This is a genomic window from Kineococcus halophytocola, assembly GCF_041276425.1.
GTDB lineage: Bacteria > Actinomycetota > Actinomycetes > Actinomycetales > Kineococcaceae > Kineococcus > Kineococcus halophytocola.
Map to the genome: position 1 here is coordinate 112366 of NZ_JBGFTU010000003.1, position 57671 is coordinate 170036.

At 75.2% G+C, this 57671-nt stretch carries 47 protein-coding genes and 1 pseudogene (2 of these 48 only partly in view); 14 read left to right on the plus strand and 34 right to left on the minus strand.

Annotated elements, in window-relative coordinates; all coding sequences use genetic code 11:
* A protein-coding gene (locus tag AB2L27_RS03490) for a DNA translocase FtsK (RefSeq protein ID WP_370440192.1) crosses the window boundary here: on the minus strand, window positions 1-2176 show its 5' portion. The gene continues 380 nt to the left of window position 1, outside the view; only the first 2176 of its 2556 coding nucleotides appear in the window; it begins with the start codon at window positions 2174-2176; its stop codon lies off the left edge, out of view.
* A gap of 437 nt (window positions 2177-2613) precedes the next feature.
* Here AB2L27_RS03490 and AB2L27_RS03495 point away from each other — a divergent pair, with 437 nt between their 5' ends.
* The gene (locus tag AB2L27_RS03495) at window positions 2614-3735 is read left to right on the plus strand and encodes a heparan-alpha-glucosaminide N-acetyltransferase domain-containing protein (protein ID WP_370440078.1); all 1122 of its coding nucleotides are present in this window, start codon (window positions 2614-2616) and stop codon (window positions 3733-3735) included.
* Between the two features lie 31 nt (window positions 3736-3766).
* Here AB2L27_RS03495 and AB2L27_RS03500 read toward each other — a convergent pair whose 3' ends face one another.
* Complete coding sequence (locus tag AB2L27_RS03500; RefSeq protein ID WP_370440079.1) at window positions 3767-4132, minus strand: hypothetical protein; 366 nt, start codon at window positions 4130-4132, stop codon at window positions 3767-3769.
* Window positions 4133-4340: 208 nt separating this feature from the next.
* Here AB2L27_RS03500 and AB2L27_RS03505 point away from each other — a divergent pair, with 208 nt between their 5' ends.
* Window positions 4341-4670, plus strand: coding sequence for a transposase (locus AB2L27_RS03505; RefSeq protein WP_370440080.1), 330 nt, complete (start codon window positions 4341-4343; stop codon window positions 4668-4670).
* A gap of 1407 nt (window positions 4671-6077) precedes the next feature.
* On the opposite strand, the gene AB2L27_RS03510 is transcribed toward AB2L27_RS03505, so the two are convergent.
* The 5 genes from AB2L27_RS03510 to AB2L27_RS03530 form a co-directional block, all read right to left on the minus strand.
* Window positions 6078-6326, minus strand: coding sequence for a hypothetical protein (locus tag AB2L27_RS03510; RefSeq protein WP_370440081.1), 249 nt, complete (start codon window positions 6324-6326; stop codon window positions 6078-6080).
* 841 nt (window positions 6327-7167) lie between these two features.
* On the minus strand, window positions 7168-8853 hold the full coding sequence (locus AB2L27_RS03515; RefSeq protein WP_370440082.1) for a ribonuclease J: 1686 nt from the start codon (window positions 8851-8853) through the stop codon (window positions 7168-7170).
* 55 nt (window positions 8854-8908) lie between these two features.
* A complete protein-coding gene (dapA, locus tag AB2L27_RS03520; RefSeq protein ID WP_370440083.1) occupies window positions 8909-9832 on the minus strand; it encodes a 4-hydroxy-tetrahydrodipicolinate synthase in 924 nt (307 codons plus the stop codon).
* Window positions 9833-10031: 199 nt separating this feature from the next.
* On the minus strand, window positions 10032-10676 hold the full coding sequence (locus AB2L27_RS03525) for an HAD-IA family hydrolase (RefSeq protein WP_370440193.1): 645 nt from the start codon (window positions 10674-10676) through the stop codon (window positions 10032-10034).
* Between the two features lie 141 nt (window positions 10677-10817).
* Entirely contained in the window at window positions 10818-11726 is a 909-nt protein-coding gene (locus tag AB2L27_RS03530) for an NADP-dependent oxidoreductase (protein WP_370440084.1), read from the minus strand.
* 299 nt (window positions 11727-12025) lie between these two features.
* Between AB2L27_RS03530 and AB2L27_RS03535 the strand changes: the two genes are divergently transcribed.
* The gene (locus AB2L27_RS03535) at window positions 12026-14356 is read left to right on the plus strand and encodes a putative bifunctional diguanylate cyclase/phosphodiesterase (protein WP_370440085.1); all 2331 of its coding nucleotides are present in this window, start codon (window positions 12026-12028) and stop codon (window positions 14354-14356) included.
* Window positions 14357-14368: 12 nt separating this feature from the next.
* Here the strand turns inward: AB2L27_RS03535 and AB2L27_RS03540 are convergent, their stop codons facing one another.
* On the minus strand, window positions 14369-14776 hold the full coding sequence (locus tag AB2L27_RS03540; protein ID WP_370440086.1) for an ATP-binding protein: 408 nt from the start codon (window positions 14774-14776) through the stop codon (window positions 14369-14371).
* A 207-nt stretch (window positions 14777-14983) separates the two neighbouring features.
* On the opposite strand from AB2L27_RS03540, the gene AB2L27_RS03545 reads away from it, so the two are divergent.
* From AB2L27_RS03545 to AB2L27_RS03555, 3 genes are all read left to right on the plus strand, one after another.
* Window positions 14984-15205: a hypothetical protein gene (locus tag AB2L27_RS03545; RefSeq protein ID WP_370440087.1), complete on the plus strand. Its 222-nt coding sequence runs from the start codon at window positions 14984-14986 to the stop codon at window positions 15203-15205.
* A gap of 79 nt (window positions 15206-15284) precedes the next feature.
* Window positions 15285-16055, plus strand: a complete 771-nt coding sequence (locus AB2L27_RS03550) for an HAD family hydrolase (RefSeq protein WP_370440088.1) — start codon at window positions 15285-15287, stop codon at window positions 16053-16055.
* Window positions 16052-18406, plus strand: a complete 2355-nt coding sequence (locus AB2L27_RS03555) for a glycoside hydrolase family 65 protein (protein ID WP_370440089.1) — start codon at window positions 16052-16054, stop codon at window positions 18404-18406. The genes AB2L27_RS03550 and AB2L27_RS03555 overlap by 4 nt, the downstream gene beginning before the upstream one ends.
* A gap of 38 nt (window positions 18407-18444) precedes the next feature.
* Here AB2L27_RS03555 and AB2L27_RS03560 read toward each other — a convergent pair whose 3' ends face one another.
* From AB2L27_RS03560 to AB2L27_RS03585, 6 genes are all read right to left on the minus strand, one after another.
* Window positions 18445-18888 carry a hypothetical protein gene (locus tag AB2L27_RS03560; RefSeq protein ID WP_370440090.1) on the minus strand — a complete coding sequence of 148 codons (444 nt, stop codon included), beginning with the start codon at window positions 18886-18888 and terminating at the stop codon, window positions 18445-18447.
* A gap of 16 nt (window positions 18889-18904) precedes the next feature.
* Complete coding sequence (dapB, locus tag AB2L27_RS03565; protein WP_370440091.1) at window positions 18905-19663, minus strand: 4-hydroxy-tetrahydrodipicolinate reductase; 759 nt, start codon at window positions 19661-19663, stop codon at window positions 18905-18907.
* A complete protein-coding gene (locus tag AB2L27_RS03570) occupies window positions 19660-21033 on the minus strand; it encodes a M16 family metallopeptidase (RefSeq protein WP_370440092.1) in 1374 nt (457 codons plus the stop codon). Before AB2L27_RS03570 ends, dapB begins: the two co-directional genes overlap by 4 nt.
* A gap of 1 nt (window position 21034) precedes the next feature.
* A complete protein-coding gene (locus AB2L27_RS03575; protein ID WP_370440093.1) occupies window positions 21035-23278 on the minus strand; it encodes a polyribonucleotide nucleotidyltransferase in 2244 nt (747 codons plus the stop codon).
* Window positions 23279-23529: 251 nt separating this feature from the next.
* The gene (gene rpsO, locus AB2L27_RS03580) at window positions 23530-23799 is read right to left on the minus strand and encodes a 30S ribosomal protein S15 (RefSeq protein ID WP_370440094.1); all 270 of its coding nucleotides are present in this window, start codon (window positions 23797-23799) and stop codon (window positions 23530-23532) included.
* Window positions 23800-23943: 144 nt separating this feature from the next.
* Entirely contained in the window at window positions 23944-24933 is a 990-nt protein-coding gene (locus AB2L27_RS03585; RefSeq protein ID WP_370440095.1) for a bifunctional riboflavin kinase/FAD synthetase, read from the minus strand.
* 138 nt (window positions 24934-25071) lie between these two features.
* Here AB2L27_RS03585 and pgi point away from each other — a divergent pair, with 138 nt between their 5' ends.
* Window positions 25072-26790 carry a glucose-6-phosphate isomerase gene (gene pgi / locus AB2L27_RS03590; protein ID WP_370440096.1) on the plus strand — a complete coding sequence of 573 codons (1719 nt, stop codon included), beginning with the start codon at window positions 25072-25074 and terminating at the stop codon, window positions 26788-26790.
* A 171-nt stretch (window positions 26791-26961) separates the two neighbouring features.
* On the opposite strand, the gene AB2L27_RS03595 is transcribed toward pgi, so the two are convergent.
* The 3 genes from AB2L27_RS03595 to AB2L27_RS03605 form a co-directional block, all read right to left on the minus strand.
* Window positions 26962-28044 carry an arabinan endo-1,5-alpha-L-arabinosidase gene (locus AB2L27_RS03595; RefSeq protein ID WP_370440097.1) on the minus strand — a complete coding sequence of 361 codons (1083 nt, stop codon included), beginning with the start codon at window positions 28042-28044 and terminating at the stop codon, window positions 26962-26964.
* Window positions 28045-28122: 78 nt separating this feature from the next.
* Window positions 28123-30012, minus strand: coding sequence for a thioredoxin-like domain-containing protein (locus AB2L27_RS03600; protein WP_370440098.1), 1890 nt, complete (start codon window positions 30010-30012; stop codon window positions 28123-28125).
* 4 nt (window positions 30013-30016) lie between these two features.
* Window positions 30017-30226, minus strand: coding sequence for a hypothetical protein (locus AB2L27_RS03605; protein ID WP_370440099.1), 210 nt, complete (start codon window positions 30224-30226; stop codon window positions 30017-30019).
* Window positions 30227-30430: 204 nt separating this feature from the next.
* Between AB2L27_RS03605 and AB2L27_RS03610 the strand changes: the two genes are divergently transcribed.
* The 3 genes from AB2L27_RS03610 to AB2L27_RS03620 all read left to right on the plus strand — a co-directional run bounded on the left by AB2L27_RS03610 (window position 30431) and on the right by AB2L27_RS03620 (window position 33809).
* Window positions 30431-31480, plus strand: a complete 1050-nt coding sequence (locus tag AB2L27_RS03610; RefSeq protein WP_370440100.1) for an NAD(P)-dependent alcohol dehydrogenase — start codon at window positions 30431-30433, stop codon at window positions 31478-31480.
* Between the two features lies 1 nt (window position 31481).
* Window positions 31482-32252 carry an SDR family NAD(P)-dependent oxidoreductase gene (locus tag AB2L27_RS03615; protein ID WP_370440101.1) on the plus strand — a complete coding sequence of 257 codons (771 nt, stop codon included), beginning with the start codon at window positions 31482-31484 and terminating at the stop codon, window positions 32250-32252.
* Window positions 32253-32507: 255 nt separating this feature from the next.
* The gene (locus AB2L27_RS03620; protein ID WP_370440102.1) at window positions 32508-33809 is read left to right on the plus strand and encodes a dicarboxylate/amino acid:cation symporter; all 1302 of its coding nucleotides are present in this window, start codon (window positions 32508-32510) and stop codon (window positions 33807-33809) included.
* Window positions 33810-33852: 43 nt separating this feature from the next.
* Here the strand turns inward: AB2L27_RS03620 and AB2L27_RS03625 are convergent, their stop codons facing one another.
* From AB2L27_RS03625 to AB2L27_RS03665, 9 genes are all read right to left on the minus strand, one after another.
* A complete protein-coding gene (locus AB2L27_RS03625; RefSeq protein WP_370440103.1) occupies window positions 33853-34848 on the minus strand; it encodes a CE1 family esterase in 996 nt (331 codons plus the stop codon).
* Between the two features lie 11 nt (window positions 34849-34859).
* Window positions 34860-35735: a tRNA pseudouridine(55) synthase TruB gene (truB, locus tag AB2L27_RS03630; protein ID WP_370440194.1), complete on the minus strand. Its 876-nt coding sequence runs from the start codon at window positions 35733-35735 to the stop codon at window positions 34860-34862.
* Window positions 35736-35837: 102 nt separating this feature from the next.
* Entirely contained in the window at window positions 35838-36350 is a 513-nt protein-coding gene (locus AB2L27_RS03635; RefSeq protein ID WP_370440104.1) for a DUF3592 domain-containing protein, read from the minus strand.
* Between the two features lie 24 nt (window positions 36351-36374).
* Window positions 36375-36908, minus strand: coding sequence for a 30S ribosome-binding factor RbfA (gene rbfA, locus AB2L27_RS03640; RefSeq protein ID WP_370440105.1), 534 nt, complete (start codon window positions 36906-36908; stop codon window positions 36375-36377).
* A 44-nt stretch (window positions 36909-36952) separates the two neighbouring features.
* Entirely contained in the window at window positions 36953-37246 is a 294-nt protein-coding gene (locus AB2L27_RS03645) for a DUF503 domain-containing protein (RefSeq protein ID WP_370440106.1), read from the minus strand.
* Between the two features lie 65 nt (window positions 37247-37311).
* Window positions 37312-40398 (minus strand): translation initiation factor IF-2, encoded by a 3087-nt coding sequence (infB, locus tag AB2L27_RS03650; protein ID WP_370440107.1) that lies wholly within the window; start codon window positions 40396-40398, stop codon window positions 37312-37314.
* Between the two features lie 91 nt (window positions 40399-40489).
* On the minus strand, window positions 40490-40861 hold the full coding sequence (locus AB2L27_RS03655; RefSeq protein ID WP_370440195.1) for a YlxR family protein: 372 nt from the start codon (window positions 40859-40861) through the stop codon (window positions 40490-40492).
* Window positions 40862-40922: 61 nt separating this feature from the next.
* A complete protein-coding gene (nusA, locus tag AB2L27_RS03660; RefSeq protein ID WP_370440108.1) occupies window positions 40923-41969 on the minus strand; it encodes a transcription termination factor NusA in 1047 nt (348 codons plus the stop codon).
* Window positions 41966-42568 (minus strand): LSm family protein, encoded by a 603-nt coding sequence (locus tag AB2L27_RS03665; RefSeq protein ID WP_370440109.1) that lies wholly within the window; start codon window positions 42566-42568, stop codon window positions 41966-41968. Before AB2L27_RS03665 ends, nusA begins: the two co-directional genes overlap by 4 nt.
* Before the next feature lie 163 nt (window positions 42569-42731).
* On the opposite strand from AB2L27_RS03665, the gene AB2L27_RS03670 reads away from it, so the two are divergent.
* The 3 genes from AB2L27_RS03670 to AB2L27_RS03680 are packed head-to-tail and all read left to right on the plus strand — an operon-like array spanning window position 42732 to window position 45691.
* Window positions 42732-43859, plus strand: coding sequence for a DUF4439 domain-containing protein (locus AB2L27_RS03670; protein WP_370440110.1), 1128 nt, complete (start codon window positions 42732-42734; stop codon window positions 43857-43859).
* Between the two features lie 46 nt (window positions 43860-43905).
* Window positions 43906-44802, plus strand: a complete 897-nt coding sequence (locus AB2L27_RS03675; RefSeq protein ID WP_370440111.1) for an endonuclease/exonuclease/phosphatase family protein — start codon at window positions 43906-43908, stop codon at window positions 44800-44802.
* Window positions 44803-44851: 49 nt separating this feature from the next.
* Window positions 44852-45691, plus strand: coding sequence for a tryptophan-rich sensory protein (locus tag AB2L27_RS03680; protein WP_370440112.1), 840 nt, complete (start codon window positions 44852-44854; stop codon window positions 45689-45691).
* On the opposite strand, the gene AB2L27_RS03685 is transcribed toward AB2L27_RS03680, so the two are convergent.
* The 6 genes and pseudogenes from AB2L27_RS03685 to dxr form a co-directional block, all read right to left on the minus strand.
* Window positions 45660-47420: a proline--tRNA ligase gene (locus AB2L27_RS03685; RefSeq protein WP_370440113.1), complete on the minus strand. Its 1761-nt coding sequence runs from the start codon at window positions 47418-47420 to the stop codon at window positions 45660-45662. The two genes, AB2L27_RS03680 and AB2L27_RS03685, sit on opposite strands and share 32 nt — an antisense overlap.
* A gap of 85 nt (window positions 47421-47505) precedes the next feature.
* Window positions 47506-48396 carry a GNAT family N-acetyltransferase gene (locus tag AB2L27_RS03690; RefSeq protein ID WP_370440114.1) on the minus strand — a complete coding sequence of 297 codons (891 nt, stop codon included), beginning with the start codon at window positions 48394-48396 and terminating at the stop codon, window positions 47506-47508.
* A 52-nt stretch (window positions 48397-48448) separates the two neighbouring features.
* Window positions 48449-50815, minus strand: a pseudogene (locus AB2L27_RS03695) (FdhF/YdeP family oxidoreductase).
* Window positions 50816-50847: 32 nt separating this feature from the next.
* Window positions 50848-52002 (minus strand): flavodoxin-dependent (E)-4-hydroxy-3-methylbut-2-enyl-diphosphate synthase, encoded by a 1155-nt coding sequence (ispG, locus tag AB2L27_RS03700; protein WP_370440115.1) that lies wholly within the window; start codon window positions 52000-52002, stop codon window positions 50848-50850.
* Between the two features lie 89 nt (window positions 52003-52091).
* Window positions 52092-53414: a M50 family metallopeptidase gene (locus AB2L27_RS03705; RefSeq protein ID WP_370440116.1), complete on the minus strand. Its 1323-nt coding sequence runs from the start codon at window positions 53412-53414 to the stop codon at window positions 52092-52094.
* Window positions 53411-54667: a 1-deoxy-D-xylulose-5-phosphate reductoisomerase gene (gene dxr, locus AB2L27_RS03710; protein ID WP_370440117.1), complete on the minus strand. Its 1257-nt coding sequence runs from the start codon at window positions 54665-54667 to the stop codon at window positions 53411-53413. The genes AB2L27_RS03705 and dxr overlap by 4 nt, the downstream gene beginning before the upstream one ends.
* A 119-nt stretch (window positions 54668-54786) precedes the next feature.
* Between dxr and AB2L27_RS03715 the strand changes: the two genes are divergently transcribed.
* The gene (locus tag AB2L27_RS03715; RefSeq protein ID WP_370440118.1) at window positions 54787-55872 is read left to right on the plus strand and encodes a trypsin-like serine peptidase; all 1086 of its coding nucleotides are present in this window, start codon (window positions 54787-54789) and stop codon (window positions 55870-55872) included.
* A gap of 63 nt (window positions 55873-55935) precedes the next feature.
* On the opposite strand, the gene AB2L27_RS03720 is transcribed toward AB2L27_RS03715, so the two are convergent.
* Both AB2L27_RS03720 and gabT read right to left on the minus strand, forming a co-directional pair.
* Window positions 55936-57438, minus strand: coding sequence for an NAD-dependent succinate-semialdehyde dehydrogenase (locus tag AB2L27_RS03720; RefSeq protein WP_370440119.1), 1503 nt, complete (start codon window positions 57436-57438; stop codon window positions 55936-55938).
* A gap of 23 nt (window positions 57439-57461) precedes the next feature.
* Window positions 57462-57671 carry the 3' portion of a 4-aminobutyrate--2-oxoglutarate transaminase gene (gene gabT / locus AB2L27_RS03725; RefSeq protein ID WP_370440120.1) on the minus strand. The gene runs 1185 nt beyond the window's last position, so 210 of the gene's 1395 nt are visible here — the last part of the coding sequence; its start codon lies beyond the right edge, outside the window; the stop codon is at window positions 57462-57464.

The following is a 57671-nucleotide window of genomic DNA, read 5'->3' on the forward strand; positions in this document are numbered from 1 at the left end:
CCGGCTGCAACTGCGACTTCACGTGCGAGACGACGGCCTCGATCTCGCTCTCGGTGACCCAGGCCCCCTGCACGCGCATCGGCTTGGAGGCCCCCATCGGCAGGAACAGCGCGTCCCCCTGCCCGACGAGCTTCTCGGCGCCGGGCTGGTCGAGCACGACGCGGGAGTCGGCCAGCGAGCTCGTCGCGAACGCCAGCCGCGAGGGGACGTTGGCCTTGATCAGACCGGTGACGACGTCGACCGAGGGGCGCTGGGTGGCCAGGACCAGGTGGATCCCGGCGGCGCGCGCGAGCTGGGTGATGCGCTGGATGGAGGCCTCCACGTCCCGGGGGGCGACCATCATGAGGTCGGCGAGCTCGTCGACGATCACCAGCAGGTACGGGTAGGGGTGCAGCACCCGCTGCGAACCCTCCGGCGGGGTGACCTTGCCGGCCCGCACCGCCTTGTTGAAGTCGTCGACGTGCTTGAACCCGAACGCCGCGAGGTCGTCGTAGCGCACGTCCATCTCGCGCACGACCCACTCCAGGGCCTCGGCCGCCTTCTTCGGGTTCGTGATGATCGGGGTGATGAGGTGCGGGATGCCCTCGTAGATCGTCAGCTCGACGCGCTTGGGGTCCACGAGCACCATCCGCACCTCGTCGGGCGTGGCGCGCATGAGGATCGAGGTGATCATCGAGTTCACGAAGCTGGACTTCCCGGCGCCGGTGGCCCCGGCGACGAGCAGGTGCGGCATCTTGGCCAGGTTCGCCACGACGAACCCGCCCTCGACGTCCTTGCCCACGCCCATGACCATCGGGTGCTCGGTGGAGGTCGAGGCGTGCGAGCGCAGGACGTCCCCCAGGGAGACCGTCTCGCGGTCGCTGTTGGGGATCTCGATGCCGATCGCGGACTTGCCCGGGATCGGGGACAGGATGCGCACGTCGGCGCTGGCCACCGCGTAGGCGATGTTCTTGGACAGCTGCGTGACCCGCTCGACCTTCGTGCCGGGGCCGAGCTCGACCTCGTAGCGCGTGACCGTCGGGCCGCGGGAGAACCCGGTGACCCGGGCGTCGATGTCGAACTGGTCCAGGACCCCCGACAGCGCCTCCACGACGCGGTCGTTGGCCGCGCTGCGCTCCTTCGGCGGGGTCCCCGGGGTCAGGGCCGCCGCCTCGGGCAGGGAGTAGGTGACGTCCGGGGCCAGCGTCAGCTGCTCGATCCGCGGGGGCAGCGGGGTGGCGTCCGGCGGCGGGAGGTCCTTGGGCTTGCTGGCCGGCACCGACGCGCCGTCCACGACCGGGGCCTCGACGGCGGTCAGGGCCTCGCGCACCGAGGGGACGTCGGAGGGGACCGCCCGGCGCTCGCCGGGACGGGGCGGGCGCCCGGTCTCCTCCACGGCGGCGTCGGTGATGGCGGCCTGCTCGAACGCCTCGTCCCCCACGCGGGCGGCCGCCTCCTGCGCCTCCTGCGCGGCGGCCTTGCGCCCGCGGCGGCGCGGCGGGGCGTCCTCCCCCTCCCCCGGCCCGGCCTCGACCGCCCGGGCCGCGCGCTGGCGGGCCAGCGCCGAGGCGGGCAGGTCGCGCCGGTCCTCGCGCGAGGCCCGCGGAGCGGGGGCGGGACGGTGCGGGTGGTGGGTCAGCCGCTCGTACGCCTCGCGCAGCCGGGAGGGGATGGCGTGCACGGGGGTCGCGGTGAGCACCAGGACGCCGAAGAAGCCCAGGAGCACCAGGATCGGGACCACGACCCACCCGGTCAGCGCCGTCGTGAGGGGTCCGGCGACGAGGAACCCCAGCATCCCGCCGGAGTCGGTGACGGCTCCGGCGCCCTCGGGCCCGGTGGGCGAGGGCGCGCCGGTGGCCAGGTGCACCAGTCCGGCCGTGGCCAGCGTCAGCGCCGCCGAGCCGACGACGGCCCGCGTGGTGGTCTGGGTGTGGTCGGGGTGGCGCAGCAGGTGCACGGCCAGCCCGACGAGGACGACGGGCAGCACCAGGGCGACCTCGCCGAACGTGCCGGCGACCACGGTGTGGATCACCGCGCCCGCCCGGCCCGGCAACCCCCACCACTCCCGGGCGGCGACGACGATGGCCAGGGCGAGCAGGGCGAAGCCGGCGCCGTCGCGGCGCAGCTCGGGGTCCAGGTCGCGGGCCCCGGTGCCGATGCGGCGGGCGGCGCCACCGACGACGTGGGCGCAGCCCATGTAGACGGCGGTCACGGCCCGCACGGGCCAGGAGGGGCCGGTGCTGACGGGGGCCCGCTTGGCGGGCGCCTTGGCCGAGGAGCGGTTGGCGGCGGGACGGGCACCCCGGGTGCCCGTGGAGCGGGCGGGGGCCCGGCCCCCGGCCGGGGCGGACTTCGTCGTGCCCTTGGTGCCACCTCGCGAACCGGTCGCCACTGTGGAGGCCCCTCCCCTGCTGCTGCTGCGCGTCGTGCGCTGGGTCGTGCGCTGGTCGCTGCGCTGGGTCGCCCCCCGGGTGGCCATGCGGTCACCGTACCGGGACGCGGGTGCGCCGACCGGGCGAGCACCCGGCCGCGCCCCACCCTCTCCCGCCCGGCACCGGCACCGCCGCCGACACGCCGCAGGCTCCCCGCCGGACCGGCCGGGACGGGCCGGGCCCGGACCGACAGACTGACCGCGTGCCCCCGCTGACCACCGCCGACCGTGGCCGTCTCGTCGGCATCGACCTGGCCCGCGCCGTCGCGGTCGTGGGGATGATGGCCGTCCACGTCCTGCCCGGGGAGGAGGCGCCGGGGACCGCGGGGGTCCTGCACTCCCTGGCCCACGGCCGCGCCTCGGGGTTGTTCGCCGTGCTGGCGGGGGTCTCCCTGGGGCTGTCCACCCGCCGTGACGAGCGCGACCGCGCCGCGGGCCGGGCCTCGGTCGCCGTCCGGGGACTGCTCGTGGCCCTCGTCGGGCTGCTGCTGGTGGACGTCGGCAGCCGGGTCGCGGTGATCCTGCCCTACTACGGGGTGGCCTTCGTCGTCGTGCTGCCGTTCCTGTGGTGGCCCGCCCGCCGGCTGGCGGTCCTGGGGGTGGGGTGGCTGGCGCTGGCCCCGCTGCTGTCGTTCGCGGTGCGCCGCGCGGCGGACCTGGGCCCGCAGTTCGAGCAGCCCACGCTGGCGTGGCTGGTGCGGCCGGCGGAGCTGCTGGAGACGCTCACGCTGACGGGGTACTACCCGGTCGTGGGCTGGGCGGGGTACCTCGTGCTGGGTCTGGCCCTGTCGCGGGTGGACCTGCGCACCGGCGCCGGGGCGCTGCGGGTGCTGGGGGCCGGGGCCGTGCTGGCCGCGCTCGGGTGGCTCGGCAGCGGCGCGCTGCTGGGACCCGGCGGGGGTGCGGCGGTGCTGCGGCCGCTCACGGGGGTGCCCGGACCGGCCGGCACGGACTTCCACGGCACCGTCCCGACGGACTCGTGGTGGTGGCTGGCCGTCGTCGCGCCGCACTCCGGGACGCCGTTCGACCTGCTGCACACGGCCGGGACCGGTCTGCTCGTCATCGGGGGTGCCTGCCTGCTGCCGACGGTCCTGACGCGGTTCCTCGCCCCGGTGGCCGCCCTGGGCAGCATGCCGCTGACGGTCTACACCGGGCACGTGCTGGCGCTGGCCGGGACGACGGACCACTCCCTGCGACTGCTGGCCCTGCACGTCCTCGTGGCGTGCGCGGCGGCGACGCTGTGGCGCCTGACGCTGGGGCGGGGTCCGCTGGAGGACGTCGTGAGCGCGCTCGCCGGCCGGGCGGCCAGACCGCTGCGCCGGTGACGCCGGCACCGGGTGGGCCGGTGTCAGCCGGTCACCGGCCCGGGTCCCCCGCGTGCGCCCACTCCCCCGAGGCGATCTGCAGCACCTCCCCGTCCCGGCCGCTGCGCCGGGTCACCCACTGGGCCCGACCCGGGACGCGGTGCTCGAACCGTGCCCCGTGCACGACGGTCCCCTCCTCGGCGGGTCCGGACAGGAGCAGGGCGGGGGCGCCGACCTCGCGCAGGTGGCGCGGGAAGCCGTGCAGGAGGGCGGCGGCCGCTCCCCCGGAGGTGCGGGCCACGACGAGGTGGAGCCCGACGTCGCCCGCGACGGCGAGCAGGTCCCGCAGTGGCGCCAGCGGGTCCTGCGAGCTCATGGCGAGCGGTTCCAGGTCGACGACGACGACGAGGGCGCGCACCGGTCCACCAGCTGCCGTCGCGCAGTTGCTCACGGGTGACGTCGGGGCCGGGCAGGCGCCGGGCGAGGCGTTCGGCCAGGCCCGCGACGATGCGCAGCTCCTCGGGGCTGAACCGGTCAACGGCCCCGTCGAGGACCGCCCGCAGGGCCGTCGTCTCCCTGTCAAGGCCCGGGTTTGCTGGAGACCTCCGAGCAACACCCTGGAGAGGGTGGTGGTCTCCGTGGCTGCTTCCAGGAAGTACCCCGACGAACTGCGTGAGCGCGCGATCCGACTGGCGCTGGACGCCCGCCGCGACCCCGCCACCCGCACCGGGGCCTCGGGACGGATCGAGGACCACCTCGGCACCAACCCCGGAACACTGCGCAACTGGGTCGTCCAAGCCGAGGTCGATGCCGTCGACCGGCCCGGGACGAGCACCGATGACACCGCTCGCCCGGCCGAGCTGGAGAAGGAAGTGCGCGAGCTGCGCCGCGCGGATGAGATCCTTCGCCGGGCGTCGGCTCTCCTCTCGGTAGAGCTCGACCGCCCCACCCGCTGACCAGCCAGGAGATCGTCGAGTTCATCGACGCCAACGAGGACGAGCTCGGCGTCGAGCCTGGGAGCTGCCGCTGGCAGCGGCGTCTGCCGGGAACTGCAGGTCGCGCCGAGCACCTACTACGCCGCCCGCAGCAGACCACCATCAGCGCGAGCGGTGTCCGACCAGGCGGCGTTGATCGAGATCGACCAGGTCCACCAGGACAACCTGCGGGTCTACGACGCCCGGAAGCTGGACGCGGCGATCGACCGGCAGCGCGCCGCCTAGGCCCCAGCCGGTCAGTCCGCGGCCCGGATCGCCCGCTGCGCCGTCGAACGACTCACGGAAGTCACCGGCCTGCACGGGCTGCGCCGAGGCGGCGAACCACCCCGGACCACGGTTTCTGGCCCGGCCGACAACCGACCGGACCTGGTCGAACGCGACTTCACCGCCGAACTCCCCGACCGCCTCCGGGTCGCCGACGTCCTCCCGGCGCCAGGGCGCTGGGAGGTGCCCCCACCCCCATCCGCACCTGCTCAGGGTGGGTGTGCGCCGCGTTCGTCCAGGACGTCTGCACCCGCCGCATCCTCGGGTGGCAGCCCCGGGTGTCACCGCTGACCGTCTGCGCACCGAACTGGCCTTGGACGCCGCGCAGATGGCGTTCTGGATTCGTCGCCGCGAGGGGGCGGACCTGGCCGGGTTGAAGCACCACTCGGACGAAGGGTCTCACCACGTCGCGATGCGCCACACCCGAGAACCTGGCCGCCGAGGGCGCCGTCGCCTCGGTCGGCTCCACCGGTGACTCCTACGACAACGCGATGGCCGAGGCGTTCAACCCGTTGTTCGAGGCCGAGTGCACCCGCAACCCGCACCTACCCGGCCGCGGGGCTCTCGGCGGGGTCTGGACGACGTCGAGCGGGCCGTCGCCGGCTACGTCGAGTGGTACGGCACCCGCCGGCTGCACGGCGAACTCGGCATGGTCCCGCCGGTCGAGTTCCAGGCCCAGTTCGAGATCACGGCCAGCGCGGAGGTCACCGCCGCCTGGGTGTTGCTCCACACCCTCCGTGAAACCCGGGCCTTGACAGGAGAACCGCCCAGCCCCCTCGCCCGGACACCGACGGGGACGGACGGCGGTGGGGCGGGGCTGAGGAGTCCGTCGATGACCGTCGTGACCACGTGACCCGCCGGCACGGGTCGACCACCCGCACCGGGGCTGAGTGCGCACCGGTGCAGCGGAGTTCCGCACGGGGAGTGAGCCCCGGGTGCGACCGGGCCCGGACCGCGGCGACTCGCGCGGACGACGACGGTTCCCGGGGCGACCTCGTCCGGCACCTGCCGCGCCGCACGCGGTGAGCCGCCCGCGTCGCTCCACCACCCGCCGCACCGGCGCCCGGGGGGTTCGGACGTTCGGGGGTTCGGGGTTCCCACCTGTCAGGGGGTGGCGGTAGACCGGTGGCGGGCCACGCGCTCCAGCAGCCCCGGCGCCTCGCCCGCCGCAGCGGGGTCCGCGTCACCGGAGGTGGCGGCCACGTGCCGCCCCGCCGCGGACCCGTCCCCGTCGTGGGGACCGTCCGCACCGGGCCCGGTGACCCGGACCTCGATGCGGACCTCCCCCGGCGCGGGGGCCGAGACCTCCCCCGTCACCGTCACCGGGTCGGGCCACGGGACGTGGACGGTCACCGAACCGGTGGGCGGGTCGATCCCGGCGGGCAGCTCGACGGTGCCGGACAGCAGCTCCCGCCCACCAGCCGCGGGCGGCGGGGGGACCGGGGCGGGGCTCAGGCGCGGCGCAGGACCCGGAACCGGCGGCTCGGGCTGCGGCGGCGCGGGACTGGCCGGCGCGGGACTGGCCGGCGCAGGACTGGGCGCGGCGGGACTGATCGGGGCAGGACTGGGCGGGGCAGGACGGGGCGGGGCGGGGCGCGGCGGGGCCGGTCGCGCGCTCGGCGTCACGGTGGCGGGCCCCCGGCCCGCGGGGTCGACCAGCGGGCGGGAGGACGTCACCCCGGCCCCGGCGGCGGGGGCGTCGTGCGCCGGCGCGAGGGCCGGGGACGGCGGGGTCACCGGTGTCGACGTCACGGGCGCGGGCGGGACGACGGCCGGCGGGGCGATCAGGGGCGAGGCGAGGGCCGGCGGGGTGAGGGCCGGCAGGGCGGACGGTGCGGGTGCCGCCGCCGGACCCACGGCAGCACCCGGCGCGTGGTCGGTCCCGCCGACCAGCGCGACTCCCCCGAGCACGCCGAGGGAGACGGTCAACCCGGCGGCCACGACACGGGCGGGGCGGGACCCGAGGAGACCTCCCGTGGAGTGCCGTGGGGAGTAGGCAGCCTCCGACCGGGCACGACGAAGCGTCTGCACGGCGTGAACCTAGCACCCGTGGTCGCAGACCGTAGTCCTACCGACACGATTCCGCAGACGCGGGGCAGGGAGGTCGGCGCCGCCCCCGGCCACCACCCCGCGCAGCGCGGCGGCGCAACCGCCCCCCACGAGCGGGAGGCGGCTGCGCCGGGGAGTGCGGGCGTCAGGCGGTGACGACGACCGGCACGATCATCGGCCGGCGGCGGTGGGTCTGGGACACCCAGGTCCCCACGGTGCGCCGGACGATCTGTTGCAACTGGTAGGTGTCCACCGGGCCGGTGGACGCCTCGTTGAGCGCGTTCTCCACGCGCTTGCGGATGGCGTTGAACCGGTCGTCGCCGTCGCCGATGAACCCGCGGGCGTTGAACTCCGGGCCCGAGACGACCTTGCCGGTGACCGAGTCGACCGCGACGAAGATGGAGATGAACCCCTCCTCGCCGAGGATGCGGCGGTCCTTGAGGTCGGCCTCGGTGATCTCCCCGACGCTGGACCCGTCGACGTAGACGTAGCCGACGGGGACGGCCCCGACGATGCTCGCCCTCCCCTCGACGAGGTCGACGACGACGCCGTCCTCGGCGATGACGACGCGCTCGCGCGGAACGCCCGTCTTGACGGCCAGTTCCGCGTTGGCCAGCAGGTGGCGGTACTCACCGTGCACCGGCATGACGTTGCGGGGCTTGAGGATGTTGTAGCAGTAGAGGAGTTCCCCGGCGCTGGCGTGCCCGGAGACGTGGATCTTCGCGCTCTGCTGGTGCACGACCGTCGCCCCGAGGCGGGCCAGGCCGTTGACGACCCGGTACACCGAGTTCTCGTTGCCCGGGATGAGGGAGGAGGCCAGGATCACCGTGTCCCCCGCGTCGATCGCGATGCGGTGGTCGCGGTTGGCCATGCGCGACAGGGCCGCCATGGGCTCGCCCTGCGACCCGGTGCACATGAGCACGACGCGGTCCTCGGGCAGGTCGTCGACCTGCTTGAGGTCGATGAGCAGGTTCTTCGGGACCGTCAGGTACCCCAGGTCCGCCGCGATGCCCATGTTGCGGACCATCGAGCGGCCCACGAGGGCGACCTTGCGCCCGTGCGCGTCCGCGGCGTTGAGCACCTGCTGCACCCGGTGCACGTGCGAGGCGAACGAGGCGACGATGATGCGCTTCTCGGCGCGGCCGAACAACTGCTCCAGCACCGGGCCGATGTCGCGCTCGGGGGCGGTGAACCCGGGCACCTCGGCGTTGGTGGAGTCGACGCAGAACAGGTCCACGCCCTCGTCACCGAGGCGGGCGAACGCGTTGAGGTCGGTGATCCGGTCGTCCAGCGGCAACTGGTCCATCTTGAAGTCGCCGGTGTGCAGGACGAGCCCGGCCGCCGTGCGGATCGCGACGGCCAGGGCGTCGGGGATCGAGTGGTTCACCGCGATGAACTCGCACTCGAACGGCCCGAGCTGTTCCTTCTGCCCCTCGCGCACCGCGTGCGTGTACGGCTTGATGCGGTGTTCCTTGAGCTTGGCCTCGATGAGGGCCAGCGTGAGCTGGGACCCCAGCAGGGGGATGTCCGGGCGCAGCTTCAGCAGGTACGGGACGGCCCCGATGTGGTCCTCGTGCCCGTGCGTCAGCACGAGCGCGACGATGTCGTCGAGGCGGTCGGCGATGGGCCCGAAGTCGGGCAGGATCAGGTCGACACCGGGCTGGTGGTCCTCGGGGAACAGGACACCGCAGTCGACGACGAGGAGCTTGCCCTCGTGCTCCAGGACGGTCATGTTGCGCCCGACCTCGCCCAGGCCACCGAGGCCGTAGACGCGCAAGGCGCCCTTCGGCAGCGGCGGCGGGGACGTCAGTTCGGGGTGGGGGTGGCTCATGCGGCTCCTCCTGCGGCGCGGGGCCGCGACGGTCGGTCGGGTGGGGCGGGGTTCTTCAGGCGCCGGGGGCCGCGGTCAGCCCGGCCAGCTCCAGGTCGGCGCGGACGGCCTCGACCTCCTGGGCGGTCGCGGCCAGCAGCGGCTGGCGCACGGTGCGCCCGGCCAGGACACCGGTCGCCTCGAGCGCGGCCTTGACGGCCACGGCGCCCTGGGTGCGCGTCATGATCCCGCGGACGGCGGGCAGCAGCTGGGCGTTCAGGCGGCGCGCCGTGAGCAGGTCACCGGCGTCGACGGCGGCGATCATGCGGGCGTACTCGCGGCCGGCGACGTGGCTGACCACGGAGACGATGCCGGACCCGCCGAGGGCCAGCAGCGGCAGGTTGAGCGCGTCCTCACCGGAGTAGTAGGCCAGGTCGGTGCGGGCCAGCACCTGCGAGGTGCCGTACAGGTCGCTCTTGGCGTCCTTGACGGCGACGATCCGGTGGTGCTCGGCGGCCCGGACCAGGGTCTCGGTCGCGATCGGCACCCCCGAGCGGCCGGGGATGTCGTAGAGCATCACCGGCAGGCCGGTGGCGTCGGCGACCGTCTCGAAGTGGGCCAGGACCGCGGCCTGCGGGGGCTTGTTGTAGTAGGGCGTCACCACGAGCAGGCCGTGCGCGCCCGCCTTCTCGGCGGCGCGGGCCAGCTCCACGGTGTGCCGGGTGTCGTTGGTGCCCACACCGGCGACGACGGTGGCCCGGTCCCCCACGGCGTCCAGGACCGTGCGCAGCAGCGCGTCCTTCTCCTGGTCGGAGGTGGTGGGCGACTCCCCCGTGGTGCCGCTGACGACGAGGCCGTCGTGGCCGGTGTCGACGAGGTGCCCGGCCAGCGCGCCCGCGGCGGCCAGGTCCAGGGAGCCGTCGGGCCGGAAGGGGGTGACCATCGCGCTCAGCACCGTCCCGAACGGACGGGGAGGCTGTGCTGCGGTGGCGGTCGGCATGGGCCGAGGTTACCGCGACGGGCGCGGCCACCGGCCCACCGCTCGCGCCGCGCGGGGCGGGGCGTGCCGAGGTGGACGGACGTGGGCGGACGTGGACTGACGTGGGCGGACCCGGTCGCTGCCCGCTCGGGGGTCCGGGCAGCGACCGGGTCCTGAGGTGGTCATCGGGGCCGGGCCCGTCCGCGTTACAGCGCCGGGCTCAGACCAGGACGACCCGCAGCCCCTCGCCCTCCTCGCGCACCCGCACCGCCGACAGCAGCGGGACGACGAGGTCGGCGTCCAGCGGGCCCTCGGGGTGGGTCGTGCGGACGGCGAGGGTCGCGCACCCGGCCGCCCGCGCCGCGGCCAGCCCGGCGGGGGCGTCCTCCACGACGAGGCAGTCGGCCGGGTCCAGGCCCAGCCGCTGCGCGCCCAGCAGGAAGCAGTCCGGGGCCGGTTTGCCCCGCACGACGTCGTCGAAGGTGACGAGCACGGACGGCTCGGCCAGCCCGGCGGCGTGCCGGCGGGCGTCGGCCAGCGGCGCCGAGCACGACGTGACGAGGGCCCACCGGCGCGGGGGCAGCCCGGCCAGCAGGTCGCCCACGCCCGGCAGCTGCACGACGCCGTCGACGTCGCCCACCTCCAGCTCCAGGATGCGCGCCGCGGCCGCGGCGGCGGCCTCGGGGCCGACGAGGTCGGCGACGATCTCCGGGGCCGGGCGGCCGTGCCCGTGGGCCCGCAGCAGGGCCTCGCCGCTGACCCCGTGCTCCACCGCCCACGTCGTCCAGCACCGCTCGATGGCGCGGGTGGAGTCGACCAGCGTGCCGTCCATGTCGAACAGGACGGCGGCGAAGGTGCGCTCCAGGACACGCTCGGGCGCGGTGCCCCCGGTCGCGGGGGGCGGGTCGGCGGCAGGACGGGTCTCCACCCGCGGCACCCTACGACCCGCTCCCCGTGCCGGACGGGGCGGCGGGACGGGCGGCGGGGCGGGGCGGACCGGGGCGGGTCAGGGCAGCAGGACGATCCGGCCCCGCCGGTGCGGGCGCTCGGCGGTGGTGAAGGCCTCCACGACGTCGGTGAGCGCGAACGCCTGGGCGATCGGCACGTGCAGCCGCTCGGTCGCGACGAGGTCGACGAGCTCGGCCAGCACCTGCGCCCGCGCCGGGCCCGCCGGCCCGAACTCCAGGTCGGCCTCCAGCGGCAGCGTGGCCACGCACCGCTCGGCGCGGACCGCGAGCGCCTCGGCGAGGTGCTCCACGTCGGCGCCGGTGGTGTCCACGAGCACGTCGACCCGGCCGGCCCGCTCGTGCACGGCCCGGGCCAGGGCACCGGCGTCGGCGGGTTCGACCGCGTCCGCGCCGTGGGCGTGCAGCCAGTCGTGGTGCACGGCGTCGGCGACGCCGACGACCCCGGCCCCGCACAACCGGGCGAGCTGGACGACGAGGGTGCCGACGTCGGAGGCCGCGCCGACGACGAGGACGACGTCGCCGTCGCGCACGCCGGTGGACTCCACGCACGTCCAGGCCGTCACGCCCGCCACGTACAGGGCGCCGGCGACCTCCCAGGACACGCCCGCGGGCTTGGCGACCAGGGAGCCCTCCGGGACCACGACGACGTCGGCGTGACCGCCCTGGGCCGAGCTGAAGCCGAGCACCTCGTCCCCGACGTCGACGCGGCTCACGCCGGCGCCGGTGCCGGTGACGACCCCGGCGAACTCCGAGCCCGTGGCCGCCGGGAAGGCCCGCGGGTACAGCTCGGCCAGCGCCCCCTCGCGGGCGGCGGACTCCCCGGCCGTCACGCCCGAGGCGCGGACGGTGACCTGGACCTCCCCCGGTCCGGGCTGGCGGGTGGGGACGTCGACGACGCGCAGGACGTCCGGACCGCCCCACCGCTCGAAGCGGACCTCTCTGCTCACGCGCGCAGCCTGTCCCGAACGCGTGGGCGGGGCAAGCCTGTGCTGTGCTGGTCGGGTGACCCGCGACCGCGCCGTCCGCCGTCCGCACCCGCGCACCCGCCGCGGTGTGCCGGAGCGGGCACCGTGCGTCGCCCCCGCGGCCTGGGCGCCGCGGGGCCCGGGCACCGCCGACTGACCCGGACGGGGGAATCCGGGGCCGGGGACTGCGCCGTCGGGGCCCCGGTACCGATCACCACTCGTCAGCTCTGACCACCTGCAACCGGCCGGGTGTCCGCTCCACCGCCTGGAAGTGGTGCCTCGTGGCCGACCCCACCGTCGAGCGACCCCCTCCCGCCCCGGCGACGACGTTCCCGTCCGCGCGCCTGCTGGGTGCCGCCGCGCGCCCGTTCGTCGCCGCCCTCGCCGTGCTCGGGGTGCTGGCCCTGCTCTGGCCCGGGCACGCCGAGGCCGCCGCGCGGACCGGGGGCGCCGCGCTCGTCCTGGCCGTGCTGGACGAGCGGGTCCGGCGGGTGGCGGCGGAGCGGGACGTGTGGCGCTGGTTCCGCGCCGGCGCCCTCGTCGTGACGGCCGGGTCGGCGCTGGACCTGCTCGCCGGTGTCCCGGCCGCGCTGACCGGCGCGGGCCTGATCGGCTGCGCCCTGCTGTACCGGGGCCTGATCGTGTGGAACCGCGCGCGCACCCGCACGGCCGACCCCGGTGACTGGCTCAACGGCGTCAGCGCCATCGTGGCGGTCGTGGCCGTGGCCGACCTGGTCCTGGCCGCCGCCGGGGTGCCGGTGCCGCAGGTCCTGGACCTGCAGCCGGCCCTGGTCGGTGCGGCGGCCCTGTTCGTCGTCCTGGGCACCACGCTCACCGTCGCGGGCATGGCGGCGCTGCTCACCGACGTGCGGCCCTGGCTCATCGCCGCCGGGACGACCGCGGCGCTCGCCGGTCAGGTGCTGGCCGTGACGGGGCGGCCGGGGTGGGTCGTGCCCGGCGCCGGGGTCCTGGCCCTGGGGGTGGGGGTCGCCGCCCGGCTGCCGGTGCGCCCGGTCCGGCCCCAGCCGGCCACGACGCAGTCGGTGACGGTGGGGGCCTTCGTCGTGCTGCTGGCCGGGGTGGCGGTCCTGGCGGTGGCGACCCGGTTGCCGCCGGAGACGACGACGCCGGCGGTCCTGTGGGCGGCGGCGGCCGTCGTGGGCGTCAGCTTCCGCGTCGTGCACCTCATCCGGGACCTGGCCCTGCTGGCGGTCCGTCAGCAGGAGGCCCTGACCGACGAGCTCACCGGGCTGGCCAACCGGCGCGCCTTCGACCGGGCGCTGGCCGAGCCGGCGCGCGGACGGGCGCTGCTCGTGCTGGACGTCGACCGCTTCAAGGAGGTCAACGACCGCTTCGGCCACCACGCCGGGGACCGGCTGCTCGCCGCGGTGGCGACCCGGCTGGCCTCGGCGGTCCCGCCCGGTGTCCTGCTGTGCCGGCTGGGCGGTGACGAGTTCGCCGTCCTGGCCCCCGGCCTGGGGCAGGAGGCGGCCGTGGGCCTGGGCCACGTCCTGCGCCGCGCGGCGGGTGCCGACGGGCGGCGCACGAGCGTCAGCGTCGGGGTGGCGGCCGGGCTGGTCGACGGGCTGGTCGACGGGCTGGTCGACGGGGTGACCGACGGGGTGACCGGCGGGGTGACCGGCGGGGTGACCGGCGGGGTGACCGGCGGGGTGGGTGCGGGCGGGGAGCTGTTCCGGCGGGCCGACACCGCCATGTACCAGGCGAAGGCGACCCGGTCCGGCGTCCGGCTCTACGACGCCGACCTCGACGCGTCCGCGCGCCGGCGGGCCGGTCTGGCCGACGACCTGCACGGGCTGTGGCGCGAGGGGACCCTGGAGCAGCTGGAGGTCTTCTACCAGCCGCAGGTGGCGCTGGCCGACGGGTGCGTGCGGGGGGTGGAGGCCCTGGTGCGCTGGCGCCACCCCGACCTCGGGCTGCTGTCGCCGGCCGCGTTCCTGGAGGTCGTGCAGGACGAGGGGCTGTCGGGGCCGCTGACCGTCCACGTGCTGCGCACGGCCGCGGCCGACGCGGTGCGGTGGCGCGCGGCGGGCTGGCCGGACCTGTCGGTCTCGGTCAACCTGTCGGCGAGCTGCCTGCCCGACCCGGCGCTGCTGCCGCTGCTGGAGGACCTGCGCGCGGGCGGTCTGCCCGCGCACGCCCTCGTCCTGGAGGTGACCGAGTCGGCGCTGGTGCAGGACGGGGACGCCGGGCTGGACCTGTGCCACACCCTGCGGCACCTGGGGTTCGGGCTGAGCATCGACGACTACGGGACGGGCTACTCCTCCCTGGCCCACCTCAGCGACCTGCCGGCCACGGAGCTGAAGGTCGACCGGTCCTTCACGCAGCGGCTGCTGGGGGACGCCGGGGTGCACGCGATCGTGAGCGCGACCGTCGACCTGGCCCACCGGCTCGGGCTGCGGGTGGTGGCCGAAGGCGCCGAGGACGCCGCGACGGTGCAGGCGCTGCGGGAGCTGGGCTGCGACGACGTGCAGGGGTTCGTGCACGCCGGGCCCATGCCGGTGGGCGAGCTGCGGGCCTGGCTCGCCGCGCACCGCGCGGCACCGGTCCCGGCGCCGGTCCAGATCGCGGCCCGCGCCGCGGTGCGGGGCTGAGGGACACCGGGGTCAGCGGTCCCCGGCGGGCCACTCGCAGCGGAACCACGTGACCTTGCCGCGGCCGTCGGCGCCGGGGCGCGAACCCCAGGCGCTGGCCACCACGTCCACGAGCGCGACCCCGCGTCCCCCGGTGCTGTCCAGGTCCCGGGCGCGCACCCGGGGCGGCTCGGGGCTGCCGTCGTGGACGGCGACCGTGACGTGGCCGGGGGCGCACTCGACCTCGACCCGCACGGGTGGGGCACCGTGCACGACGGCGTTGGCCACGACCTCGGAGGTCAGCAGCTCCACGGCGTCGAAGACGTCCTCGCGCCCGGCCGCCCGCGGGCCCAGCTCGCGCCGGCACCGCTCCAGGGCCCACCGTCGCGCCACGGCGACCGCTCCGGGCTCGGAGGGCAGGGTCAGGTGGTCCGACGGCACAGGGGGTTCTCCTCGCTCGCCTGCGACGCGCCGGCGGGTTGCAGCGCGTGCCGACGACACGGGACCCGGCGACGACGTCCTCCACTGTGCCCCAGGTGGGGGCACCGGGCAATCACGGAGGGCAATCCAGGAGGGTCGTCGGGCGAGGGCGTCGGGCGAGGGACGGCACGGAGCGCGCGAGCCCGCGACGTCGCCGAGAGTGGGGGCATGAGCGAACCGCAACCCGACCCGCAGCCCGACCCGCAGCCCGACCCGCAGCCCGCCGCGACGGACCCCGACGCCGACCCCGGGCAGCTGAACCCCCGCGACACCCGCGCCACCGGCAGCGGGGACGGCGCGCGCGAGGACGACACCGGTCCCGGAGCCGACCCCGACGCCGACCCCGACGCCCTCAACCCCCCGGCGCCCGGGGCGGGCCCCCGCCCCTGACGGGTGGCGGCGCGGGTGGCCGCGCAGGTGGGGCGCGGCCGACCTGCGCGGGCGGGGGCGCCCTCCTAGGGTGCGGGACGTGCTGGGACTCCCTGACCACGTGACCGCGCTGCTGTTCGACCTCGACGGGGTCCTCACCGACACCGCCGCCGTCCACGACCGCGCGTGGACGACGACGTTCGACGCCTTCCTGCGCGCCCGCGCCGAGCACACCGGGGAGGAGTTCCGCCCCTTCGACCCCGAGGACGACTACGCCCGCCACGTCGACGGCAAACCCCGCGCCGACGGGGTGCGCGACTTCCTCGCCTCGCGCGGGATCACGTTGCCGGAGGGGTCGGCGGACGACCCCGCCGACCAGGCCTACGGGGACACCACGGTCGCCGGCCTGGGCAACCGCAAGAACGAGGACCTGCTGCGGCGCATCGAGACCGACGGCGTCGAGGTGTACGAGGGGTCGCGGCGCTACCTGCGGGCCGCCCGCGAGGCCGGCCTGCGCCGCGCCGTCGTCTCCTCCAGCGCCAACACCCGGCGGGTCCTGGAGGTGACCGGGCTGGGCGAGTTCGTCGAGGCCCGGATCGACGGGGTCACCCTGCGCGAGCAGGACATCGCCGGCAAGCCCGCGCCCGACAGCTACCTGGCCGGGGCCCGTGCGCTGGGGGTCGAGCCCGGGCGGGCGGCGGTGTTCGAGGACGCGCTGTCGGGGGTGCGGGCCGGCCGCGCCGGGGGTTTCGGCGCCGTCGTGGGGGTCGACCGGGCCCCGGGGCGGGCCGGGCACGCCGAGGCGCTGCGCGAGCACGGGGCGACGGTCGTCGTCACCGACCTGGCCGACCTGCTCGAGACGTCGTCGTGATCACCCAGGACACCTTCCCCGTCGAACCCTGGCAGGTCCGCGAGACGCAGCTCGTGCTGGACCTGCTGGGGTCCTCCGAGTCGGTGTTCGCGCTGTCCAACGGCCACCTGGGGTTCCGCGGCAACCTGGACGAGGGCGAACCGCACGCCCTGCCGGGGACCTACCTGAACTCCTTCCACGAGGACCGGCCGCTGCCCTACGCCGAGGCCGGGTACGGCTACCCCGAGGTGGGGCAGAGCGTCGTCAACGTCACCGACGGCAAGCTCGTCCGGCTCCTGGTCGACGACGAGCCCTTCGACGTGCGCTACGGCACGCTGCTCTCGCACGAACGCGTCCTGGACCTGCGGGCCGGCACGCTGGTCCGCACGGTGGACTGGTGCTCCCCGGCCGGCAAGCGCGTGCGGGTGCGCTCCACCCGGCTGGTCTCGTTCGTGCAGCGCGCCTGCGCCGCGGTCGAGTTCGTCGTCGAGGCCGTCGGGGAACCGGTCCGGGTCACGCTGCAGTCGGAGCTGGTGGCCAACGCCGCGATGCCCGAGCAGTCCGGGGACCCGCGGGTGGCGGCGGTGCTGCGCTCGCCGCTGCAGGCCGTGGAGAGCGACGGCGGGACGGCCGGGGCCACGCTGGTGCACCGCACCCGCTCCACCGGGCTGCAGATGGCCGCCGGCATGGAGAACCACGTGCAGGCCCCCGGACGGACCGACCTGGACACCCACACCGCCGACGACTGGGCCCGCACGACCGTCGTGTCGAGCCTGGAGCCCGGGCAGGAGCTGCGGCTGACGAAGTACCTGGCCTACGGCTGGTCGGCGCTGCGCTCCACGCCGGCGCTGCGCGACCAGGTCGCCGGCGCGCTCTCCGGTGCCCGGTTCACCGGGTTCGCGGGGATGCTGGCCGAGCAGCGCGCCTACCTCGACGACTTCTGGGACGCCGCCGACGTGCAGGTCGAGGGGGACGCCGAGGTCCAGCAGGCCGTGCGGTTCGCGCTGTTCCACGTCCTGCAGGCCGGGGCGCGGGCCGAGCAGCGCGGCATCGCGGCCAAGGGGCTGACCGGCCCGGGCTACGACGGGCACGTCTTCTGGGACACCGAGGCCTACGTGCTGCCGGTGCTCACGTACACGGCCCCGCAGGCCGTGGCCGACGCCCTGCGCTGGCGCGCGCGCACGGTCGACGCGGCGCGGCAGCGGGCCGGTGAGCTCGGGCTGCGGGGGGCCGCCTTCCCCTGGCGGACCATCCGCGGCCAGGAGTCCAGCGGGTACTGGCCGGCCGGCACCGCGGCGTTCCACGTCAACGCCGACATCGCCGCCGCGGTGGAGCGGTACCGGGTGGTGACCGGCAGCGAGGACCTGGAGACCGACGGGGGGCTGCTCGTCCTCGTCGAGACCGCACGGCTGTGGATGTCGCTGGGGCACCACGACGCGCGGGGGCACTGGCACGTGGCCGGGGTCACGGGCCCGGACGAGTACACCGCGGTCGTGGTGGACAACGTCTTCACCAACCTCGCCGCGGCGCAGAACCTGCGGGTGGCCGCGCAGGCGTGCGGCCGCCACCCCGACCTGGCCCGGTCCCTGGGGGTGGACCTGGAGGAGCAGGCCGCGTGGCGGGACGCGGCCGCCGCGGTCACCGTGCCCTACGACGAGGACCTGCGCGTGCACCAGCAGTGCGAGGGGTTCACCCGGCGCCCGGAGTGGGACTTCGAAGCGCACCGGGAGTACCCGCTGCTGCTGCACTCCCCCTACTTCGACCTCTACCGGCGCCAGGTCGTCAAGCAGGCCGACCTGCAGATGGCGCTGTTCTGGTTCCCCGACGCGTTCAGCGCGCAGGACAAGGCCCGCGCGGTCGACTACTACGAGCGGCGCACCGTGCGGGACTCCTCGCTGTCGGCTGCGGTGCAGGCGATCACGGTGGCCGAGGTCGGGCACCTGGACCTGGCCCACGACTACGTCTACGAGGCCGCGACCGTGGACCTGCGCAACCTGCACCACAACACCGGCGACGGGTTGCACATCGCCTCCCTGGCCGGGACGTGGCTGGCGCTGGTGCACGGCCTCGGCGGGATGCGCGACTCCGGCGGCACCCTGCGGTTCGACCCGCACCTGCCCCCGGGGCTGAGCCGGTTGCGGTTCACCGTGCGCTGGCGGGCGGCCAAGCTGTGCGTCGACGTCACCGGGACGGAGGTGACGTACACCGTGCGCGACCACGGGTCCAGCATCGACCTGCGCCACGGCGAGGAGGAGCTGACCGTGCGGTCCGGGCAGCCGGTGACGCGGCCGGTGACGCCCCTGGCCCCCCTGCTGCCCCGACCCCGGCAACCAGCCGGGCGCGCCCCGCGCCACCGCGACCCCACCGGGTGAGCCCGGGCGTCGGGCGCGGTGACCGGTGACCCACCCCGTCAGGACGGCGAGCGGTGCAGCTTCACGGCGTGGCGGGCCGCGGCCCGCCCGCGGCGACGGTCCCCGGCCGCGTCGTAGGCCATCGCGAGGCGGTACCAGGCCCCCGCGTCCTGCGGGGACGCCTCGACCTCGGCCCGGGCCTGCTCCCAGGCGCGCGCGCCCGCGGCCCGGTCGATGCGCCCGGCCGCGGTGCGGTCGAGGTCGTCCAGCGGCAGCTCCCCGCGCGCGGCGAGCTCGCGGCCCAGCCGCTCGGTCGCCAGCCCGAACAGCAGCTCGCGCACCACGGCCCACAGCCCCACGAGCGGCAGCAGGAACAGGGCGATCCCCAGGAGGACGCCCGCCCACTGCCCGGTCCGGATCAGCTCGTAGCCCAGGCGGCCGAGGAAGACGAAGTAGAACAGCAGCGCGGCGACGCTCACCGCGACGACGACCTTGGTGCGCACGCCCGCCGCTCCCCCGTCAGCCCAGGTCGAGGTAGTGCTCGAGACCGACCGTCACACCCGGCCGGGAGGCGACCTGACGGACCCCCACGAGCAGACCGGGCATGTAGGCGGCCCGGTCGTAGGTGTCGTCGCGCAGGGTCAGGGTCTCCCCCGGACCGCCGAGGACGACCTCCTGGTGCGCGGTCATCCCCCGCATCCGGACGGCGTGCACGTGGATGCCGTCGACGACCGCGCCGCGGGCCCCGGGCAGCTCCGTCGTCGTGGCGTCCGGCACCGCGCCGAGACCGGCCTCGGCGCGCGCGGCCGCGATGAGCCTAGCGGTGCGGATGGCCGAGCCGCTGGGGGCGTCGACCTTGTCCGGGTGGTGCAGCTCGACGACCTCGACGGACTCGAAGAACTTCGCGGCCTTGGCCGCGAGCTGCATGACGAGCACCGCGCCGATGCCGAAGTTCGTCGCGATGAGGACGTTGCGGTCCGCCGCCCGCGCCCACTGCTGCACCTGCGCCACGCGCTCGGGCGTGAACCCCGTGGTGCCGGTGACGACGTGCATCCCGTGGGCCAAGGCCCACTCGACGTTGCCCATGACCTGGTCGGGCACCGTGAGGTCGACGAAGACGTCGCTGCCGGCGGCCGCGGCCAGGTCGTCCCCGCGACCGAGCGCGGCGAGGAGGTCGAGGTCGGGCGCGGCCTCGACGGCGGCGACGGCGAGCGAACCCATCCGCCCGCGCGCCCCCGCCACCGAGACCCGCACCGCAGCCGCGTCGGGGCTCGTCACTGCACGACCCCGGTGAAGCCGGTGTCGTCCCCGAAGGGACCGACCACGGTCACCGACCGCGGGCGGCGCAGCAGGTCGGCCGCCATCTCCTGCACCTGCTCGGCCGTGACCGAGCGGATGCGGGCCAGCACCGTGTCGACGTCGAGGAACTGCCCGTGGGTCAGCTCGGACTTGCCCAGGCGGTTCATCCGCGAGCCGGAGTCCTCCAGGCCCAGCACGAGACCGCCGGTGAGCTGACCGATCCCGCGGGCCAGCTCCTCGGCCTCCAGCGGCGTCTCCCCCAGCTCCACGAGCTCGGCGAGCATGAGGTCGCTGACCTGCGCGGCCTTGGCCGGGGAGCACCCGGCGTACAGGCCCACGTAACCGGAGTCGGCGTAGTTGGCGTTGAACGAGTACACCGAGTACGCCAGACCGCGCTTCTCGCGGACCTCCTGGAACAGCCGCGAGCTCATCCCGCCGCCCAGGACGGCGTTGAGCACCGACAGCGTGAACCGGCGCGGGTCGGTCGCGGTGATGCCCGTCATGCCGAGCAGGACGTGCGCCTGCTCGGTCTGGCGGTCCACGACGAGCGCGCGACCGCGGTCCAGACCGCCGGCCACCTCACCGCTGACCCGGCGCGGACGCGGGGCGGCCTGCCCGAGGTCACCCGCGGCGCGGTCCAGCTCGCGCTGCACCGTCGCCACGACCTCGTCGTGGTCCAGGCCGCCGGCGGCGGTGAACACGAGGGTGGAGGGCTGGTAGTGCTCGCGGTAGTGCGCCCACACGTCGTCGCGCCCGACGGCCCGGATGGTCTCGGGGGTGCCCCCGATGGGCCGGGCCAGCGGGTGCTCGCCCAGGACGAGCTCGGCGAAGCGCTCGTGCGCGACGTCACCGGGGTCGTCGTCGTTCATCGCCAGCTCCTCGAGGATGACCTCGCGCTCGCTGGTGAAGTCGTCGTCGTCCAGGACGGCGGAGGTGACCATGTCGGTCACGACGTCGATGGCCATCGGCAGGTCGGAGTCCAGGACCCGGGCGTAGTAGGTCGTGTGCTCCTTGCCGGTGGCGGCGTTGGCCTCCCCGCCGACGGCGTCGAAGGCCGAGGCGATGTCCATCGCGTCCCGGCGCTCGGTGCCCTTGAACAGCAGGTGCTCCAGGAAGTGCGTGGAGCCGAAGTGGCCCCTCGTCTCGTCGCGCGAGCCGACGCCGACCCAGCAGCCGATGCTCGCCGAGCGCTGGCCCGGCATGGCCTCGGTCAGCACGCGCGCACCGCACGGCAGGACCGTGCGCTGGACGAGGGCCCCGCCGGAGTCCGACAGGACGGTGGTAGCGGGAACCCCGCCGGCCGCCACGGTGGGCAGCTCGACGGGGTTCCCGGTCGGGTTCGACGTCACCTCAGGCGTCGGCCGTCTCGGCCGCGTCGGCGGAACCCTCGGCGGCCTCCTCGGCGACGACCGGCACGAGCGACAGCTTGCCGCGCGGGTCGATCTCGGCGATCTCGACCTGGACCTTCTGGCCCACCGAGACGACGTCCTCGACGTTGTCCACGCGCTTGCCGCCGGACAGCTTGCGCAGCTGGGAGATGTGCAGCAGGCCGTCCTTGCCGGGCATGAGCGAGACGAACGCGCCGAAGGTCGTCGTCTTGACGACGGTGCCGAGGTAGCGCTCGCCGACCTCGGGCATCGTCGGGTTGGCGATGGCGTTGACCGCCGCGCGGGCCGCCTCCGCCGAGGGACCGTCGACGGCCCCGATGAACACCGTGCCGTCGTCCTCGATGGAGATGTCGGCGCCGGTGTCCTCCTGGATCTGGTTGATCATCTTGCCCTTGGGCCCGATGACCTCGCCGATCTTGTCCACGGGGACCTTGACGGTGATGATGCGCGGCGCGGTCGGCGACATCTCGTCCGGGGTGTCGATGGCCTCGGCCATGACGTCCAGGATGTACAGGCGCGCGTCGCGGGCCTGGGTCAGCGCCCCGGCCAGGACCGAGGCCGGGATCCCGTCGAGCTTGGTGTCGAGCTGGATCGCGGTGACGAACTCCTTGGTGCCGGCCACCTTGAAGTCCATGTCCCCGAACGCGTCCTCGGCGCCGAGGATGTCGGTCAGCGCCGCGTACTGCGTCTGGCCCTCGACGGTGTCGGAGACCAGGCCCATGGCGATGCCGGCGACGGGGGCGCGCAGCGGGACACCGGCGTTGAGCAGCGACAGCGTCGAGGCGCAGACCGAGCCCATCGAGGTGGAACCGTTGGAGCCCAGCGCCTCGGAGACCTGGCGGATCGCGTAGGGGAACTCCTCGCGGGCCGGCAGGACGGGGACGATCGCGCGCTCGGCCAGGGCGCCGTGCCCGATCTCGCGCCGCTTGGGCGAGCCGACGCGGCCGGTCTCACCGGTCGAGTACGGCGGGAAGTTGTAGTTGTGCATGTAGCGCTTGCGCGTCACCGGGGACAGCGTGTCGAGCTGCTGCTCCATGCGGAGCATGTTCAGCGTGGTGACACCCAGGATCTGGGTCTCCCCGCGCTCGAACAGCGCCGAGCCGTGCACGCGGGGCAGGACCTCGACCTCGGCGGACAGCGTCCGGATGTCGGCCAGCCCGCGCCCGTCGATGCGGACCTTGTCCTTGAGGATGCGCTGGCGGATCAGGGCCTTCTGCACCGAGCGGTAGGCCGCGGAGACCTCCTTCTCGCGGCCCGCGAAGGCCTCGGCGAGCTCACCCTTGACGCGGTCCTTGATCTCGTCGATCCGGGTCTCGCGCTCCTGCTTGCCGGCGATGGCCAGCGCGGCGGCCAGCTCGGTCGCCGAGGCGTCGAAGACGGCCTGGTAGGTGTCCTCGGCGTAGTCGGGGAACAGCGGGAACTCCGCGGTCGGCTTGGCGGCCTTCGCGGCGACCTCGGCCTGGGCCTTGACGAGCTTGGCGATGTGCGGCTTGGCGGCCTCCAGGCCCTGGGCCACGACCTCCTCGGTGGGGGCGGTGGCGCCCTGGTCCTTGATGAGGTTCCAGGACCCCTCGGTCGCCTCGGCCTCGACCATCATGATCGCGACGTCCTCGGTGCCGTCCGCGGCGGTCACGACGCGACCGGCGACGACCATGTCGAACACGGCGCGCTCGATCTCGGAGTAGCGCGGGAACGCGACCCACTGGCCGTCGATGAGGGCGACGCGCACGCCGCCGACCGGGCCGGAGAACGGCAGGCCGGAGAGCTGGGTCGACATCGAGGCGGCGTTGATGGCCACGACGTCGTAGGCGTCGTCGGGGTGGATCGCCATGACGGACACGACGACCTGGACCTCGTTGCGCAGGCCCTTGACGAAGCTGGGGCGCAGCGGGCGGTCGATGAGGCGGCAGGCCAGGATCGCCTCGGTCGAGGGGCGGCCCTCGCGGCGGAAGAACGAGCCGGGGATCTTGCCCGCGGCGTAGCTGCGCTCCTCCACGTCGATCGTCAGGGGGAAGAAGTCGAACTGGTCCTTGGGGGACTTGCCGGCGGTCGTGGCGCTCAGCAGGAACGTCTCGCCGTCGAGGTAGACGCTCGCGGAACCGGCGGCCTGCTTGGCCAGGCGGCCGGTCTCGAAGCGGACGGTGCGGGTGCCGAACGAGCCGTTGTCCAGGACGGCTTCGGCGGCGGTGATCTCAGGACCCTCCACGGGTTCCTCCTCCGGGTTGGCGCGGCACCCGCGCGCTCCGGCCTTCGATCGAGACCCACGGAAGACCCAGGAGGACCTGGGACGTCCGGGGGCCACTACCGAGGACCGGTGCGGCGCTGCGCGGTACCGCTGGGTGTGCTGCTCGCAGGTGGTGCACCGGCGAGTCTGCCGCGAGTGCGGCGCGGACGCGCAACAGGGGTGGCCCCGTGTCGTGGGACCACCCCTGTCGCGTCAGGTCCCTGACCGGTGGGTCAGCGACGGATGCCCAGTCGCTCGATGATCGAGCGGTAGCGGTTGATGTCCTTCTTGGCCATGTACTTCAGCAGGTTGCGACGCTGACCGACCAGCAGCAGCAGCCCGCGGCGGCTGTGGTGGTCGTGCTGGTGCGTCTTGAGGTGCTCCGTGAGGTCGCGGATGCGCTGGGTCAGCATCGCGACCTGGACCTCGGGCGAGCCGGTGTCGCCCTCGCTGGTGGCGTACTCGGCCATGATCTTCTGCTTCGTGGCGGCGTCGAGGGGCACTCGTCTCTCCTTGCACTCGTTGCGCGGTGCCTCGGGGCTGATCCACCCGGGCGCTCTGGGTCCGCGGCCGATCGAACGGCAGGGACCAGGCTACCAGCGGCGCGTCCGCACCCCGACGCGCCCCCGGCGCGCCCCCGACGGGCCTCAGCCCAGCAGCAGCGCGCGGCAGCGGGCGACGTCGCGCTCCATCTGCTCCACCAGCGGGCCGATGCCCTCGAAGCGCAGCGTCGGGCGCAGGTGGGCCACGAAGTCCAGGTCGACCCGCTCGCCGTACAGGTCCAGGACGTCGTCGGGGCCGGCCCCGGGCTGACCGGGCAGGCAGTACGCCTCGACCTGGCGGCGGACCCCGTCGAAGGTCGGGTTCGTCCCGATGGACACGGCCGCGGCCAGCCGCGCCCCGCCGGGCCGGGTCAGCCAGCCCGCGTAGACGCCGTCGGCCGGCACGAGCCCGACGGACTCCCCGGTGTCGAGGTTGGCCGTGGGGTAGCCCAGCTCCCGGCCGCGGTGGTCCCCGTGCACGACGGTGGAGCTGACGCGGTGCGGGTGGCCCAGCATCCGGGCCGCCCGGTCCACGTCGCCGGCGGCCAGCGCCTCGCGGACGGCGGTCGAGCTCCAGCGCTGCTCCCCGGCCCCGCCCCCCTCGCCCCCGTCGCCTCCGCCGTCGCCGAGGTCGTCCAGGACGACCACCTCGAAACCGTGCCGGCGGCCCAGCTCCTGCATGGTCGACAGGTCCCCGGCGTTGGCCCGCCCGAACCGCACGTCGTGGCCCACGACGACCACCTGCGCGCGCAGCGCGCCGACGAAGACGTCCTCCACGAAGCGCTCGGGGCTCCAGGAGGCCAGCTCCCGGGTGAAGCGCATGACGAGCACGGCGTCCAGGCCCGTGCGCTCCAGCAGGTCCAGGCGGTGGTCCAGACCGGTCAGCAGACCGGGGGCGCGGTCGGGGTCCAGGACCTGCAGCGGGTGCGGGTCGAAGGTGACCGCGACCGAGCCCAGACCGCGACCGCGGGCCAGGTCGACGACCCGCCCGAGCACGGCGGCGTGGCCGCGGTGGACACCGTCGAAGTTGCCGATGGTGACGACGGAGCGGCCGAACCCCGGTTCGACGTCTGACAGGTCTTCCCACCGCTGCACGCGGACACTGTGCCAGCAGCCGGTCGCGCGCCCCGAACGCGGGCTGGCTAGCGTCGTGGGCGGGACCCACCGTCGTGGACCAGCGCACGCACCGACCGACCAGAGCCGGCCCCCGGGCCGCAGCACAGGAGGACCCAGATGACCGAGGCCACGAGCGACGACCGGGTGACGGGACCCGTCGACCCGACCACCACGGCGGCCTGGTCCGCGCTGAGCGCCCACCGCGAGGCCACCACGCCGGACCTGGCGGGCTGGTTCGCCGCCGACCCCGCGCGGGCGCAGCAGCTGAGCTTCGGCGTGGGCGACCTGTTCGTCGACCTGTCGAAGAACCTCGTGACCGCCGAGACGGTGCAGGCCCTGCTGCAGCTGGCCGAGCAGACCGGCGTCCTGGCCCGCCGCGACGCGATGTTCGCCGGTGAGCACATCAACGTCACCGAGGACCGCGCCGTCCTGCACACCGCCCTGCGCCGCCCGCCGGGGGCCTCCCCCGCCCTCGTCGTCGACGGCCAGGACGTCGACGCCGACGTGCAGGCCGAGCTGGAGAAGGTGTTCGCCTTCGCCGGCGCCGTCCGCAGCGGGGAGTGGACGGGGGTGACGGGCAAGGCCATCACCCACGTCGTCAACATCGGCATCGGCGGGTCCGACCTGGGCCCGGTCATGGCCTACGAGGCCCTCAAGCCGTACGTGCAGGCCGGGCTGGAGTGCCGCTTCGTCTCCAACATCGACCCCACCGACGTGGCCGAGACGACGAAGGACCTCGACCCCGAGACGACGCTGTTCATCGTGGCGTCCAAGACGTTCGGCACGCTGGAGACCCTGACCAACGCGCGCCTGGCGCGGGCGTGGCTGTGGCGCGAGCTGTCCGGGGCGGGGGCCCTGGAGGACTCCGAGGAGGCCCGCCGGGGCGCCGTCGCGAAGCACTTCGTGGCCGTGTCGACCGCGCTGGAGAAGGTCGAGGCCTTCGGCATCGACCCGGCCAACGCGTTCGGGTTCTGGGACTGGGTGGGCGGGCGCTACTCCGTCGACTCCGCCATCGGCACGTCGCTCGCCGTCGCGGTCGGGCCGGAGGCCTTCCGGGAGTTCCTCGCCGGGTTCCACACCGTCGACGAGCACTTCCGCACGACCGAGCCGGCGAAGAACGTGCCGCTGCTCATGGGCCTGCTCAACGTCTGGTACGTGAACTTCCTCGACGCCCACACCCACGCGGTGCTGCCCTACTCGCAGTACCTGCACCGGTTCGCGGCCTACCTGCAGCAGCTGACGATGGAGTCGAACGGGAAGTCGGTCCGCTACGACGGCGAACCCGTCACCACCGACACCGGTGAGGTGTTCTGGGGCGAACCCGGCACCAACGGCCAGCACGCGTTCTACCAGCTCATCCACCAGGGGACGCGGGTGATCCCGGCCGACTTCATCGCCTTCGCCACCCCGACCCACCCGCTGGTCGACGAGGCCGCCGACGGGGCCGACGTGCACGCCCTGTTCATGGCGAACTTCTTCGCCCAGACCAAGGCGCTGGCGTTCGGCAAGTCCGCCGAGGAGGTCCGCGCCGAGGGCACGGCCGAGGACGTCGTGCCCGCGCGGGTGTTCTCCGGGAACCGGCCCACGACGTCGATCATGGCGCCCGCGCTCACCCCGTCGGTGCTCGGCCAGCTCATCGCGCTCTACGAGCACATCACGTTCGTCGAGGGCGCCGTGTGGGGCATCGACAGCTTCGACCAGTGGGGCGTGGAACTGGGCAAGAAGCTCGCCCTGGAGATCGCCCCGGCGCTGACCGGCGACACCGCGGCGCTGGACGCGCAGGACCCCTCGACCGGGTCGCTCATCCGGTACTACCTGGAGCACCGCGACCGCTGACCGGCCCGGCCGGTCCGCGCGGACCGGCGCGCTGCGGGGGCCCGGGGGGCCCCCCCGCCGCGCGCTGCCCCGCCCCTGACGCCCCGCGCGGCCCGGCGGGCGGGGGGGCCCGGTGGGGCCCCCCAGCGGCGGTGGGGTCCAACGGTTCCCCGGACCCGGCGGTGGCGGACCTCAGGCCGGGGGTTCACCGTCGCCGGGACCGTAGGAGAACACCGGCCACCCGTCGGCCCACTCGACCTCGCGCACCTGCATGCGGATCGTGCCGCCGGTGCGGGCGTCGTAGTAGTGGTGCACGGCGTACGTGCGACCCCGCTCCCGCAGGACGTCGAGGGCACCGGGGCCGACCTGGTTGCCCCGCGTGCGCAGCAGCGAGGTCCCCCCGCCGTCGGTCATCGGAACCCCGGCGCGGTCCACGAACGGGCCGGTGGGGCTGGTGGAGCGGCCCACGACGGTCTCGTACGTGCTGTCCACGCCGCGGCAGCAGAAACCCCAGCTCGCGGTGAGGTACCAGTACCCGCCGTGCCGGAACACCTGCGGGTTCTCGATCGCGTTCGGCGGGACCTCGGGGTTGCTGGCCAGGTGCCGGACCGGTCCGACGGGGGTGTCCATGTCCCGCAGTTCCTGCACCTGGATGCCGCTCCAGAACGACCCGAACGCGATCCACCACTTCCCGCCCGCCTGGTAGACGTCGGGGTCGATGGCGTTGTAGTCGTCACCCGCGTCGGAGGTCAGCACCGGGCCGTGGTCGACCCAGCTGCCCAGGTCCCCGGGCGTGCGCGTCGTGGCCAGCCCGATGGCCGAGCGGTTCGTCCCGAACGAGGACGCCGCGTAGTACAGGTAGAACGTCCCGCCGCGTTCGACGACGTGCGGGGCCCACAGGTGGGCGACGCCGTAGTCGCGCGTCCACCGGGGCAGGTCGATGGCCCCCAGGGAGACCCAGGGCCCGGCCAGGGACCGGTCGGAGCGGCGCAGGAAGATGCCGCCGGGGTCGTCCGCGTTCGCGATCCCGGTGGAGGCGACGTAGTGGACGCCGCGGTCGGAGAACAGCGTGGGGTCGTGCACCGGGTCGTCCACGACACCCTCGACGTAGTCGCCCACGTCACCGGTCATGACGAGCTTGCCGGTCGGGGGCGGGCCCTGCCCGGGCCCCTTCGCCGCGTGGGCCGGGGCCGCCGGGAGGGCCAGGGCCAGCACCGCGAGGGTCGCGGCGAGCGTGCGGCGGTGGGTGCGGCGGGGGCTGGTGGAGACGTCCACAACGTGGTCTCGCTCTCGTCGTCGAGGTCGGTCGGCCACAGACTGCCCCTTGCGTGCAACGATGTACAGAGGGAGTTCTCAGTCGGCGGGCAGCGTGAGCACCAGCCGGTCGTCCCCGCCGGCCACGACCCGCACCGGGACGTCCCACCGCGCGCGGTGCAGGTGGCAGGCCGCCCCGGCCCCCGCGGCCACGTCGCACGAGGCCGCCCGAGCGCTCACGTGCAGCACTCCCCCGGTCACTCCCCCGGTCCCTTCCCCGGTCAGGACGACGGGGCGCGACAGGCCCGGCCCCGCACCGGTTCCCGCGCTCAGCAGGTCCGGCGGGGTCGCGGTGACGTCCAGGTGGGTCCCCCCGCCGGCCCTGTCGTCGAGGTGGCGGCCCGGCGGCGGCGCGAAGACCACCTCCAGCGCCACCTCCCCCGGCCGCAGGTCGGCCCGCGGCACCCTCGCGCGGCGCTCGCCGCCGGGGGCGAGGTCCCGGACCAGCCGGTGCGCGGCGCTGTCCACCGTGGTGAGCCCCGCCCCGTCGGGCAGGACGTCGACGGGTTCGGCCAGGTCGGTCAGGACCGTCGTCACCGCGTCCGCGACCGGGTCGTAGCGCCGGACCGCCCCGTTGAAGGTGTCGGCCACCAGGACCGTCCCGTCGGGTGCGACCGCGACCCCGAGCGGGTGCTGGAACCGGGCCCGCGCGGCCGGGCCGTCGAGGGACCCGAACTCGAACAACCCGGCCCCCACGTGCGTGCGGACCACGTAGCCGGGGCGGGCGACGGGGTCGACGTTGGCGAAGCGGTGGTCGGTGACGACGGGCACGCCGCGGTCCGGCTCCCCCGCACCGGACCCGCTGCGGCGCAGGCTGCGCAGCGCCGACGTCTCGGCGTCGACGAACCACAGGACCCGCCCGCCGGCACCCGCGGCCAGCCCCGAGGGCTGGGCGCACCACGCCGACTCCGCCGGCCCGTCCCGCAACCCCTCGGCCGTCGTGCCGGCCAGGACCCGGACGAGACCGGGCTCGGGGTCGAAGGCCCACAACTGGTGCACCCCGGCCATCGCCACGACGAGCTGGCCGTCGAACCAGGCCACGTCCCACGGGCTCGACAGGTCCTGCCCCAGCGCCGGTCCCCCACCCTCCCGGCGCCGCAGCGGCCGGCCGGTCCCGGCCACGGTGCGCACGTCGCCGTCGGCCAGCCGGACCCCGCGCAGCGCGTGGTTCTGCGTGTCGGCGACGACGACGTCGTACCCGACCCGGGCCGCGACGTCCCCCGGCAGCAGCGCCAGGCCCTGCGGCCCCGCGAAGCGCGCGGCCCTGCCGTCGACCAGCCCCGGCTCCCCCGTGCCCAGGTGCCGCCGGTGCGTGCTCAGGTCCGCCTCCAGCTCCACGAGCCGGTGGTGCCCGGCGTCGGCCACCAGGACGGTGCCACCGGTCAGGGGCAGGGCGCGGGCCGGGAACCGCAGGCCCGTTCGCCCCGGTGGCGGCGGGGGCGCGGTGGACCCGCTGCGCCGCAACGTCCCGCGCCGGTCGTGCTCGGCGACGAGGTCGGCCACGAGGAGTTCCAGCTCCGCGGCGTGCCCCTCCCCGGAGACCGAGGAGACGACGTACCCCTCGGGGTCCACGACGACCAGCGTCGGCCACGCGCGCGCCGCGTACGCCCCCCACGTGAGCAGGTCGGCGTCGTCGAGGACGGGGTGGTGCACCCCGAGCCGGTCCACGGCCGCGTCCAGGGCCGGCGGGTCGGCCTCGTGCGGGAACTTCGGGGAGTGCACCCCGACGGTCACCAGGACGTCGGCGAACCGCTCCTGCAGGGGCCGCAGCTCGGCCAGGACGTGCAGGCAGTTCACGCACGAGCTCGTCCAGAAGTCCAGCAGCACCACCGACCCGCGCAGGTCCGCCGGGGACAGGCCGGTGGAGTTCAGCCAGCGGCGCCCCTGCAGCCGGGGCGCCCGGACGCGAGGGCCCCGGCCGGTGCCCACCGGGTCAGGCGCCCGGGAACGGGAAGCGCAGCACCGCCGCCCGGTTGGGGTCCTGCGAGGGCCCCGGTTCGGGCACCGGCCCCACGTCGACCTCGGCGATCGTGTCCTCCGGCCGCGGGCGCGGCGGCAGCGTGCGCCAGCGGGCCCGCGGGTCGGGCCCCGGCTCCCCGTGCCCCGCGCCGTCCACGTCGTGCGTCCCGTCCACGCTGCTCACCTGCCCCCACGTCGGCCCAGGTCCCCACTGTCGCACCGCGAGCCCGGCCGGGCGGGCCGGGAGGGGGCGGCCTGCGCCTCGCGGACCACGGCCCGGGCCCGGGGACCCGGGGGGTCCGCACCCCCGGGGACGGGGGCCTGGCAAGCTCCGTGCAGCGTTGCACCACCGTCCCGCCGTCCGACGCCCTCGACGAGGAGAACCGCCATGACCGCGACCACCGTCCCCACGACGATGCGGGCCAGCGTCCTGCTGCGCCAGGGCGTCATCGAGATGCAGGAACGCCCCGTCCCCACCCCCGCCGACGGCGAGGTCCTCGTCCGCGTCGCCGCCGTCGGCGTCTGCGGCTCCGACGTGCACTACTACCAGCACGGCCGCATCGGCGACATGGTCGTCACCGCCCCCCTCGTCCTGGGCCACGAGGTCTCCGGCACCGTCGTCTCCGTCGGCCGCGGAGTCCCCGAGTCCCGCGTCGGCGACCGCGTCGCCATCGACCCCCAGGTCCCCTGCCGGCAGTGCCGGCAGTGCAAGACCGGCCGGTCCAACCTGTGCCCGTTCATGCGCTTCTACGCCACACCCCCCTTCGACGGGACGTTCTGCGACTACGTCACCGCCCCCGCCGACCAGGCGTTCACCGTCCCCGACAGCCTGTCCGACGAGGCCGCGGCCCTGCTGGAACCCCTCAGCGTGGGCCTGTGGGCCGCCCACAAGGCCGACGTGGGCCCCGGGGACCAGGTCCTCATCGCCGGCGCCGGCCCCATCGGGGCCATGTGCGCCCAGGCCGTGCGCGCCCGCGGAGCCACCGACGTGATCGTCACCGACTTCGTCGACTCCCGCCGCGAACGCATCACCTCCTTCGGCGCCACCCGCGCCCTGCACCCGGTCGCCGACGGCGAGGAGATCGCCGCGCTGCGCGCCGACGCGTTCATCGACTGCTCCGGGGCGACCCCGGCGGTGCTGTCCGGGATCGCCTCCACCCGCGGGGGCGGCACGGTCGTCCTCGTCGGGCTGGGTGCGGAGGAGATGCCGCTGCCGGTCCAGCTCATCGCCACCCGCGAGATCACCGTCACCGGCGTCTTCCGCTACGTCGACACCTGGCCGCGCGGCATCGCGCTGACCACGTCGGGGGCCGTGCACCTGGACGACATGGTCACCGCCCGGTACCCGCTGGAGCAGGTCGAGGAGGCGCTGAACTCCGACTCCGACCCCTCGAGCATGAAGGCCGTCGTGGTGGTCGACGCCCCCGGGGGGAACTGAGGTGGGCGTGCTCGACCGGTTCTCGCTGCACGGCAAGGTCGCGCTCGTCACCGGCGGCTACCGGGGGCTGGGCCGGGCCTTCGCCCAGGCCCTCGCCGAGGCCGGCGCCGACGTCGTCGTCGCCGCACGCGACGAGGCGAGGTCGGTCCAGGCGGCCGAGGAGATCGCGGGCTCCACCGGTCGCAAGACCCTGGGTCTCCGCCTGGACGTCACCTCCCGCCCCGAGGTCGAGGCCGCGATCGCCCGGGTCACCGAGCACTTCGGGCGCCTGGACGTCCTGGTCAACAACGCCGGCACCTGCGTGCACCGCCCCGCCCTGGAGGTGACCGACGCCGAGTACGACGACGTCATCACCACCAACCTCAAGGGCGTGTGGCTGCCCAGCACCGTCGCGGCGCGCTGGATGGGCGAGCACGGCGGCGGCAGCATCGTCAACATCGGCTCCATCAGCGCCTCCATCGTCAACCGCCCGCAGCTGCAGCCGGTCTACAACGCCTCCAAGGCCGCGGTGCACCAGCTCACGAAGTCCCTGGCCGCGGAGTGGGCGCCGCTGGGCATCCGCGTCAACGCCGTCGCCCCCGGCTACGTCAAGACGGAGATGGCCCCCGTGGACCGGCCCGAGTTCCGGCGCATGTGGATCGAGGACGCCCCCATGCAGCGGTACGCCACCCCCGAGGAGATCGCCGCCACCGTCGTCTACCTGGCCTCGGAGGCTTCCAGCTTCTCCACCGGGTCGGTCGTCGTGGCCGACGGCGGGTACACGCTCTTCTGAGGCCTCCGCGGCCACGGGTTCCGCCTCGTTGCCTCCCCGGGGCCGATGATCGGCCCCGGGGAGGCAACGGGGCCCCACCCGAGCGGAGCGGGCGGGCGGGAACAAGGGAGGGGGCGGGGTGGTTCACCCCCTCGGCATGGACATGGCAGCGGACTTCACCGAGCGTCTCCACATCGACCTCGGACGCGCGCAGAGCGCGAGGTAGCGGAGGGGAACCCCACCCCGTCCGCCACCCCGTCGTCCCTGGAGTTCCCCGTGCTCACCCGCCTGCGCCGCACGCCCTTCGGCGTGCAGGTCCTCATCGGTCTCGTCCTGGGCATCGCCCTGGGCGCGCTCGCCCGCTCGATGGGCGGCACCGAGGAGGACCCCAACTGGCTCACCACGACCCTGTCCACCATCGGGTCGATCTTCGTCACCATGCTGCGCACCCTCGTGCCGCCGCTGGTCGTGCTCGCCGTGCTCACCTCGATCGCCAACCTGCGCGAGGTGACCAACGCGGCGCGGCTGGCCTGGCAGACGCTGCTGTGGTTCGCGATCACCGCGCTCATCGCCGTCGCCATCGGGATGGGCCTCGGCGTGCTCACCGACCCCGGCGCCCGGTCCTCGGTCTCGGCCGGTGCGGTGAACGACCCGTCCTCGACGGGCTCGTGGCTGGACTTCCTGCAGGGCATCGTCCCGAGCAACATCCTCGGGCTGCAGGCCTCCTCCGGCAGCAGCGGCGTCTCGCTGAACTTCAACGTCCTGCAGCTCCTCGTCGTGGCCGTGGTGCTCGGCATCGCCGTCCTGAAGGTCGGGGAGAAGGCCGAACCCGTCCTGACCTTCGCCCGCTCGGCCCTGACCATCGTCCAGACCGTCCTGTGGTGGGTCATCCGGCTGGCCCCGATCGGCACCGTCGGCCTGCTCGGCCGGGCCGTGGCCACCTACGGGTGGGACGCCCTGAGCCCGCTGGCCGTCTTCGTCATCGACATCTACGTCGGTCTGGCGCTCGTGCTGTTCGTCGTCTACCCGGTGCTGCTGAAGGCCCACGGTCTGCGCGTGCGCAGCTTCGCCGCCGGGGTGTGGCCCGCGACCCAGCTCGGGTTCGTCTCCCGGTCCTCCATCGGCACCCTGCCGGTGACCCAGCGCGTCACCGAGGACCTCGGCGTCCCCCGCTCCTACGCCTCCTTCGCCGTCCCGCTGGGCGCCACGACGAAGATGGACGGCTGCGCCGCGATCTACCCGGCCCTGGCCGCGATCTTCGTCGCCGGCTTCTTCGGCATCGACCTGTCGGTCACCGACTACGTGCTCATCGCGTTCGTGTCCGTCGTCGGTTCCGCCGCGACGGCCGGGCTGACCGGCGCCACCGTCATGCTGACGCTGACGCTGTCCACGCTGGGCCTGCCGCTGGCCGGGGTGGGGCTGCTGCTGGCCATCGACCCGATCCTGGACATGGGCCGCACCGCGGTGAACGTCACCGGTCAGGCGCTCGTCCCGACGATCGTCGCCAAGCGCGAGGGGCTGCTGGACCTGGCCCGCTTCCGCGACCGGCGCGGGGTGCGCGAGACCGTCCCGGCCTGAGGCGACCTCGACGTCGGGAGGCGTCGGGAGGCGTCAGGAGGCGTCAGGACGTGGCGGCCACCGACACCACCAGGTCGGTGGCCGACCACCCGCTGTCCTGGCGCGTCGGCCACCCGTGCCCGGCTCCCGGCAGGCGGTACACCCGCACCGGGGCCGGGCCCGGCCACGTCGTGACCTGCACCGGGCCCGCCAGCGACGGCCCACCGGGCAACGTCGACCGCACCGGCTGCGGCTGCGCGTCGTTGGCCCGGCGGAACGCCGCCACCGTCTCGTCCACCGACGCCAGCGCGGGCAGCCAGGGCGACCGGGCGGACCGGCCCTCCCACGGCTGCACGAGATCGGCGTCCCCGTGGCTCAGCCACACCGGCGGGCCCGGCCCACCGCGCGCGGTGGCCGGCTCCGGGCGGACGGCCCCGGCACCGGCCAGGAGCTCGCCCGAGACCGCCACGGCACCGGCCCAGTCCAGGGGGTGCCGGGCCGCCAGGACCATCGCCATCCCGGCCCCGTTGGAGAACCCGCTGACGACGACGCGACCCGGGTGCACGACCCCCTCCTCGACGAGGTCGGCCACGACCGCGCGGACGAAGGCGACGTCGTCCGGCCCGCCGCGGCCCAGGCGCCCGTCGTTCCAGGCCCGCCCGGACGCCCGCGGTACGACCAGGGCCACGCCGGCGCCGGCGGCCGCCGCCGGCAGACCGGTCCCCCGGGCGAAGGCGCCCGCCTCACCGTCGAGACCGTGCAGCGCCACCACGAGCGGTGCCGGTCCCGGGTCCGGTGACGGTTGCCACAGGTAGCCGCGGGGGCCGTCCGCGGTGCTCAGCGACCGCTCGACGAGCCGGACGTCCGGTGCCGGGGCCTCGGGCACGAGGGGGACGTCGGGGACGGGCACGAGGGGGACGTCGGGGACGACGGCCGCGGGGCGGGGAGCCGCCGGAGGGGCCGGTGCCGGTGCGTCCCGCCCGCCGGCGCCCCCGCCGAGGGCGAGGACGAGCGCCACGACGGCGAGGAGGAGGGCACCGTCCCGTCCACGCCCTCCCACGGGGAACGACCCTAACCGCCCGTCACCAGGACGAGCAGGGGTTTCGCACCGCGCGGGGTGTCGCCGACGAGGGCGACGAGGGTCCCGTCGGGGGCGAAGGCCCCGACCGGCCCCTCCAGGCCCGTCGCGGGCAGGAACCCGCCGTGCGCCAGGTTCCCGGCCTGGCGCTCGTCGACGTCGAGCACGGGGAACAGGCGCCGCGCCACCGCGGCCAGCGGTTCCACCCGCGGCTGGGCCTCCACCTGCTCCAGCGTGCGCGCCTCCTGGAGCGTGAAGGGCCCCGAGCGCGTGCGGCGCAACGCCGTCAGGTGCCCGCCCACCCCCAGCGCCCGCCCGAGGTCACGGGCCAGGGCGCGCACGTAGGTCCCGCTGGAGACCTCCACGACGACGTCGAGGTCGCAGAAACCGTCCACGACGCGCCGGTCCAGGACGTCGAAGCGCGAGACCGTGACCGGCCGGGCCGGCAGCTCCACGTCCTGCCCCCCGCGCACGCGGGCGTAGCTGCGCCGGCCCTCGACCTTGATGGCGCTCACGGAGCTGGGGACCTGCTGGATCGGGCCCGTGAGGGCTGCGACCGCGGCGGCCAGCGCGTCGTCCGCGACCCCGGTCGCGTCCACCGGCTCCCCGAGGGGTTCACCCTCGGCGTCGTCGGTGACGGTCGCCACCCCGAGCCGGACGGTGGCGGTGTAGGCCTTGTCGTGGGCGACGAGGTGGGTCAGGAACTTCGTCCCGCGGTTGGCGCCGAGGACCAGCACCCCCGTCGCCGCGGGGTCCAGCGTGCCGGCGTGCCCCACCCGCCGGGTCGAGAGCAACCGGCGGCACCGGCCCACGACGTCGTGGCTGGTCCAGCCGGCCGGCTTGTCCACGACGAGGATGCCGTCCCCCACCCCGCTCACGGACGCACCCCCGGGGTGCAGGACGACGCGGGGCTCGGGCGGTGGAGACGGTTCGGCACAGGAGCAGCATGCCCTGCGCCGGGGCCCGCCCGGTCAGGGGAACTGCTCGAACACCGACCGCGCGACCCCGAACAGCACCACGACGAGCACCAGGAAGGCCGCGCCGACGGCGGCCACGAAGACCCCGCCCGCGCCGCGGCCGAGGGGTGAGCCCCCCTCGGCGCGCACGTGGGCACGGTCGGGGTCGGCCGGGTCGTAGACGACCTGCGCGGGACGGCCCGGGACGAAGGACCGGTTCCACACCTGCTCCCCCACGACCGTCACCTCCCGGCCGGCGGCCTCGAAGCGCACCACGGGCGAGAACGTCAGCCGGTGCTCGTGGCGGCTGGTGATGCGGTTGTCCACCACCGTGCCCGTCGTGGTGACGCCGTCGGTGCCCAGGCGCGCGGCGTCGCGCGAGCGGCGCCGGGCCCGGACCGCGGCGCGGACCCCGCCGGCGACGACCGCCGCCCCCAGCAGGACCAGGAGGGCGAAGACCACCACGAAGAACACGGGGACGTCGCCACCGGTGCCGGTGCCGAGGTCACCGGGGAACTGCGGATCCATGCCCTCCACAGTGCCACTGCGACGTCACGCGCGGGCGGTGTCCCCGGGGGTGGTGCCCCCGTCGGTGTCGTCGACCGCGTCCGCGTCGTCGACCGCGTCGTCGTCCGTGTCGTCGTCCTCGTCCCAGGCGTCGTCGTGCTCGACGGGCTTCTTGTACGGGTCGGCCTCCCCGGCGGGCTGGGCCCCGGCCGCGAGGGCGGCGACGCGGGCGTCCTGCTCGGCGGCCTTGGACAGCAGGTCGGTGATCTGCTGGGCCGTCTCGGGCACCTCGTCGGCGGTGAAGGTCAGCGTCGGGGTGAGCCGGATGCCGGTGCGCTTGCCGACCTCCGAGCGCAGCACGCCCTTGGCCGACTCCAGCGCGGCCTTCGTGCCGGCCTTCTCCTCGTCGCTGCCGAAGACGGTGTAGTAGAGCGTCGCGTGCTGCAGGTCGTTCGTCACCCGGGCGTCGGTGATCGTCACGAACCCCAGGCGGGGGTCCTTGACGCGCTTCTCGAGGGCGTCGGCGACGACGACCTTGATGCGGTCGGCGAGCTTGCGGGCACGGGTGGGATCCGCCACGGGGGGCTCCTGCTGGGTCGGGACCGGACGTCCGGCACCGGGCCTCAGTCCTCGGAGGACAGGGCCTGGCGCCGGGCGGAAAGGATCTGGAACTCGGGGTGCGCCGCCACGAGGCGTTCGCACCGGTCGAGCACGTCGGTGCAGCGGGCGGCGTCGGCGGCCACCACGGCGACCGCCACCTCGGCCCGCCGGTGCAGGTCGAGGTGCCCGGTCTCGGCCGCGGCGACCTCGAAGGTGCGGCGCAGCTCGGCGACCAGGGGCCGGACGAGACTGCGCTTGCCCTTCAGGGAGTGGACGTCGCCGAGCAGCAGGTCGACGGTGAGCGTTGCGGTGAACACGGCTCAAGCATGGCCGCCGGGGCGGGACCACGTGGTCCCGCCCCGGCCACCGGAGCGGACGCGGATCAGTTCCGCGCCTTCTCCTGCATCTCGAACGTCTCGATGACGTCGTCGACCTGGAGGTCGTTGAACGAGCCGAGGCCGATACCGCACTCGTAGCCCTCGCGGACCTCGGTGGCGTCGTCCTTGAACCGTCGCAGCGACTCGATGGTGAGGTTGTCCCCGTGCACGACACCGCGGCGCAGCACGCGCGCCTTGGTGTTGCGCCGGATGAGACCCGACCGGACGAGGCAACCGGCGATGTTGCCGAACTTCGAGCTGCGGAAGACCTCGCGGATCTCCGCCGTGCCGAGCTGGACCTCTTCGTACTCCGGCTTGAGCATGCCCTTCAGGGACGCCTCGACGTCCTCGATGGCCGCGTAGATCACGGAGTAGAAGCGGATGTCGACGCCCTCGCGGTCGGCGAACTCCTTGGTCTGCTGCTCCGGGCGCACGTTGAACCCGATGATGATCGCGTTCGAGGCGACGGCGAGGTTGACGTTGTTCTTCGTCACCGCACCGACCCCGCGGTCGATCACGCGCAGCTCGACCTCGTCACCGACGTCGATCTTGTAGAGCGCGTCCTCCAGGGCCTCGACCGAACCCGCACCGTCACCCTTGAGGATGAGGTTGAGGGTCTCGACCTTGCCCTGCTCCAGCGCCTTGGTGAAGTCCTCCAGCGAGATGCGCTTGCGCGCCTTCGCCAGGGCCGCGTTGCGCTCCTGCGCCTCGCGCTTCTCCGCGATCTGCCGGGCGGTCCGGTCGTCGGGCGCGGCGAGGAACGTGTCCCCCGCCCCCGGCACCGACGTCAGACCGAGGACCTGGACCGGACGCGACGGCGTGGCCGCCTCGACCGCGTCTCCGTTCTCGTCGAGCATCGCCCGGACGCGGCCGTAGCCGGTGCCGGCGACGATCGCGTCGCCGACGCGCAACGTCCCGGACTGCACCAGGACGGTGGCGACGGGACCGCGGCCCTTGTCGAGGTTGCCCTCGATCGCGACACCGCGCGCGTCCTTGTCGGGGTTGGCGCGCAGGTCCAGCGAGGCGTCGGCGGTGAGCAGGACGGCCTCGAGGAGGTCGTCCAGGCCCATGCCCTGCTTCGCGGACACGTTGACGAACATCGTGTCCCCGCCGTACTCCTCGGCCACCAGGTTGTACTCGGTGAGCTGCTGCCGGACCTTGTCAGGGTTCGCGCCCTCCTTGTCGACCTTGTTGACCGCCACGACGATCGGGACGTCGGCCGCCTGGGCGTGGTTGAGCGCCTCGACGGTCTGCGGCATCACGCCGTCGTCCGCCGCCACCACGAGGATGGCGATGTCCGTCACCTTGGCCCCGCGGGCACGCATGGCCGTGAAGGCCTCGTGACCGGGGGTGTCGATGAACGTGATCGGGCGCTCGATGCCCTCGTGGTCCTTGGCGACCTGGTAGGCACCGATGTGCTGGGTGATGCCACCGGCCTCCTTCGCCACGACGTCGGAGGAACGGATCGCGTCGAGCAGCTTCGTCTTCCCGTGGTCGACGTGACCCATGACGGTGACGACCGGGGGACGCGCCTGCAGCTCCTCGTCGCCCTCGGCCTCCAGCTCGGCGTCGAGGTCGATGGAGAAGCCCGCGAGCAGCTCGCGCTCCTCGTCCTCGGGCGAGACGACCTCGATGACGTAACCGAGCTCCTGGCCGAGCACCTGGAAGGTGTCCTCGTCCAGCGACTGCGTCGCGGTCGCCATCTCACCGAGGTGGAACAGGATCGTGACCAGCGCCGCGGGGTCGGCGTCGATGCGCTCGGCGAAGTCGCTCAGCGACGCGCCGCGCCGGATGCGGACGACGGTCGAGCCGTCACCGCGCCGGACGGAGACACCGCCGACCGACGGCGCCGCCATCGCCTCGAACTCCTGGCGCTTGGCGCGCTTGGACTTGCGGCCCTTGGCCGGCTTGCCACCGGCGCGGCCGAACGCACCCTGGGTGCCGCCGCGGTTGCCCGGACGACCACCACCACCGGGACGACCGGCGAAACCGCCGCCGCCACCGGGACCACCGGGACGACCGGCGAACCCGCCGCCGCCACGGCCACCACCGGGGCCACCGCGACCGGGCGCACCGGGACGACCGGCACCGGCGCCGGGGCGACCGACGGTCGGGCGCGCCGGCATCATGCCCGGGTTCGGGCGCGGACCACCGGGACGGGGACCGCCCGGGCCCGCCGGACCCGGACGGGGACCGCCCTGCGGACGCGGCATCCCCTGGTTGGACGCGAACGGGTTGTTGCCCGGACGCGGACCGCCCTGCGGACGCGGCATCCCCTGGCTGGTCGCGAAGGGGTTGTTGCCCGGACGCGGGGAACCGCCACCGGGACGGGCCGCACCACCGGGGCCACCGGCACCGGGACGGGCCGGGCGCTCACCCTGCGGACGGTCGCCCTGCGGACGCTCACCGCGCGGGCGGTCGCCACCGGGACGCTCCGGACGCTCACCGCGGTCCGGGCGCGGACCCCGCGCACCGGGACCGCCCTGGCCACCGGGACCACCCTGGCCGGGGGCACCCGGACGGGCGCCGGGACCACCGGGGCCGGGACGGGCCCCCGGACGCGGACCCTGACCGGGCCCGCCGGAGGACGGCGGGGTGGACGGACGGGCACCCGGCGTCGGGCGCTGTCCGGGCGTCGCCGGCCGCTGCGGGGCGGGACGCTCCGCGGGGGCGCTCGGCGGGGCCTGGAACGCCGGACCGGACGCCGCCGCGGGGGCGGGCGCGGCCGGGGCCGGCGGGGTGGGCGCCGGAGCCGGCGCGGGCGCCGGGGCCGACGGGGTGGGGGCACCGGCCGACGGCGCCGGGCGGGCGGGCGCCGGAGCCGGGGCGGGTGCGGAAGGACGCGCCGACGGTGCGGGGCCCGGACGGGCACCGCTCGGCACGCGCGGACCCGGCTTCGCCGCCGGACCCGGCCGGGCGGCGCTGGCGCCGCCCTCGGTGGGGAACTTGTCCTTCAGCCGCCGGATGACCGGCGGTTCGACGGTCGAGCTCGCGGAACGCACGAACTCGCCCATCTCCTTGAGCGTGGCCAGCACGACCTTGCTCTCGACTCCGAACTCCTTGGCGAGCTCGTAGACCCGGACCTTCGCCACATCTCTCCTGTCTCGGTCCGGGCTCGTCTCTACCGGGCGCGGACCGTCATCAGTCGGGGGGATTCATCGCTGGAGACTCATCGGGTGCTCATCAGCTGTTCGACCCGCTCTCATCGGTGGTGGTGGACACGACGGCCCCGGACGGGCACGAGTCCAGGAAGGACCGTACTCCCGAGGCGTCGAGGGGAGCTGCCCGACGCAGCGCGCGGGACCAGGCCCGGCGCTTGTCCGCCAGCTCCAGGCACGCGGTGCTCTCGTGCAGCCACGCGCCCCTGCCGGGGAGCCGGCGCCGCACGTCGACGAGGAGGGTTCCCGCCTCGTCCGGTGCGACGACGACTCTCAGCAGCGACGACCGGTGGCCCCGACGGCGGCACCCGACGCAGGTGCGCTCCGGTCCAGCAGCTGGACGCGGCGCGCGGTCGGACCGCCGGTCGGTAGGACCGGTCGCAGGCAGTGTAACGATGGGAGGAGTCTAGCCCTTCCCGTCCCGGCCCGGCCCGCACACCCACCGGCCCGGGCGCGGTTCACCCGTCGGCCCGGGCGTCCGCCTCGGTGCCGGCCCCGGTGTCGGCCTGGCTGTCGGCCTGGCTGTCGGCCTGGGTGTCGGGCCGGATGTCGATGCGCCAGCCCGTCAGCTTGGCCGCCAGCCGCGCGTTCTGGCCCTCCTTGCCGATCGCCAGCGACAGCTGGTAGTCCGGCACGACGACCCGCGCGGACCGCGCGGCCAGGTCGACGACCTCGACCGAGCTCACCCGCGCCGGCGACAGCGCGTTGGCCACGAAGCGGGCGGGGTCCTCGCTGAAGTCGACGATGTCGATCTTCTCCCCCCGCAGCTCGGCCATCACCGCCCGCACGCGCTGGCCCACCGGGCCGATGCACGCGCCCTTGGCGTTGACCCCGGCGCGGGTCGCGCGCACGGCCATCTTCGAGCGGTGACCGGCCTCGCGGGACAGGGCCGTGATCTGCACGGTGCCGTCGGCGATCTCGGGCACCTCCAGGGCGAACAGCTTGCGCACCAGCTGCGGGTGCGACCGGCTGAGCACGACCTGCGGGCCCTTGGGGCCCCTCTTGACGCTCACGACGAAGCAGCGCAGCCGCGACCCGTGCGCGTACTTCTCCCCCGGCACCTGCTCGGCCGGCGGCAGCACGCCCTCCAGCGCCCCCAGGTCGACCTGCACGACGCGCGGGTCACGCCCCTGCTGCACGACGCCGGAGACGATCTCGCCCTCGGTGCCGGCGTACTCCCCGAGCACGGCCTCGTCCTCGGCGTCGCGCAGGCGCTGCAGGACGACCTGACGGGCCGTGGTCGCCGCGATGCGGCCGAAACCGCCGGGGGTGTCGTCGAACTCGCCCACGACGTTGCCGGCGTCGTCGCGCTCCTTGGCCAGCACGCGCACCTCACCGGTGCCGCGGTCCAGCTCCACCCGGGCGTCGGGGTGCGCCTTGTGGTCGGCGTGCTCGGTGCGGTGGTACGCCACGAGCAGCGCCTGCTCGATCGCCCGCACGAGCGTCTCGAAGGGGATCTCGCGCTCGCGCTCCAGCATCCGCAGAGCGGCCATGTCGATGTTCACTGCTCGTCCTCAGCCTCGTCACCAGCGTCGTCGTCACCCAGGTCCGCGTCCTCGTCGAGCGCCTCGTCGAGCTCGTCCGCGCGGCGGAACTCCACCTGCACCTCACCGCGGACCAGGTCCGCCCACGCCAGGTCGTGGGGGGCGCCCACGTCCCGGGCCCGCGGTGGGCGGCCCTTGACCATCTGCGGCTCACCGGTCCCGTGCACGCCCTCGTCGTCGACCGCCACCACGCGCAGCAGCACCGAGGAGGAGTCGGCCAGGACCGCGCGCACCAGCCGGCCGCGGGCCCGCGCCCAGTGCCGCCGGCTCGTCAGCGGCCGGTCCACGCCGGGGGAGGTCACCTCGAGCGTGTACGGGGCCTGCCCCAGCACGTCGGCGTCGTCCAGCGCCTGCGAGACGGCCGTCGAGGCGACCGCGACGGCCTCGAGGTCGACGTCGCCGGGCTCCTCACCGGCCCCGTCGACGACGACGCGCACGACGTGCCGCCGCCCGGCGGTGCTGACGTCGACGTCGTCCAGGACGAGGGAGTCACCCACCTGCGACCCCGGGGCGAAGACGGGAGCCAGCGCCCTCCGGACGGTCTCCTCCAGCGTCGACACGACCGCCCTCCCTGTTCTCGAATCGTCGTGACGGCCGCACCGGTCCCGGTGCGCGTCCGACGGAACAGCTTAGACGCTGACGAGCCCCCCTCCCGCCGCGCGCGGGCGGGCGCTGGGCCGGGAGTGCGCGCACGGGACGGCCCGCCTGGCAGCATCGTCGACCGTGCCACCCCCCGAGCCACCCCCCGAGCCGGCCGCTGCGCGCCCCCTCACCGCGACCCCGCCCCGCCGGCCCGCGCGCCGCACGCTGCTCACGGCCATGACCCTGGCCGTGCCGGTGCTGGCCGGGTGCGGGGTCCGGTGGGTCGTGGGCGACGAGCCGACCCCCACGCCGGAACGGGGCCCGGACGACGTGGCCCGGGAGGCCGCCGTCGGGGACACCGTGGCCCTGCTGGCGGTGCTCGACCCGGCGGCCGGCGGACCGGCCCCGCTGCAGGCCGTCGCCGCCGAGGCCGCCCAGGTCTGCCGGGCGCACCTGCTCGCCCTCGGCGGCGCCGGGGACGCCCCGGGTCCCGCAAACCCCGCCGACGCCCCCGCCGACGCCCAGGTGGTCACCGACCGCCTCGCCCAGGCCTCCACGGCCGCGGTCACCCAGCTCGCCCCCGCCGAGGGCCGGGCTCCCGGTGCCGGCACGGCCCGGCTGCTCGCCGCCGTGGCCGCCTCCCGGGCCCTGCTGGCCGACGCGGTCGCCGCGGCGACCGGCTCGCTCGTGCGGTCCGACCAGACCGTCGCCACCGGCGAGGACGCCGGCCCGGACGTCCCCGCGCCGCCGGCGGACGCCACCCCACCGGCCCCCACCCCACCGGGCCCGACCGGCTCCCCCACGGCCGCGGCGGACCCGGCCCGCGTCCGGGCCCTGCAGGCCGCCCTGGCCGGGGAGCACGCCGCCGTCCACGCCTACGCCCTCGTCGCCGGCCGGCTCGCGCCCCCGCGCCGCGAGGAGGCCCTGGCCGACCTCGCGGGCCACCGCACCGCCCGCGACGACCTCGTCGACGAGCTCGTCGCCCTGGGCGCCGCCCCCGTCGAGGCGGCCGCCGGGTACGACGTGCAGGCCCCGACCGCCCCGGCCGCGACCGCCCTGGCGGCCACGGTCGAGGAACGCGTCACGACCCTGCGCGTGGAGGTCGTCGCCACCGCGGGGCCCGCCCGCGCGGACGCCGCCGGCGAGGTCGTCGCCGCGGCGCGGGCGGCCCGGCGGTGGGGCTCGACGGTCCTCACCTTCCCGGGGATGCCCTGGCTGGGCGAGGACGGGCGCGCGCTGCCCGGCCCCGGTCCGTCCACCACGCCGTAGACCCCCCGGTGGCCGTGACCGGCACGACTGGGAGACTGCGCCCGAGATGAGCAGCACACCCCCGCCCCCACCGGCCGACCGGCGCCCGCGCGCGACCGACGCGCCGCTGCGGATCATGACGTGGAACGTGTGGTGGCGCTTCGGCGACTGGCAGGCCCGTCGCGAGGCGATCCTCGCGGTCCTGCGCGCCGAGCAGCCCGACGTCGTGGGCCTGCAGGAGGTCTGGGCCGACGAGGAGGAGAACCTCGCCACCTGGCTCGGCGAACGGCTCGGGATGCACGTCGCCTGGTCCCCCTCCCCCGCCCCCGACCGCTGGCGGGAGCGGCTGGCCCGCCACGGGGACCCCTCGGCCGGGTCCCTGCAGTTCGGCAACGCCGTGCTCAGCCGCTGGCCGCTGCTGAGCACCGAGGTGCTCGACCTGCCCGCGGGCGGGGCCGAGGACGAGGGCCGCACCGCGCTGCAGGTGCTCGTGGACGCCCCGCACCGGCCGCTGCCGTTCACCACGACGCACCTGAACTCCTCCCCGGCCGAGTCCGCGGTGCGGGTGGCCCAGGTCCGCGAGCTCGTGCCGTTCGTGGCGCGCACCCGGGCCAAGGGCGTGCACTACCCGCCCGTGCTGACCGGGGACTTCAACGCCCTGGCCGAGTCCGACGAGCTGCGGCTGTGCCAGGGGTACCTGACGGCCGGTCCCGTGCCGGGGTTCGTCCTCGTCGACTCCTGGCGCTTCGCCGACCCGGCCGACCCCGGGTTCACCTGGGACCGGCGCAACCCCTTCGTCGCGCGCATCCACCAGCCCGACGCCCGCATCGACCACGTCCTGGTGGGGCTGGCGCCGTTCACCGGGGAGGGCTCGGTGCTGGACGTGCGCCGGGTCGCCGTCGACCCGGTCGACGGGGTGTGGGCCAGCGACCACGCGGCGGTGCTGGTCGACCTGCGCCCCTGACCTCCCGCGACGACGTGCGCGCGCCCGGGCCCGGCGCGACCATGCTGGCGTGAGCAGCGACGCATCCCTGGACCCCCGCCGCACCGGGACCGCGACGGGGCACGGCACGTCCGACACCGTCCGCCAGGGGGTCGTCGTGGCCAGCGCCGTCCTCGGCATCGTCGGCGCCACCGTCGGATCGGGCGCCTTCGGCGGCACCCCCATCGCCTCGGCCGCCGGGGGTGCCCTCAGCGCCGACGCCACGCTCGTGGCCCCCGCCGGGCCGGCGTTCGCGATCTGGTCGGTGGTCTACACCGGGCTGGCGGGCCTGGCCGTGTGGCAGGCCCTGCCGGCGCACCGGCACGACCGGCGCCAGCGCGCGACGGGCTGGTGGACGGCCGCCTCCCTCGTCCTCAACGCCGTCTGGATCGGCACCGTGCAGCTGGGGTCGGTGTGGTTGTCCGTCGCCGTCATCGCCGTGCTGCTGCTCGTGCTGGTCAGGACGTTCGGGGCGCTGCTGGCCGAGCGGCCGCGCACCCGCGTCGAGGCCGTCCTCGTCGACGGGACCATCGGGCTGTACCTGGGCTGGGTCTCCATCGCGACGCTCGCCAACACCGCCGCCGCGCTGCGCAGCAGCGGCCTGACCGGCGGCGAGACCGGCTGGGCCGTCGCCGTCCTCGGCGTGGCGACCGGCGTGGGCGTCTTCACCGCCGTGCGCAGTCGCGGGCGCCTGGCCTACGGGGCCGGTCTGGCGTGGGGCCTGGGCTGGGTGGCCGCCGCGCGCGGTGGGGCCGAGCAGAACACCTCCACGACGGTCGCCGTCACCGCGGGCGTCGCCGCCGCGGTGGTCGCCGGGACCACCGCGGCGGCGCGGCTGCTCAGCCGCGGACGAGCGCTGCGACGCGGCTGACCGCGTCGGCGACGGGCACCTGCTCGGAGTCGCCGCTGCGGCGGTCCTTCAGCTCCACGGTCCCCTCGGCCAGGCCCTTGCCGACGACGAGGATCGTCGGCACGCCCACGAGCTCGGCGTCCTTGAACTTCACCCCCGGCGAGACCTTCGGACGGTCGTCGTAGAGGACCTCGATCCCCTGCGCGTCGAGCTCGGCCGCGATCCGCTCCGCCGTCTCGAAGACGGCGGCGTCCTTGCCCGTGGCGACGACGTGCACGTCGGCCGGGGCCAGTGCGCGGGGCCAGACCAGGCCCTTGTCGTCGTGGTTGCCCTCGGCGACGCAGGCCATGGCGCGGGTGACGCCGATGCCGTACGAACCCATCGTCACCACGACCTGCTTGCCGTTCTCGTCCAGGACCTTCAGGTCCAGCGCGTCGGCGAAGCGGCGGCCGAGGGCGAAGATGTGCCCGATCTCGATGCCGCGCGCCAGCTCCAGCGGACCGGACCCGTCCGGGGCCTCGTCGCCGGCCTTGACCTCGGCGGCCTCCACGACACCGTCGGCGGTGAAGTCGCGGCCGGCGACGAGGTCGTAGACGTGCTTCCCGGGGGCGTCGGCGCCCGTCACCCACGCCGTGCCGTCGACCACGCGCGGGTCGAGGAGGTAACGGATGCCCGAGGCGTTCTCCGACCCCAGCACGCCGGGGCCGATGTAGCCCTTGACCAGCGAGGGGTGCTGGGCGAAGTCCGCCGCCTCGAACGGTTCGACCTCCGCGGGCGAGACCGCGGCCTCCAGGCGCTTGAGGTCCACCTCGCGGTCGCCGGGCACACCGACGGCCAGCGGTTCGCGCGTCCCGTCGGGGTTCTTCAGGACGACGATGACGTTCTTCAGCGTGTCCGCCGCCGTCCACGGCCGGTCGGCACGGGGGTGCTTCTCGTTGCTCACCGCGACGAGCGTGTCGATGGTCGGGGTGTCGGGGGTGTCCTCGACGTGCGCGGCGGGCAGCCCCTCGAAGGGGACCGCCGGGGGTGCCAGCGTCGTGACGGCCTCGACGTTCGCGGCGTACCCGCCGGGCGAGCGGACGAAGGTGTCCTCCCCGATCTCGGTGGGGTGCAGGAACTCCTCGCTGCGCGAGCCGCCCATCGCCCCCGACATCGCCGAGACGACGACGAACTCCAGGCCGAGGCGGCGGAAGATCCTGACGTACGCCTCGCGGTGCAGGTCGTAGGACTTCTCCAGGCCCGCGTCGTCGACGTCGAAGCTGTAGGAGTCCTTCATCGTGAACTCGCGGCCGCGCAGGATGCCCGCGCGCGGACGCGCCTCGTCGCGGTACTTCGTCTGGATCTGGTAGATCGACAGCGGTAGGTCCTTGTACGAGGAGTACAGGTCCTTGACCAGCAGCGTGAACATCTCCTCGTGCGTGGGGGCGAGGAGGTAGTCGGCACCCTTGCGGTCCTTGAGCTTGAAGATGCCATCGCCGTAGTCGCTCCAGCGGTTCGTCGCCTCGTACGGCTCGCGGGGCAGCAGCGCCGGGAAGTGGACCTCCTGCGCACCGGCGGCGTCCATCTCCTCGCGGACGATCCCCTCGACCTTGCGCAGCACCTTCAGCCCCAGCGGCAGCCACGTGTAGATCCCGGGCGCGGCGCGGCGGACGTACCCGGCCCGCACGAGGAGCTTGTGGCTGGCGACCTCGGCCTCGACCGGGTCCTCCCGCAGGGTCCGCAGGAACAGCGTCGACATCCGCATCAGCACGCCCGACAGGCTACCGGCGCGCCCCGGCCACCCTCACCGCACTTCCCCGCAGGGCGACCCGAACCCCCCGGGTGGGCGAGGCGCGTCAGAACAGGACGGTCGCGAACGACCCGACCTCGCGGAACCCGACGCGGCGGTAGGCGGCGAGGGCGCGGGCGTTGTAGTCGTTGACGTACAGCGACACCTGCTGCACCCCGTCGGCGCGGGCGGCCTCCACGACGGCGGCCATGCCCGGTTCGGACAGCCCCTCACCGCGCCGGTGCGGGGGGACCCACACGCCCTGCACCTGCACGACCTTGGGCGAGACGGCCCCCAGCTCGGCCTTGAAGACGACCTCGGGCCCGGAGCGGCCGGCGTCGATGCGCACGAACGACCGGCCCGTGGAGACGAGCTCGGCGACGCGGGCGCGGTAGGCGCCGCCGCCGTCGGGCGGGGCGGGCGCGTAGCCGATCTCCTCGGTGAACATGGCCACGCAGGCGGGCACGACGAGGTCGAGCTCGCGCAGGGTGGCGCGCCGCACGGCGGGGTCGGGCCGCACCGAGGCGGCGGTGTCGCACACCATGAGCGGCTGGCTGGCGCGGACCTCCCGCGCCCCGCGCCAGTGCGGCTCCAGCCGGCGCCACAGGGCGAGCACCTGCTCGGCGGGGCCGACGAGGGAGGAGCAGCGCCGGCCCTCGGCGCGGGCCGTGGCGGCGAAGGCGTCCAGGGCCGCCGGCGTCGCCTCGACCGGCACGAGGTTGGCCCCGGCCCAGCACGCCGAGACCAGCGCCCCGTCCTCGAACCAGCCCCACACCTGCCCGCCGAGGTCGCTGCCGGGGCGGGCGAGCAGCCCCAGCAGCCGGGCGGAGACGAACAGGTTCGCCACGGGGTCGCGCTCGCACAACCGCAGGAGGGCGGGCGCGTCGGACCCGCCGAGCACGCGCAGCGTCCCGGAGGCGGCGGATCCCCGCGCGGCCGAGTTCGTCGTCAGCACCACTCCCGCATCCTGCCCCGAGACCGGGCGCAGGTCGAGGCGAGGGGCGGACCGGTCAGCTCAGGTGCTCCGGCTGCACCTCGTGCTTGCCCGCGTCCAGGTCCCCACCGCGCCCGGCGTCCACGTCGACCTCGCCCGCGCCGCGGCCGGGACGGTGGGGACGCAGGCGCACCACGACGGACTTGGAGGTGGGGGTGCCGCTGGCCTCGGCGGTCGAGTCCAGCGGGACGAGGGGGTTGGTCTCGGGGTAGTACGCGGCCACGCACCCGCGCGGCGTGTCGTAGACCACCACCCGGAAGGCCTCCGCGACGCGGTCGACCCCGTCGTCCTAGACCCCCACGAGGTCGACGAGGTCACCGTCGCCCACCCCGTTCCCGCGGGCGTCGGCGGCGTGGACGAAGACCACCCGGCGACCGGCGTGGATGCCGCGGTAGCGGTCGTCCAGGCCGTAGACGGTGGTGTTGTACTGGTCGTGGCTGCGCAGGGTCTGCAGCAGCAGTTCCCCCTCCCGCAGTTCCAGCACCTCCAGCGGCACGACCGAGAACACCGCCCGTGCCCCCGGCGTGGTGAAGGTCCGCGAGTCGCGGGGGGCGTGCGGGAGCTGGAACCCCCCGGGCCGGGCGACCTTGGCCTCGTAGTCCTCGCACCCCGGCACGACGCGGGCGATGTGCGCCCGGACGGTGGCGTAGTCGTCGGCGAAACCGGCCCAGTCGATGCCGTACCGGTCCCCCAGCGCGGCGCGGGCGATGCCGGCGACGATCTGCACCTCCGACTGCACCCCGGGGGCCGGTGGGGCCAGCCGCCCGCGGCTGGCGTGCACCTGCGACATGGAGTCCTCGACGGTGACGAACTGCTCGCGGCCGCCGGGGCGCACGTCGCGCTCGGTCCGCCCCAGCGTCGGCAGCAGGACCGCGGTCTCGCCGCAGACGGCGTGCGAGCGGCTGAGCTTGGTCGAGACCTGGACGGTGGTGGTGCACCGGCGCAGCGCGGCCTCGGTGACGGCGGTGTCCGGGGCGGCCTGGGTGAAGTTGCCGCCCATGCCCATGAAGAACTCCACCGACCCCTCGCGCATGGCGCGGATGGTGTCGACGACGTCGTGGCCGTGCTCGCGCGGCGGCGCGAACCCGAACTCGGCCTCCAGGGCGTCCAGGAAGTGCTGCGGGGCGCGTTCCCAGATGCCCATGGTCCGGTCGCCCTGGACGTTGGAGTGACCGCGCACCGGGCACAGCCCGGCACCGGGCCGGCCCACGGCCCCCAGGGCGAGGTGCAGGTTGACGACCTCCTTGATGGTGCCGACGGCGTTGCGGTGCTGGGTGATGCCCATCGCCCAGCAGGTGATGACCCGGTCGGTGGCCAGCACCATCTCGGTGGCCGCGTCCAGCTCGGCCCGCGACAGCCCGGTCGCGGCGAGGACCTGCTCCTCGTCCAGGGACTCCACGTGGGCGGCCCACTCCTGGAACCCGGACGTCGAGTCCTGCACGAAGGCGCGGTCGACCCGGCCGGCGCGCAGCACGGCCCGGCCGAACCACTGGAACAGGGCGAGGTCGCCGTTGCCGCGGATGGGCAGGTGCAGGTCGGACAACCCCTCGCCCGAGACCAGGCCGCGGGGGGTCTGCGGGTTCTTGAACCGCATCAGCCCCGCCTCGGGCAGGGGGTTGACGGTGAGGATGCGCGCACCGCGGCGCTTGGCCGACTCCAGCGCCGAGAGCATCCGCGGGTGGTTGGTCCCGGGGTTCTGCCCGGCGACGACGATGAGCCCGGCGGCGTCGAAGTCGCGCAGGTGCACGCTGCCCTTGCCGATGCCGATGGTCTCGGCCAGGGCCACCGAGGTGGACTCGTGGCACATGTTCGAGCAGTCCGGCAGGTTGTTCGTCCCCAGGGCCCGCACGAACAACTGGTAGGCGAACGCGGCCTCGTTGGACGTGCGGCCCGAGGTGTAGAAGGCCGCCCGGTGCGGGCTGTCCAGGGCCCGCAGCCGGTCGCCGACGAGGCGGTAGGCCTCCTCGTAGGAGACCGGTTCGTAGTGCCGGGACCCGGGGCGCTTGACCATCGGCTCGGTCAGCCGCCCCTGCTGCCCCAGCCAGTGGTCGGACTTCGTGGCGAGGTCGTCGACGGAGTGGCGGGCGAAGAACTCCCGGGTCACCCGCCGCAGGGTGGCCTCCTCGGCCACGGCCTTGGCGCCGTTCTCGCAGAACTCGGCCGTGTGCCGGTGCTCGGGGTCGGGCCAGGCGCAGCCCTGGCAGTCGAAGCCGCCCACCTGGTTCAGCCGCAGGAGGGTGGCGGCGGTGCGCCGCACCCCCATCTGCTCGACCCCGTGCTGCAGGGCCACCGCCACGGCGGGGACCCCCGCGGCGTACCCCTTGCGGGAGGAGACCCGTAGGCCGGACTCGTCGACGTCCTCGACCGGTGACTTCTTCGTCATCGGGGAACGCTACCGCGCCCGGCCCGGGCAGATCACCCGACCGTGACGGTCGGGGCCCCCGCGGTGTCCTCGGCGGCGTCCATCTGCGCGGCCAGGCGGTTGGCCTCCTCGATGAGCGTCTCGACGATGGCGTGCTCGGGCACGGTCTTGATGACCTCGCCCTTGACGAAGATCTGCCCCTTGCCGTTGCCGCTGGCCACGCCGAGGTCGGCCTCGCGGGCCTCCCCCGGGCCGTTGACGACGCAGCCCATGACCGCCACGCGCAGCGGCACGCTCATGCCCTCCAGCCCCTCGGTGACGGCGTCGGCCAGGGAGTAGACGTCGACCTGGGCGCGACCGCAGGAGGGGCAGGAGACGATCTCCAGCTTGCGCGGGCGCAGGTTCAGCGACTGCAGGATCTGGATGCCGACCTTGACCTCCTCGGCCGGCGGCGCGGACAGGGACACGCGGATGGTGTCGCCGATCCCCTTGCTCAGCAGCGCCCCGAACGCGGTCGCGGACTTGATGGTGCCCTGGAACGCCGGGCCGGCCTCGGTGACGCCGAGGTGCAGCGGCCAGTCCCCGCGCTCGGCCAGCAGCTCGTAGGCGCGGACCATGACGACGGGGTCGTTGTGCTTGACGGAGATCTTGAAGTCGTGGAAGTCGTGCTCCTCGAACAGCGAGGCCTCCCACACCGCGGACTCCACCAGCGCCTCGGGCGTGGCCTTGCCGTACTTCTCCAGCAGGCGCGGGTCCAGGGAGCCGGCGTTGACGCCGATGCGGATCGAGACGCCCGCGTCCTTGGCGGCCTGGGCGATGTCCTTGACCTGGTCGTCGAACTTGCGGATGTTGCCCGGGTTGACGCGCACCGCGCCGCACCCGGCCTCGATGGCCGCGAAGACGTACTTGGGCTGGAAGTGGATGTCGGCGATGACCGGGATCTGCGACTTCTTCGCGATGATCGGCAGCGCCTCGGCGTCGTCGTTCGTCGGGCAGGCCACGCGGACGATGTCGCACCCGGAGGCGGTCAGCTCGGCGATCTGCTGCAGGGTGGCGTTGATATTGGTGGTCGGCGTCGTCGTCATCGACTGCACCGACACCGGGGAGTCGCTGCCGACCCCCACCTTGCCGACCTGGATCTGGCGGGTCGTGCGCCGCGGGGCCAGGACGGGCGGGGGGAGGGCGGGGAGACCGAGGCTGACGCTCACGCACAGCAGTATCAACCCCGGCTCGGACACGGACGAATCCAGGTCACGCCCGGGCCGGGAGCGTCCACCGGACCCTCACCGGTTCAGCGTCACCGGTTCAGCGTCACCGGTCTGACGATGTCCGCGTACAGCAGCAGCACGCTCATCCCCACGAGCAGGATCGAGACCCCGTAGGCCACGGGCATGGCCTTGGCCACGTCCACCGGCCCGGGGTCCGGGCGCCGGCGCAGCCGGAAGATCCCCTTCTTCACGACCTCCCACAGGGCCCCGGCGATGTGCCCGCCGTCGAAGGGCAGCAGGGGGATGAGGTTGAAGACGAACAGCGCGACGTTGAGCCCGGCCAGCAGCGAGACCAGGCGGGAGGTCCGCTCGGCCAGCTCGTCGCCGGGGATGACCGCGGGCAACGCGTTGGCCTCGCCCGCCAGGCGCCCGATGCCGACGATGCCGATGGGCCCCTCGGGGTCGCGGGCGGCGGTGCCGAACGCGGCCTGGGCCACGTCGTAGAGCCGTTGCGGCAGCCGCACGACGATGCCGGCGACGGTCTGGACCTGCTGCCCGACCACGCCGGGCACCTCGTCCAGGCCGGTGCGCACGACCGCGATGGACGGGGAGACGCCGAGGAAGCCGACCTCCCGCGTCCCGCCGGTCGGACGGCCGTCCGCGTCCACGGCCTCGCGCCGGGTCAGCACGGGCGTCACCGTCAGCGGCACCCGCTGCCCCTCGCGCACCACGACGAGGTCGACGGCCTGCCCGCCGTGGTCGCGGATGGCGGCCGAGAGCTGGTTCCAGCTCTGCACGGGCCGGCCGTCGAACTGCACGACCTCGTCACCGGGGCGCAGCCCGGCGGCCGCCCCGGGGGCCAGCGGGTCCCCGGGCGCGCACGTCGTGGCCGTGCTGCCCGCGGGCAGGACGCACTGGGACACCGCCGACAGGCGCGGGACGAGCCCGGGCTGCCCGATGGCGCTGACCGCGATCGCCGTCAGCACGAGCGCGAGGACCAGGTTGACGAACGGGCCGCCGAACATCACGACGATGCGCTGCCACACGGGCTTGGACGTGAAGGTGCGGTGCTCCTCCCCCGGGGCGACCTCCACGGAGCTGGCCTGGCGCGCCTCCTCGGCCATGAGCGCCCAGCGGCCCGTGCTGGAGGCCTTCACCCGGCCGTCCGGGCCGGGCGGGAACATGCCGATCATCCGGACGTACCCGCCGAGCGGGATCGCCTTGACGCCGTACTCGGTCTCCCCGCGCCGGCGGGAGAACAGGGTCGGGCCGAAGCCGACCATGTACTGGGTCACCTTGATGCCGAACCGCTTGGCGGGCAGCAGGTGCCCGACCTCGTGCAGCGCGATGGACACCGCGACCCCGACGGCGGCGGCGGCGATGCCGACGACCCAGAGCAGGACCTCGCTCACCGGGTGGTCCCGCCGGTGGGCAGGCCCGTGAGCTCCCGGGCCCGGGCGCGGGCCCAGTCCTCGGCGGCCAGGACGTCCTCGACGTCGCGCGGCTCACCGGCCGGGTCGTGCTCGGCCACGACGCGGGCCAGGGTGTCGACGATGCCGAGGAACGGCAGCGCACCGGCGTGGAAGGCGGCCACGCACTCCTCGTTCGCGGCGTTGAACACGGCCGGGACGGTCGAGCCGCGCCGGCCGGCCTCCCGGGCCAGGTCCAGGGCGGGGAAGGCGCGGGCGTCGACGGGTTCGAAGGTCCAGCTCCCCGCCCGGGTCCAGTCCACGCCCGCGGCGGCGCCGGGCACGCGGCCGGGCCAGGACAGCCCGAGGGCGATGGGCAGGCGCATGTCCGGCGGCGAGCACTGGGCCAGGGTGGATCCGTCGGTGAACTCGACCATGGAGTGCACGACGGACTGGGGGTGCACGACGACGTCGATGCGGTCGTAGCCGATCCCGAACAGCAGCGAGGCCTCGATGACCTCCAGGCCCTTGTTGACCAGGGTGGCCGAGTTCGTCGTCACGACCGGCCCCATCGACCACGTCGGGTGGGCCAGGGCCTGCTGCGGGGTGACGTCGGCCAGCTCGGCGCGGGTGCGGCCGCGGAACGGCCCGCCGCTGGCGGTCAGGACGAGCCGGGCGACCTCCTCGGGCGCCCCGCCGCGCAGGCACTGCGCCAGGGCGGAGTGCTCGGAGTCGACGGGCACGACCTGGCCGGGCGCGGCCGCCCGCGTCACCAGCGGCCCCCCGGCGACGAGGGACTCCTTGTTGGCCAGCGCCAGGGTGCGGCCGGTGGCCAGGGCGGCCAGCGTGGGCCGCAGCCCCACCGAGCCCGTCATCCCGTTGAGGACGACGTCGCCGGGGTGGGTGGCGACCTCCGTCGCGGCGTCCGGGCCGGCGACGACGCGCGGCAGCGGCCGGCCGGCGGCCTGCACGCGCAGCGCCTCCAGCAGCGGGCCGCGGGCCTCCTGCCGGGCGACGCCGACGAGGGCGACGCCGTGGTCGAGGGCCTGCCGGGCCAGCGCGGCGACGTCGCCGCCGCCGGCCGCGAGCGCCACGACGCGGAACGGCGGCTGCGCCCCCTCGCCCGCCGCGGCGCGGACCACGTCGAGCGCCTGGGTGCCGATCGAGCCGGTGCTGCCGAGCAGCACCACGTCCCGGACTCCCCCGGGACGCTCGGCGGGGACGGCGGCGTGACGGGGCGGGCGGGAGGAGCTCACGGGCCCATCATGGCCTGCCGTCCCCGCCCGCCACGCCCCGTGACGGGCGGGCTGCAGCGGATCTGCACGGGATCGGCAAGGATGACCCCGGCAGCACACCACTCGGAGGGACACCCGCCATGCGCACGCACCTCACGCGGAGGCTCATCGCCGCGTCCTCGGCCGCCGTCGTCACCCTCGGTGGCGCGGCGACGTACGCCGCGACGTCGGCCGCAGCCGACACCGCCGACCGCCCCGGGGTGTCCGTGCTGTCGACGGTCGACGCCTCCGACCGGCAGGCGGCGCTGGACTTCTGGACCGGTGAGCGGCTCGCCGAGGCCACGCCGGTGGACCGCGTCGTGGGCCGCGGGGCCGGTGCCCCCGGCGCGGCCGCCGCCCTCGGCGTGCCCGCCCCGGCCCCGGGGCAGCAGGCCCAGCCGCGCTCGACCACCTCGGCCACCTCGACCACGGGGGCGGCCCCGGCGCTGCCGCGGGCTCGACGGGCCACCTCCGAGCTCGTGACGGGCGGGGCGGTCGCCCGCGCGACGGCCTGGACGGGCGCGGCGGTGCCGACGGTCGGGCGCCTCTACTTCACCCAGGGCGCCGGCAAGTACGAGTGCACCGCGAGCAGCGTGGACTCCCCCAAGGGCAACGTCATCGTCACCGCGGGCCACTGCGTGACCGAGAACGGCCTGGACTCCCAGAACGTCATCTTCGTCCCGGGCCTGACGGGCACGGGCGAGCCGCTGGGCCGGTTCCCGGTCGGGCAGACCTTCACCACGTCCCAGTGGCGCACCGGTGACCAGCAGTCCGCGGCGGCGCTGAGCTTCGACGTGGGGTTCGCCGTCGTCCCGCCGCGGGAGGGGAAGTCCCTCAAGGACACCGTGGGCGCCAACGCGATCGCCTTCGACGCCCCGCTGGCGCGCACGACCGTGCTCGGCTACCCCGGCCGCAGCCGCACCGCGGACGGGTTCACCCTGCAGTACTGCACCGGCACCGAGTTCACCGACAACGGCCCGGGCGCGACCGGCGACGTCGCCACCCTGTGCGACCTCGGCGGCGGGTCCAGCGGCGGCCCCTGGCTGCACGACGCCGACCCGGCCACGGGCACCGGCACGGTGACGTCGGTGGTGAGCTTCAGCTACGACGACAACCCCTCGGTCCTGTACGGGCCGCGGTTCGGCGCCGTCGTGCGCGACGTCTACACCCGGGCCGCGAGCGCCTGACCCCCGGTCACGCACGCGCGCAGGGCCCCGCCGGTGCACCGGCGGGGCCCTGCGTCCGCACGCTCAGAGCGGGAAGTTCACGTACTTCGTCTCCAGGTACTCCTCGATGCCCTCCAGGCCCCCCTCGCGGCCGAACCCGCTGGCCTTGACCCCGCCGAAGGGCGCGGCGGCGTTGGAGACGACCCCGGCGTTGAGCCCGACCATGCCGGTCTCCAGCGCCTCGGCCACGCGCATCCCGCGCTCCAGGCCCTGGGTGAAGGCGTAGGCGATGAGGCCGTACTCGGTGTCGTTGGCCAGGGCCAGGCCCTCCTCCTCGGTGTCGAAGACGACGACGGGGGCGACCGGCCCGAACGTCTCCTCGGTCAGCAGCCGGGCGTCGGCCGGGACGTCCACGACGACGGTCGGGGCGTAGAAGTACCCGGCCTCCCCGACGGCCCGGCCGCCGGTGAGCACGCGGGCCCCGGCCCCGACGGCCTCCTCCACGCGCTGGGCGACGTCGTCGCGGGCGCGGGCGTCGATGAGCGGGCCGACCTGGGAGCCGTCCTCGGTGCCGCGGCCGACGACGAGGGAGCCCATGCGCTCGGCGAGGCGGCGGGAGAACTCCTCGGCCACGCCGCGCTGGACGTAGAACCGGTTCGCCGCGGTGCAGGCCTCGCCCTGGTTGCGCATCTTGGCGGCCATCGCCCCGTCGACCGCCTTGTCCAGGTCGGCGTCGTCGAAGACGAGGAACGGCGCGTTGCCGCCCAGTTCCATCGAGATGCGCAGCAGCTGCTCGGCGGACTGCTCGACGAGCTTCTTGCCGACGGGCGTGGACCCCGTGAACGTCAGCTTGCGCAGCCGCCGGTCGGCGATGAGGGGGGCCGTGACCTTGCCGGTGGTCGAGGACGTCAGGACGTTGACGACGCCGTCGGGCACCCCGGCCTCGGCGAGCACCTGGGCCAGCAGCAGCGTGGTCAGCGGGGTCTGGGTGGCGGGCTTGACGACGATGGTGCACCCGGCCGCGAGCGCCGGGGCGATCTTGCGGGTGCCCATGGCCAGGGGGAAGTTCCACGGCAGGATCGCCAGCACCGGGCCGACGGGCTGCTTCATCGTCAGCAGCCGCGACCCCCCGGCGGGGTTCTGCGCGTACCGGCCGGCGATGCGGGGGGCCTCCTCGGAGAACCAGCGGAAGAACTCGTTGCCGTAGGCGACCTCGCCGCGGGCCTCGGCCAGGGGCTTGCCCATCTCCAGGGTCATGAGCAGGGCGAAGTCCTCGGCGCGGGCGGCGACGAGGTCGAACGCGCGGCGCAGGATCTCCCCGCGCTCGCGGGTGGGGGTGCGGGCCCAGGAGGCCTGCGCGGCCACGGCGGCGTCCAGGGCCGCGGCGCCGTCCTCGACGGTCCCGTCGGCGATCTCGGCCAGGGTCCGGCCGGTGGCGGGGTCCTCGACGCGGATGCGCCCCCCGCCGCTGCCCTCGCGCCAGACGCCGCCGATGAACAGTCCGGTGGGGACGCCGGCGAGGAGGTCGCGCTCGCGGGCGCCGGTCGTCCCGTCGGTGGTGGTCCCGTCGGTGGTGGTGGTGCTCATGTCGGTGGTCCTCTCGTTGACGGTCAGGCGGCGGCGAAGACGCGGTCGAGCACGTCGAAGGCCTGCTCGAGGAGGGCGTCGCCGATGCTCAGCGGGGGCAGGAAGCGCAGGACGTTGCCGTCGGTGCCGCAGGTCAGGACGATGACGCCCTGCCGGGCGGCCTCGGTCGCGACGGCCTTGGCCAGGGCGGCGTCGGGTTCGGTGGTGCCGGGCCGGACGAGTTCGACGGCGAC

Bases quoted from the DNA above. Each gene is read 5' to 3' on its own strand.
- AB2L27_RS03515 (WP_370440082.1), bottom strand. From the start codon at position 8,853: ATGAGCCACCCCCACCCCGAACTGACGTCCCCGCCGCCGCTGCCGAAG.
- dapA (WP_370440083.1), bottom strand. From the start codon at position 9,832: ATGCCGACCGCCACCGCAGCACAGCCTCCCCGTCCGTTCGGGACGGTG.
- AB2L27_RS03545 (WP_370440087.1), top strand. From the start codon at position 14,984: ATGAGCGAACCGCAACCCGACCCGCAGCCCGACCCGCAGCCCGACCCG.
- pgi (WP_370440096.1), top strand. From the start codon at position 25,072: ATGACCGAGGCCACGAGCGACGACCGGGTGACGGGACCCGTCGACCCG.
- AB2L27_RS03610 (WP_370440100.1), top strand. From the start codon at position 30,431: ATGACCGCGACCACCGTCCCCACGACGATGCGGGCCAGCGTCCTGCTG.
- AB2L27_RS03635 (WP_370440104.1), bottom strand. From the start codon at position 36,350: ATGGATCCGCAGTTCCCCGGTGACCTCGGCACCGGCACCGGTGGCGAC.
- AB2L27_RS03675 (WP_370440111.1), top strand. From the start codon at position 43,906: ATGAGCAGCACACCCCCGCCCCCACCGGCCGACCGGCGCCCGCGCGCG.
- AB2L27_RS03715 (WP_370440118.1), top strand. From the start codon at position 54,787: ATGCGCACGCACCTCACGCGGAGGCTCATCGCCGCGTCCTCGGCCGCC.
- AB2L27_RS03720 (WP_370440119.1), bottom strand. From the start codon at position 57,438: ATGAGCACCACCACCACCGACGGGACCACCACCGACGGGACGACCGGC.